The organism is Prochlorococcus marinus CUG1416 (assembly GCF_017695965.1).
Lineage (GTDB): Bacteria > Cyanobacteriota > Cyanobacteriia > PCC-6307 > Cyanobiaceae > Prochlorococcus_A.
Genome location: NZ_JAAORM010000002.1, coordinates 402,088 through 455,567, shown reverse-complemented (window position 1 = coordinate 455,567; position 53,480 = coordinate 402,088). Strand labels below are relative to the sequence as shown.

General features: G+C 29.9%; 81 protein-coding genes and 1 other RNA gene (2 of these 82 only partly in view). 38 read left to right on the top strand and 44 right to left on the bottom strand.

The features are described 5' to 3' along the window. From HA146_RS03895 to HA146_RS03845, 11 genes are all read right to left on the bottom strand, one after another. On the bottom strand, positions 1 to 107 hold the 5' end (the start) of the coding sequence (locus HA146_RS03895) for a M15 family metallopeptidase (RefSeq protein ID WP_209108246.1). Its footprint begins 577 nt before the window's first position; only the first 107 of its 684 coding nucleotides appear in the window; its start codon is at positions 105 to 107; the stop codon falls past the left edge of the window. Between the two features lie 57 nt (positions 108 to 164). Next, entirely contained in the window at positions 165 to 2,621 is a 2,457-nt protein-coding gene (gene recG / locus HA146_RS03890) for an ATP-dependent DNA helicase RecG (protein WP_209108245.1), read from the bottom strand. 22 nt (positions 2,622 to 2,643) lie between these two features. Then, positions 2,644 to 3,720: an adenylate cyclase gene (locus HA146_RS03885; protein WP_209108244.1), complete on the bottom strand. Its 1,077-nt coding sequence runs from the start codon at positions 3,718 to 3,720 to the stop codon at positions 2,644 to 2,646. A 4-nt stretch (positions 3,721 to 3,724) separates the two neighbouring features. Beyond that, a complete protein-coding gene (gene tsf, locus HA146_RS03880) occupies positions 3,725 to 4,381 on the bottom strand; it encodes a translation elongation factor Ts (RefSeq protein ID WP_209108243.1) in 657 nt (218 codons plus the stop codon). Between the two features lie 43 nt (positions 4,382 to 4,424). Then, the gene (gene rpsB, locus HA146_RS03875; protein ID WP_209108242.1) at positions 4,425 to 5,129 is read right to left on the bottom strand and encodes a 30S ribosomal protein S2; all 705 of its coding nucleotides are present in this window, start codon (positions 5,127 to 5,129) and stop codon (positions 4,425 to 4,427) included. A gap of 127 nt (positions 5,130 to 5,256) precedes the next feature. After that, entirely contained in the window at positions 5,257 to 6,168 is a 912-nt protein-coding gene (locus HA146_RS03870) for a glycosyltransferase family 2 protein (RefSeq protein WP_209108241.1), read from the bottom strand. A gap of 61 nt (positions 6,169 to 6,229) precedes the next feature. Beyond that, on the bottom strand, positions 6,230 to 6,379 hold the full coding sequence (locus HA146_RS03865) for a hypothetical protein (protein ID WP_209108240.1): 150 nt from the start codon (positions 6,377 to 6,379) through the stop codon (positions 6,230 to 6,232). An 18-nt stretch (positions 6,380 to 6,397) separates the two neighbouring features. Continuing rightward, positions 6,398 to 7,126, bottom strand: coding sequence for a DevA family ABC transporter ATP-binding protein (locus tag HA146_RS03860; protein ID WP_209108239.1), 729 nt, complete (start codon positions 7,124 to 7,126; stop codon positions 6,398 to 6,400). Between the two features lie 13 nt (positions 7,127 to 7,139). Then, on the bottom strand, positions 7,140 to 8,312 hold the full coding sequence (devC, locus tag HA146_RS03855) for an ABC transporter permease DevC (protein WP_209108238.1): 1,173 nt from the start codon (positions 8,310 to 8,312) through the stop codon (positions 7,140 to 7,142). Further along, complete coding sequence (locus HA146_RS03850; protein WP_209108237.1) at positions 8,312 to 9,226, bottom strand: HlyD family efflux transporter periplasmic adaptor subunit; 915 nt, start codon at positions 9,224 to 9,226, stop codon at positions 8,312 to 8,314. The genes devC and HA146_RS03850 overlap by 1 nt, the downstream gene beginning before the upstream one ends. Further along, on the bottom strand, positions 9,226 to 9,951 hold the full coding sequence (locus tag HA146_RS03845) for a phycocyanobilin:ferredoxin oxidoreductase (RefSeq protein WP_209108236.1): 726 nt from the start codon (positions 9,949 to 9,951) through the stop codon (positions 9,226 to 9,228). Before HA146_RS03845 ends, HA146_RS03850 begins: the two co-directional genes overlap by 1 nt. A 41-nt stretch (positions 9,952 to 9,992) precedes the next feature. Here HA146_RS03845 and HA146_RS03840 point away from each other — a divergent pair, with 41 nt between their 5' ends. Both HA146_RS03840 and HA146_RS03835 read left to right on the top strand, forming a co-directional pair. Beyond that, entirely contained in the window at positions 9,993 to 11,258 is a 1,266-nt protein-coding gene (locus HA146_RS03840) for a M16 family metallopeptidase (protein ID WP_209108235.1), read from the top strand. Further along, a complete protein-coding gene (locus HA146_RS03835; protein WP_209108234.1) occupies positions 11,255 to 12,472 on the top strand; it encodes a M16 family metallopeptidase in 1,218 nt (405 codons plus the stop codon). Before HA146_RS03840 ends, HA146_RS03835 begins: the two co-directional genes overlap by 4 nt. A 1-nt stretch (position 12,473) precedes the next feature. Here the strand turns inward: HA146_RS03835 and HA146_RS03830 are convergent, their stop codons facing one another. After that, positions 12,474 to 12,683, bottom strand: coding sequence for an NAD(P)H dehydrogenase assembly family protein (locus tag HA146_RS03830; protein WP_209108233.1), 210 nt, complete (start codon positions 12,681 to 12,683; stop codon positions 12,474 to 12,476). A gap of 106 nt (positions 12,684 to 12,789) precedes the next feature. Between HA146_RS03830 and ftsH the strand changes: the two genes are divergently transcribed. Next, positions 12,790 to 14,703, top strand: coding sequence for an ATP-dependent zinc metalloprotease FtsH (gene ftsH, locus HA146_RS03825; protein WP_209108232.1), 1,914 nt, complete (start codon positions 12,790 to 12,792; stop codon positions 14,701 to 14,703). Here ftsH and clpP read toward each other — a convergent pair. Next, positions 14,700 to 15,299, bottom strand: a complete 600-nt coding sequence (gene clpP / locus HA146_RS03820) for an ATP-dependent Clp endopeptidase proteolytic subunit ClpP (RefSeq protein WP_257469897.1) — start codon at positions 15,297 to 15,299, stop codon at positions 14,700 to 14,702. The two genes, ftsH and clpP, sit on opposite strands and share 4 nt — an antisense overlap. 23 nt (positions 15,300 to 15,322) lie before the next feature. Here clpP and psb29 point away from each other — a divergent pair, with 23 nt between their 5' ends. Next, entirely contained in the window at positions 15,323 to 15,991 is a 669-nt protein-coding gene (gene psb29, locus HA146_RS03815) for a photosystem II biogenesis protein Psp29 (protein WP_209108231.1), read from the top strand. Positions 15,992 to 16,131: 140 nt separating this feature from the next. On the opposite strand, the gene petN is transcribed toward psb29, so the two are convergent. Next, positions 16,132 to 16,233 carry a cytochrome b6-f complex subunit PetN gene (gene petN, locus HA146_RS03810; protein ID WP_011376303.1) on the bottom strand — a complete coding sequence of 34 codons (102 nt, stop codon included), beginning with the start codon at positions 16,231 to 16,233 and terminating at the stop codon, positions 16,132 to 16,134. A 115-nt stretch (positions 16,234 to 16,348) separates the two neighbouring features. Here petN and HA146_RS03805 point away from each other — a divergent pair, with 115 nt between their 5' ends. Further along, positions 16,349 to 16,624 carry a DUF2103 domain-containing protein gene (locus tag HA146_RS03805; RefSeq protein WP_209108230.1) on the top strand — a complete coding sequence of 92 codons (276 nt, stop codon included), beginning with the start codon at positions 16,349 to 16,351 and terminating at the stop codon, positions 16,622 to 16,624. A gap of 259 nt (positions 16,625 to 16,883) precedes the next feature. Here the strand turns inward: HA146_RS03805 and HA146_RS03800 are convergent, their stop codons facing one another. Continuing rightward, on the bottom strand, positions 16,884 to 17,153 hold the full coding sequence (locus HA146_RS03800; protein ID WP_209108229.1) for a hypothetical protein: 270 nt from the start codon (positions 17,151 to 17,153) through the stop codon (positions 16,884 to 16,886). A 133-nt stretch (positions 17,154 to 17,286) separates the two neighbouring features. On the opposite strand from HA146_RS03800, the gene HA146_RS03795 reads away from it, so the two are divergent. From HA146_RS03795 to HA146_RS03785, 3 genes are all read left to right on the top strand, one after another. Continuing rightward, positions 17,287 to 17,724 carry a hypothetical protein gene (locus HA146_RS03795; protein WP_209108228.1) on the top strand — a complete coding sequence of 146 codons (438 nt, stop codon included), beginning with the start codon at positions 17,287 to 17,289 and terminating at the stop codon, positions 17,722 to 17,724. A gap of 75 nt (positions 17,725 to 17,799) precedes the next feature. Then, complete coding sequence (locus HA146_RS03790) at positions 17,800 to 17,976, top strand: hypothetical protein (RefSeq protein WP_209108227.1); 177 nt, start codon at positions 17,800 to 17,802, stop codon at positions 17,974 to 17,976. A gap of 40 nt (positions 17,977 to 18,016) precedes the next feature. Further along, positions 18,017 to 18,373, top strand: coding sequence for an alpha-2-macroglobulin (locus HA146_RS03785; protein WP_209108226.1), 357 nt, complete (start codon positions 18,017 to 18,019; stop codon positions 18,371 to 18,373). Positions 18,374 to 18,672: 299 nt separating this feature from the next. On the opposite strand, the gene HA146_RS03780 is transcribed toward HA146_RS03785, so the two are convergent. Next, complete coding sequence (locus HA146_RS03780; RefSeq protein WP_209108225.1) at positions 18,673 to 18,855, bottom strand: hypothetical protein; 183 nt, start codon at positions 18,853 to 18,855, stop codon at positions 18,673 to 18,675. Between the two features lie 143 nt (positions 18,856 to 18,998). On the opposite strand from HA146_RS03780, the gene HA146_RS03775 reads away from it, so the two are divergent. Then, the gene (locus tag HA146_RS03775) at positions 18,999 to 19,193 is read left to right on the top strand and encodes a hypothetical protein (protein ID WP_209108224.1); all 195 of its coding nucleotides are present in this window, start codon (positions 18,999 to 19,001) and stop codon (positions 19,191 to 19,193) included. A 15-nt stretch (positions 19,194 to 19,208) separates the two neighbouring features. Here HA146_RS03775 and HA146_RS03770 read toward each other — a convergent pair whose 3' ends face one another. Next, positions 19,209 to 19,415 (bottom strand): hypothetical protein, encoded by a 207-nt coding sequence (locus HA146_RS03770; RefSeq protein WP_209108223.1) that lies wholly within the window; start codon positions 19,413 to 19,415, stop codon positions 19,209 to 19,211. A 137-nt stretch (positions 19,416 to 19,552) separates the two neighbouring features. Between HA146_RS03770 and HA146_RS03765 the strand changes: the two genes are divergently transcribed. Next, positions 19,553 to 19,726, top strand: coding sequence for a hypothetical protein (locus HA146_RS03765; RefSeq protein WP_209108222.1), 174 nt, complete (start codon positions 19,553 to 19,555; stop codon positions 19,724 to 19,726). 53 nt (positions 19,727 to 19,779) lie between these two features. Here HA146_RS03765 and HA146_RS03760 read toward each other — a convergent pair whose 3' ends face one another. Continuing rightward, the gene (locus tag HA146_RS03760; RefSeq protein ID WP_209108221.1) at positions 19,780 to 19,983 is read right to left on the bottom strand and encodes a hypothetical protein; all 204 of its coding nucleotides are present in this window, start codon (positions 19,981 to 19,983) and stop codon (positions 19,780 to 19,782) included. A 227-nt stretch (positions 19,984 to 20,210) separates the two neighbouring features. Here HA146_RS03760 and HA146_RS03755 point away from each other — a divergent pair, with 227 nt between their 5' ends. From HA146_RS03755 to HA146_RS03740, 4 genes are all read left to right on the top strand, one after another. Then, positions 20,211 to 20,579: a CopG family transcriptional regulator gene (locus HA146_RS03755; protein ID WP_209108220.1), complete on the top strand. Its 369-nt coding sequence runs from the start codon at positions 20,211 to 20,213 to the stop codon at positions 20,577 to 20,579. Between the two features lie 129 nt (positions 20,580 to 20,708). Beyond that, positions 20,709 to 22,028, top strand: a complete 1,320-nt coding sequence (locus HA146_RS03750) for a DUF2130 domain-containing protein (protein ID WP_209108219.1) — start codon at positions 20,709 to 20,711, stop codon at positions 22,026 to 22,028. 97 nt (positions 22,029 to 22,125) lie between these two features. Continuing rightward, positions 22,126 to 22,413: a translation initiation factor IF-2 N-terminal domain-containing protein gene (locus HA146_RS03745; protein ID WP_209108218.1), complete on the top strand. Its 288-nt coding sequence runs from the start codon at positions 22,126 to 22,128 to the stop codon at positions 22,411 to 22,413. 206 nt (positions 22,414 to 22,619) lie between these two features. After that, the gene (locus tag HA146_RS03740; RefSeq protein WP_209108217.1) at positions 22,620 to 22,922 is read left to right on the top strand and encodes a hypothetical protein; all 303 of its coding nucleotides are present in this window, start codon (positions 22,620 to 22,622) and stop codon (positions 22,920 to 22,922) included. A gap of 181 nt (positions 22,923 to 23,103) precedes the next feature. Here HA146_RS03740 and HA146_RS03735 read toward each other — a convergent pair whose 3' ends face one another. The 12 genes from HA146_RS03735 to HA146_RS03685 all read right to left on the bottom strand — a co-directional run bounded on the left by HA146_RS03735 (position 23,104) and on the right by HA146_RS03685 (position 30,845). Continuing rightward, positions 23,104 to 23,250 (bottom strand): hypothetical protein, encoded by a 147-nt coding sequence (locus HA146_RS03735; RefSeq protein WP_002808068.1) that lies wholly within the window; start codon positions 23,248 to 23,250, stop codon positions 23,104 to 23,106. Between the two features lie 388 nt (positions 23,251 to 23,638). Next, positions 23,639 to 24,448, bottom strand: a complete 810-nt coding sequence (gene pstB / locus HA146_RS03730) for a phosphate ABC transporter ATP-binding protein PstB (protein ID WP_209108216.1) — start codon at positions 24,446 to 24,448, stop codon at positions 23,639 to 23,641. Beyond that, positions 24,449 to 25,342, bottom strand: a complete 894-nt coding sequence (gene pstA / locus HA146_RS03725) for a phosphate ABC transporter permease PstA (protein WP_209108215.1) — start codon at positions 25,340 to 25,342, stop codon at positions 24,449 to 24,451. A 6-nt stretch (positions 25,343 to 25,348) separates the two neighbouring features. Next, the gene (gene pstC, locus HA146_RS03720; protein WP_209108214.1) at positions 25,349 to 26,296 is read right to left on the bottom strand and encodes a phosphate ABC transporter permease subunit PstC; all 948 of its coding nucleotides are present in this window, start codon (positions 26,294 to 26,296) and stop codon (positions 25,349 to 25,351) included. A gap of 105 nt (positions 26,297 to 26,401) precedes the next feature. Beyond that, positions 26,402 to 27,373: a phosphate ABC transporter substrate-binding protein PstS gene (pstS, locus tag HA146_RS03715; RefSeq protein ID WP_209108213.1), complete on the bottom strand. Its 972-nt coding sequence runs from the start codon at positions 27,371 to 27,373 to the stop codon at positions 26,402 to 26,404. 154 nt (positions 27,374 to 27,527) lie between these two features. After that, positions 27,528 to 27,896, bottom strand: coding sequence for a hypothetical protein (locus HA146_RS03710; RefSeq protein WP_209108212.1), 369 nt, complete (start codon positions 27,894 to 27,896; stop codon positions 27,528 to 27,530). Then, positions 27,897 to 28,250 (bottom strand): c-type cytochrome, encoded by a 354-nt coding sequence (locus HA146_RS03705; protein ID WP_209108211.1) that lies wholly within the window; start codon positions 28,248 to 28,250, stop codon positions 27,897 to 27,899. Between the two features lie 54 nt (positions 28,251 to 28,304). Further along, the gene (locus HA146_RS03700) at positions 28,305 to 29,360 is read right to left on the bottom strand and encodes a potassium channel family protein (RefSeq protein WP_011376270.1); all 1,056 of its coding nucleotides are present in this window, start codon (positions 29,358 to 29,360) and stop codon (positions 28,305 to 28,307) included. A gap of 184 nt (positions 29,361 to 29,544) precedes the next feature. After that, entirely contained in the window at positions 29,545 to 29,676 is a 132-nt protein-coding gene (locus HA146_RS09625) for a hypothetical protein (protein WP_257469896.1), read from the bottom strand. A 77-nt stretch (positions 29,677 to 29,753) separates the two neighbouring features. After that, entirely contained in the window at positions 29,754 to 30,107 is a 354-nt protein-coding gene (locus HA146_RS03695) for a DUF1499 domain-containing protein (RefSeq protein ID WP_209108210.1), read from the bottom strand. 119 nt (positions 30,108 to 30,226) lie between these two features. Beyond that, a complete protein-coding gene (locus HA146_RS03690; RefSeq protein ID WP_209108209.1) occupies positions 30,227 to 30,364 on the bottom strand; it encodes a hypothetical protein in 138 nt (45 codons plus the stop codon). A gap of 97 nt (positions 30,365 to 30,461) precedes the next feature. Next, positions 30,462 to 30,845: a DUP family protein gene (locus HA146_RS03685; RefSeq protein WP_209108208.1), complete on the bottom strand. Its 384-nt coding sequence runs from the start codon at positions 30,843 to 30,845 to the stop codon at positions 30,462 to 30,464. Between the two features lie 282 nt (positions 30,846 to 31,127). On the opposite strand from HA146_RS03685, the gene HA146_RS03680 reads away from it, so the two are divergent. Then, a complete protein-coding gene (locus tag HA146_RS03680) occupies positions 31,128 to 31,439 on the top strand; it encodes a DUF3303 domain-containing protein (RefSeq protein ID WP_011376267.1) in 312 nt (103 codons plus the stop codon). Between the two features lie 308 nt (positions 31,440 to 31,747). Here the strand turns inward: HA146_RS03680 and HA146_RS03675 are convergent, their stop codons facing one another. Both HA146_RS03675 and HA146_RS03670 read right to left on the bottom strand, forming a co-directional pair. Next, on the bottom strand, positions 31,748 to 31,990 hold the full coding sequence (locus tag HA146_RS03675) for a hypothetical protein (RefSeq protein WP_209108207.1): 243 nt from the start codon (positions 31,988 to 31,990) through the stop codon (positions 31,748 to 31,750). 22 nt (positions 31,991 to 32,012) lie between these two features. Then, complete coding sequence (locus HA146_RS03670) at positions 32,013 to 32,246, bottom strand: hypothetical protein (RefSeq protein WP_209108206.1); 234 nt, start codon at positions 32,244 to 32,246, stop codon at positions 32,013 to 32,015. Positions 32,247 to 32,778: 532 nt separating this feature from the next. Here HA146_RS03670 and HA146_RS09620 point away from each other — a divergent pair. The 6 genes from HA146_RS09620 to HA146_RS03645 all read left to right on the top strand — a co-directional run bounded on the left by HA146_RS09620 (position 32,779) and on the right by HA146_RS03645 (position 34,693). After that, positions 32,779 to 32,904 carry a hypothetical protein gene (locus HA146_RS09620; protein WP_257469895.1) on the top strand — a complete coding sequence of 42 codons (126 nt, stop codon included), beginning with the start codon at positions 32,779 to 32,781 and terminating at the stop codon, positions 32,902 to 32,904. 296 nt (positions 32,905 to 33,200) lie between these two features. Beyond that, positions 33,201 to 33,452, top strand: coding sequence for a molecular chaperone DnaJ (locus HA146_RS03665; RefSeq protein WP_209108205.1), 252 nt, complete (start codon positions 33,201 to 33,203; stop codon positions 33,450 to 33,452). 18 nt (positions 33,453 to 33,470) lie between these two features. Beyond that, on the top strand, positions 33,471 to 33,626 hold the full coding sequence (locus tag HA146_RS03660) for a hypothetical protein (protein ID WP_209108204.1): 156 nt from the start codon (positions 33,471 to 33,473) through the stop codon (positions 33,624 to 33,626). 90 nt (positions 33,627 to 33,716) lie between these two features. Beyond that, entirely contained in the window at positions 33,717 to 33,944 is a 228-nt protein-coding gene (locus tag HA146_RS03655; RefSeq protein WP_209108203.1) for a hypothetical protein, read from the top strand. Then, the gene (locus tag HA146_RS03650) at positions 33,944 to 34,198 is read left to right on the top strand and encodes a hypothetical protein (protein WP_209108202.1); all 255 of its coding nucleotides are present in this window, start codon (positions 33,944 to 33,946) and stop codon (positions 34,196 to 34,198) included. Before HA146_RS03655 ends, HA146_RS03650 begins: the two co-directional genes overlap by 1 nt. A 297-nt stretch (positions 34,199 to 34,495) precedes the next feature. Beyond that, the gene (locus HA146_RS03645; protein ID WP_209108201.1) at positions 34,496 to 34,693 is read left to right on the top strand and encodes a hypothetical protein; all 198 of its coding nucleotides are present in this window, start codon (positions 34,496 to 34,498) and stop codon (positions 34,691 to 34,693) included. Between the two features lie 42 nt (positions 34,694 to 34,735). Here HA146_RS03645 and HA146_RS03640 read toward each other — a convergent pair whose 3' ends face one another. Further along, positions 34,736 to 35,401 (bottom strand): SDR family oxidoreductase, encoded by a 666-nt coding sequence (locus HA146_RS03640; RefSeq protein WP_209108200.1) that lies wholly within the window; start codon positions 35,399 to 35,401, stop codon positions 34,736 to 34,738. A 167-nt stretch (positions 35,402 to 35,568) separates the two neighbouring features. Here HA146_RS03640 and HA146_RS03635 point away from each other — a divergent pair, with 167 nt between their 5' ends. The 8 genes from HA146_RS03635 to HA146_RS03600 all read left to right on the top strand — a co-directional run bounded on the left by HA146_RS03635 (position 35,569) and on the right by HA146_RS03600 (position 38,171). Beyond that, entirely contained in the window at positions 35,569 to 35,772 is a 204-nt protein-coding gene (locus HA146_RS03635) for a hypothetical protein (RefSeq protein WP_209108199.1), read from the top strand. Positions 35,773 to 35,831: 59 nt separating this feature from the next. Next, positions 35,832 to 36,002 (top strand): hypothetical protein, encoded by a 171-nt coding sequence (locus HA146_RS03630; protein WP_209108198.1) that lies wholly within the window; start codon positions 35,832 to 35,834, stop codon positions 36,000 to 36,002. Between the two features lie 10 nt (positions 36,003 to 36,012). Then, the gene (locus HA146_RS03625; RefSeq protein ID WP_209108197.1) at positions 36,013 to 36,222 is read left to right on the top strand and encodes a hypothetical protein; all 210 of its coding nucleotides are present in this window, start codon (positions 36,013 to 36,015) and stop codon (positions 36,220 to 36,222) included. Between the two features lie 198 nt (positions 36,223 to 36,420). Further along, the gene (locus HA146_RS03620) at positions 36,421 to 36,633 is read left to right on the top strand and encodes a TIGR02450 family Trp-rich protein (RefSeq protein ID WP_209108196.1); all 213 of its coding nucleotides are present in this window, start codon (positions 36,421 to 36,423) and stop codon (positions 36,631 to 36,633) included. A 98-nt stretch (positions 36,634 to 36,731) separates the two neighbouring features. Continuing rightward, positions 36,732 to 36,905, top strand: a complete 174-nt coding sequence (locus HA146_RS03615) for a hypothetical protein (protein WP_209108195.1) — start codon at positions 36,732 to 36,734, stop codon at positions 36,903 to 36,905. A gap of 527 nt (positions 36,906 to 37,432) precedes the next feature. After that, a complete protein-coding gene (locus HA146_RS03610; RefSeq protein WP_209108481.1) occupies positions 37,433 to 37,687 on the top strand; it encodes a chlorophyll a/b-binding protein in 255 nt (84 codons plus the stop codon). 97 nt (positions 37,688 to 37,784) lie between these two features. Further along, positions 37,785 to 37,982, top strand: a complete 198-nt coding sequence (locus HA146_RS03605) for a hypothetical protein (protein ID WP_209108480.1) — start codon at positions 37,785 to 37,787, stop codon at positions 37,980 to 37,982. A 6-nt stretch (positions 37,983 to 37,988) separates the two neighbouring features. Further along, positions 37,989 to 38,171, top strand: coding sequence for a hypothetical protein (locus HA146_RS03600; RefSeq protein ID WP_209108194.1), 183 nt, complete (start codon positions 37,989 to 37,991; stop codon positions 38,169 to 38,171). 730 nt (positions 38,172 to 38,901) lie between these two features. Here the strand turns inward: HA146_RS03600 and HA146_RS03595 are convergent. Beyond that, positions 38,902 to 39,192 carry a DUF1651 domain-containing protein gene (locus tag HA146_RS03595; RefSeq protein WP_209108193.1) on the bottom strand — a complete coding sequence of 97 codons (291 nt, stop codon included), beginning with the start codon at positions 39,190 to 39,192 and terminating at the stop codon, positions 38,902 to 38,904. 191 nt (positions 39,193 to 39,383) lie between these two features. Here HA146_RS03595 and HA146_RS03590 point away from each other — a divergent pair, with 191 nt between their 5' ends. The 4 genes from HA146_RS03590 (at position 39,384) to HA146_RS03575 (ending at position 40,936) form a co-directional block, all read left to right on the top strand. Then, entirely contained in the window at positions 39,384 to 39,611 is a 228-nt protein-coding gene (locus tag HA146_RS03590) for a hypothetical protein (protein ID WP_209108192.1), read from the top strand. A gap of 78 nt (positions 39,612 to 39,689) precedes the next feature. Beyond that, entirely contained in the window at positions 39,690 to 39,947 is a 258-nt protein-coding gene (locus tag HA146_RS03585) for a Notch domain-containing protein (RefSeq protein WP_209108191.1), read from the top strand. Between the two features lie 32 nt (positions 39,948 to 39,979). Beyond that, positions 39,980 to 40,186: a hypothetical protein gene (locus HA146_RS03580; protein ID WP_209108190.1), complete on the top strand. Its 207-nt coding sequence runs from the start codon at positions 39,980 to 39,982 to the stop codon at positions 40,184 to 40,186. After that, the gene (locus HA146_RS03575; RefSeq protein WP_209108189.1) at positions 40,187 to 40,936 is read left to right on the top strand and encodes an NAD-dependent DNA ligase; all 750 of its coding nucleotides are present in this window, start codon (positions 40,187 to 40,189) and stop codon (positions 40,934 to 40,936) included. A 136-nt stretch (positions 40,937 to 41,072) separates the two neighbouring features. On the opposite strand, the gene HA146_RS03570 is transcribed toward HA146_RS03575, so the two are convergent. The 5 genes from HA146_RS03570 to HA146_RS03550 form a co-directional block, all read right to left on the bottom strand. Next, entirely contained in the window at positions 41,073 to 41,240 is a 168-nt protein-coding gene (locus HA146_RS03570) for a hypothetical protein (protein ID WP_209108491.1), read from the bottom strand. Next, complete coding sequence (locus HA146_RS03565) at positions 41,215 to 41,355, bottom strand: hypothetical protein (protein WP_209108188.1); 141 nt, start codon at positions 41,353 to 41,355, stop codon at positions 41,215 to 41,217. Before HA146_RS03565 ends, HA146_RS03570 begins: the two co-directional genes overlap by 26 nt. Continuing rightward, positions 41,352 to 41,651 carry a DUF1651 domain-containing protein gene (locus HA146_RS03560; protein ID WP_209108479.1) on the bottom strand — a complete coding sequence of 100 codons (300 nt, stop codon included), beginning with the start codon at positions 41,649 to 41,651 and terminating at the stop codon, positions 41,352 to 41,354. Before HA146_RS03560 ends, HA146_RS03565 begins: the two co-directional genes overlap by 4 nt. A 163-nt stretch (positions 41,652 to 41,814) precedes the next feature. Further along, positions 41,815 to 41,999, bottom strand: a non-coding RNA gene (ssrS, locus tag HA146_RS03555) — 6S RNA. Positions 42,000 to 42,016: 17 nt separating this feature from the next. Then, positions 42,017 to 43,207, bottom strand: a complete 1,191-nt coding sequence (locus HA146_RS03550) for a 5-(carboxyamino)imidazole ribonucleotide synthase (RefSeq protein WP_209108187.1) — start codon at positions 43,205 to 43,207, stop codon at positions 42,017 to 42,019. 125 nt (positions 43,208 to 43,332) lie between these two features. Between HA146_RS03550 and aroB the strand changes: the two genes are divergently transcribed. Further along, positions 43,333 to 44,424 carry a 3-dehydroquinate synthase gene (aroB, locus tag HA146_RS03545; protein ID WP_209108186.1) on the top strand — a complete coding sequence of 364 codons (1,092 nt, stop codon included), beginning with the start codon at positions 43,333 to 43,335 and terminating at the stop codon, positions 44,422 to 44,424. Here the strand turns inward: aroB and HA146_RS03540 are convergent. Next, positions 44,421 to 45,611 carry an SAM-dependent methyltransferase gene (locus tag HA146_RS03540; protein ID WP_209108185.1) on the bottom strand — a complete coding sequence of 397 codons (1,191 nt, stop codon included), beginning with the start codon at positions 45,609 to 45,611 and terminating at the stop codon, positions 44,421 to 44,423. The genes aroB and HA146_RS03540 overlap by 4 nt on opposite strands. A 31-nt stretch (positions 45,612 to 45,642) precedes the next feature. On the opposite strand from HA146_RS03540, the gene HA146_RS03535 reads away from it, so the two are divergent. Next, positions 45,643 to 46,440 carry a TPM domain-containing protein gene (locus HA146_RS03535; protein WP_209108184.1) on the top strand — a complete coding sequence of 266 codons (798 nt, stop codon included), beginning with the start codon at positions 45,643 to 45,645 and terminating at the stop codon, positions 46,438 to 46,440. Positions 46,441 to 46,463: 23 nt separating this feature from the next. Here HA146_RS03535 and HA146_RS03530 read toward each other — a convergent pair whose 3' ends face one another. Then, on the bottom strand, positions 46,464 to 47,237 hold the full coding sequence (locus HA146_RS03530) for a TIGR04168 family protein (RefSeq protein WP_245157410.1): 774 nt from the start codon (positions 47,235 to 47,237) through the stop codon (positions 46,464 to 46,466). Positions 47,238 to 47,346: 109 nt separating this feature from the next. Between HA146_RS03530 and nadA the strand changes: the two genes are divergently transcribed. Further along, positions 47,347 to 48,315: a quinolinate synthase NadA gene (gene nadA / locus HA146_RS03525; protein WP_257469902.1), complete on the top strand. Its 969-nt coding sequence runs from the start codon at positions 47,347 to 47,349 to the stop codon at positions 48,313 to 48,315. Here nadA and HA146_RS03520 read toward each other — a convergent pair. The 3 genes from HA146_RS03520 to HA146_RS03510 form a co-directional block, all read right to left on the bottom strand. Continuing rightward, positions 48,312 to 49,646 (bottom strand): S41 family peptidase, encoded by a 1,335-nt coding sequence (locus HA146_RS03520; protein ID WP_209108183.1) that lies wholly within the window; start codon positions 49,644 to 49,646, stop codon positions 48,312 to 48,314. The genes nadA and HA146_RS03520 overlap by 4 nt on opposite strands. 62 nt (positions 49,647 to 49,708) lie before the next feature. Next, positions 49,709 to 50,926, bottom strand: coding sequence for a (E)-4-hydroxy-3-methylbut-2-enyl-diphosphate synthase (ispG, locus tag HA146_RS03515; RefSeq protein ID WP_209108182.1), 1,218 nt, complete (start codon positions 50,924 to 50,926; stop codon positions 49,709 to 49,711). Between the two features lie 34 nt (positions 50,927 to 50,960). Then, a complete protein-coding gene (locus tag HA146_RS03510) occupies positions 50,961 to 51,464 on the bottom strand; it encodes a uracil-DNA glycosylase (RefSeq protein ID WP_209108181.1) in 504 nt (167 codons plus the stop codon). Between the two features lie 161 nt (positions 51,465 to 51,625). On the opposite strand from HA146_RS03510, the gene HA146_RS03505 reads away from it, so the two are divergent. After that, positions 51,626 to 52,804: a pyridoxal phosphate-dependent aminotransferase gene (locus HA146_RS03505; RefSeq protein ID WP_209108180.1), complete on the top strand. Its 1,179-nt coding sequence runs from the start codon at positions 51,626 to 51,628 to the stop codon at positions 52,802 to 52,804. A 14-nt stretch (positions 52,805 to 52,818) separates the two neighbouring features. Beyond that, positions 52,819 to 53,480, top strand: the 5' portion of a protein-coding gene (locus HA146_RS03500; protein WP_209108179.1) for a putative selenate ABC transporter substrate-binding protein. It continues 232 nt past the right edge of the window; the window shows 662 of its 894 coding nt (coding positions 1-662); it begins with the start codon at positions 52,819 to 52,821; the stop codon falls past the right edge of the window.

Here is a 53,480-nt window from a genome sequence, read left to right as displayed (position 1 = left end):
GCTCCTAAATGAGAGTAAGGGTGCGGATCTAAAAAGTTTAAGTAGCTAGGTATAGCTATTAATTTATCTCCATTCTCTTTAATTGGTATTTTATTCCAAATTTTCAATTGAAATATGCAATTTATTTATACTGGCATATATATATGCAATGACAATGATAGTATTCAATTCAAGAAATCATGAATGAATTTATTATCAGAATTATCAATTAGTATATTCCTTAAAGCTATATTTTCTTTTAAATCAGGATCATTACTAACAACCTTAATAGCCTCTTCACGAGCCTTCTCAATTAGAATTTTATTGTTTGGTAAATTGTCTAGTACAAAATCAGGCAGTCCAGATTGTCTATATCCTAAAATCTGGCCTGGACCTCTTAGCTCCAAGTCTTTTTCGGCAATATAAAAGCCATCATTAGATTTTTGCATAACACTTAGTCGCTTGTTTTCTAATCCATTTTTATCAGAGGTTACGAGATAACAAAAAGATTTAGTTGATCCCCTGCCAACTCTTCCCCTTAATTGATGAAGCTGAGACAATCCAAATCTTTCCGAATTATAAATAATCATAATTGTGGCATTAGGCACATCAATTCCAACTTCAATTACAGTAGTTGAAACCAATATATTAATTTCGTTTTTTAAAAAAGAATTTATCACTTCGTTCTTTTCTTGTGAATTCAATTTGCCATGTAATAATCCAACTTTTTTCTTAAAAAAGACCTCTTCTGATAAATGCTTAAATGTTTTCTTTGCAGAACTTAAATTCATTTTTTCTGAATCCTCTATAAGTGGCAAAATAACATAAGCTTGCCTTCCCTTAGTGATCTCATCTTCAACAATCTTGAACAAATTAGTTAAATAATCTTCTGAAATTATTTTTGTAGTTATAGGAACTCTCCCAGGAGGAAGTTCTGTAATTTGACTAACATCTAAATCACCATAAATAGAGAGCGCAAGTGTTCTTGGAATTGGTGTTGCTGTCATTGATAACAAGTGAGTATTATCACCTTTATTAATTAATCTATTTCTTTGAGTAACACCAAACCTATGTTGTTCATCAATTACTACAATCCCTAATGAATTAAAGATGACTTTATCTTCAAATAATGCATGAGTACCGACGAGGATATCAACTAGTCCATTGTTTAAATTCGAGAGAATTTCTTTTCTCTTTTTTTGAGGAGTATTCCCGGTAAGAAGTTCAACCGAGACTAAAAGTGGGTTCAAATATTTCAATAAATTATTATAATGTTGTTCTGCTAAAACTTCAGTAGGGACCATAAAAGCACCTTGTAGGTTTTTTTCTATAACTATTAAAATAGATGCAATTGCAATTATAGTTTTACCGCTTCCCACATCGCCCTGAAGCAATCTCGACATTGGTAAATTATTAGATAAATCTTTCTTAATTTCATTTAAAACATTGACTTGAGATTTTGTTAAGTCAAATGGGAAAGTACTTAAAAATTCTTTTAGTAAAGATTTCTTTTGAGGCAATTTTTTAGCAATTAAATTTTTATTCTTCTTTCTTTTTCTAAGTAAGAACTTTATTTGAAGTAGGAATAACTCATCAAAAACCAAACGTTTTTTTGACTCAATAAGTGCCTGTTGAGTTGGTGGTAAATGAATATTAATCAAAGACTCTCCTTTAGATAATAAGGATAATGAATCAAGTTGTTTTTGGTTTAAAATTTCTGGATATTGCTTTGCATGAATTAGTACCTTTTTTATGATTTTTATAAAACGCATATTTGATAACGCTTCAGCTAATGAATACAAGGGTAAAATTTTTCCTGAGAAATTAAAATTATCGTTATTGTCCTTAAGAATTTCAATCTGCGGATCTACAAAAGTTTTGCCATAATCTGTCAACTTAACCTTACCGGAAATTGCTAATTTAGTTCCAGGCGTATATAAAGATTTTTGAGAGGCGAAGAAGGAATAAGATCTAAATCTCCTTCCTAAAAGAAATTTTGTGACCTTTATTGAAGATGTTTCATCAGAAACTACTAAGCTCATTATTGATAAATTACTATTCTTTTTACTCTTATAAATATAAAATCTTTTAATATTGGCGATGCAGGTATATAAATTATCTGGTTTTAAATTAATTATCTTTACTCTATTCGTATAGTCTAAATATGTTCGTGGGAAATAATTAATTAAATCTTTTATATTAAAAACACCTAATTCATTAAGCTTATTTTTATAAAATTTGCCAACATTTTTTATTAATGAAATATCTGAATCAAGAGACAAACTTGATTCAGTTTTATTCAAAATAACTGCCTTAGAAATATTATTAGAACTTTCTATTTCTAAAGTTTTACCAAGTTTATAAAGAGTTTTTCTTGTATCTATAATTAACCTTTTTCTTTGATTAATATCTAAGTTATTGTATTCATTATATTTTTTGGAAAATTCATTAAATATCCTCAAATATTCGTCTGATAAATTTAGATTATCTAATCTTGTCAATGATTCATGCAAATAATCATTAAAATATTTATTTCGTCCTAAAATATTGATAAATTTATTTTCCGTTTCAATAGTTAGAGACTTCTGAAGAGGTCTTATCCAATCCTTAATTAATTTATTATTATTCCAGCTACTAGTCACATCTGAAAAAAGAGTTATTTTTTCATCGTATCTTATTCAAAGTTATTTCTTTTTGCCTCCAGTATTTCTCTTTCTTAATCAAACGCTGAAATTGATTTTTTAGCTCATTTATTTTATTTCTTTGAATAGAAAGATTTAAATTTTTAAATTCTAACTCAACAGTAGATATATTAAAGAAAATAATACTTGAAAGATTATCGCCAAATGACGATAACTGATTCATATTGAAATCGAAATTTATAATAAAAGGGTGTGGATGTTTTATCATCAATCTTTTGCTTACCAAGTAATCAAAGGAATCTTGAGATATCATCTTTTTTATTAGATTGACATTAAATAATTCAAGGTTGATCTTATATGAAAGATTTAATAGTAAATTTTCCAATGACTTGTCAATTAAATTAAAGTTTTTAAGACTCTCATGTTTGGAAGACATATCCGTTTGATTAATATTGTGGTTTTCAAGATTTCTTGTTTTTTCAACCTTAAATTCCTCTATTAATTCAAGTAGAGATGAAATAAATTGTTTTTCTAAACCTATATTTTCAATAATATGATTATTTGATAAAGAGTTTATATGGTCATTTTTATCTAAGTCAAGCGATACGAATTTCTCATGATTTTTGTCTTGATAATATTCAGAGGTATTAGAAATATCTTCACTAATCTGAAACTCCATAGGTTCTTCGAATAGAAATCCATCTTCAAATTCAAATTTTTCTTTCTGGTGATCCTTTGTTTTTAGGGATCTTCCTAAACTATTAGAATTAATTTCCTTATTTATCTTTTCTTCAATTTTATTTATTTTTAATTGTTCTACCGTTATAAAAGGCAATATCGAATAAATGAGTTTATTTATTGTTTTTTCAAAGAAACCACAAAGTTCATTTGCATTTAAAAATACATTTTTAATTGATGGATCACTACATATTTCATTAACCCCTTTTTCTACAGAAATGTATAAAAGATCTCTTACAAGATTAAGGTAATGTTCATATTCAATGTGGATATTACGAATTATTCTATTTTTTTGTATTTCTGCTCTCTCTAATTGAGAATTTATTTTATCTATTTCTATGCAATTATTGAAATTATTCAAATTATTAGTTTGATTTCATTGATGCAACTTCTTCAGCGAAGTCCATCTGATTCTTTTCGATACCTTCTCCCAATGTATATCTTGTAAAGCGCCTTACTTTAATATTTTCTCCAATTTTTGCTGCTGCTTGTTTAACCAAATCCTCAACAGTAAGAGCACTATCTTTAATATAAGGTTGAGAAAGCAAAACCAGCTCATTTAGTCTTTTTGCTATTCTTCCTTCGACTATTTTTTCTTTAATTTGTTCTGGTTTTCCTGATAAATCATCTCTACCCATTTCAATCTGCTTTTCTTTTTCCACTACATCTCTAGGTATTTCATCAATTGAGACATACTCAACATTTGGACAAGCGGCTACCTGCATTGAGACATCCTTCAAAAGAGATTGAAATATGTCACCTCTAGCAACAAAATCAGTTTCACAATTCAACTCTAATAGAACTCCTACTCTTGATCCTGTGTGAATATAACTTCCAATAGAGCCTTCAGCTGCAACTCTTCCCGATTTCTTTTCAGCACTGGCTATACCTTTCTTTCTTAACCATTCCAGAGCTTTATCGACATTTCCGTCAGTTTCGTTAAGTGCTTTTTTGCAATCCATCATTCCTGCACCAGTCTTATCTCTAAGATCTTTAACAAGTTTTGCTGTAATGTTTCCCATTGAAGTAATAAAAAATAGTAATTAGTAAGTTTTAAATTAGAATTTAATTTTTTCTTTCGGCATTAGAACCCTTCCTTCCTTCATTTATTGCATCTGCAAGTCTGCCTAAAATAAGTTGAACAGATCTTACGGCATCATCGTTACATGGAATTGGAACTTCACACAAATCAGGATCACAATTAGTATCCAACATTGATACCAATGAGATATCTAATTTCCTAGCTTCTAGAACTGCGTTAGATTCTCTTCGCTGATCAACCATGACGACTACGTCTGGTAATCTTCTCATGCCCTTAAGTCCGCCCAAATACTTTTGTAATCTTTCAAGTTCTCTCCTTAGTACTGCCGCTTCTTTTTTAGGCCTCATTGCAATTGAACCACTACTTTCCATTCTTTCTAAATCCTTCAATCTTTCAATTCTAGCTTTCATGGTTGTCCAATTTGTCAACATACCTCCAAGCCATCTTTGATTTACATATGCAGCGCCGCATCGAGTAGCTTCCTGAGCAACTACTTCTGATGCTTGTTTTTTTGTCCCGACAAATAGGAAACGTTTGCCGCTTTTTGCTGCATTTCTCGTCCATTTATATGCATCGTTCATACATAATGCCGTTTTTACAAGATCAATTATGTGTACTCCATTTCTCGCACAATATATATATTTGGACATTTTAGGATTCCAACGTCTAGTTTGATGCCCAAAATGAGCACCAGCTTCCATCATTTCAGATAGTGATACAACAGCCATAATTTAAAAGGGTTTCGGGTTAGCCTCCATCTGACGGGAAATTAATATTAATAAATCACCCGAAACTGTCAGATGTGTGGGTTTAATTTAGTTAATTGTAGCAAGTCATGAGTATTTCTAAAAGTTTTTAACTTGATTTAGTTAACTGTTTAATGTAAATCAAATTAAGAGGTATCCTAAGTATCTCCAGTGCGAGTCTATTTCTCCTTAAAGTAACTAAAAGTCTTAATAATGGCAGAATTCTATCAACACTGATTAATCCTCCAAGGCAAAGAAACTGCCAAAGTAAATTATGAAGAGGAGTTAATTGAATCATAAATCTAACCCTTAAATTTGGATGTTTCTTATAAAAGACTAAAGCCATCTTTGCCCTTTCTTTTTCTTGAGCTATTAATGATTCTATTTGTTCGCAACTAAATGGTGGATGCCAATGATAACCAACTGCATCTGGACATTTAATTAATTTTGTACCTATTTTTTTTAATCTTTCTCCTAGTTCTAAATCCTCCCAACCGTAAAGACTAAAAGAAGTATCAAATAAGCCGACGCTTAAAATTAATTCTTTTGATATCGCAACATTCCCAGTTGCGAAGTACGCAAAAGAAGTATCCATTATTTTATGTTTTTCACTCTGAGGATTTAGAAAATTAGATGTATTGACCACTGAGCCATAGGTAAAACATTTTTTATCATTTTTTCTCCAAGAGACAAGTAATTTTTCTACATGGCAAGTTATAAAATTATCTAAAACGATAAGATCACTATCAATAAATATAATAATTTCATATTTTGATTTAATTACCCCAAGATTTCTTCCCAGTGCAGGTCCTCCATGTTGTTGTTGAAATAGAACCACGTGTGGAAGATTAGCTTTATTGTTTTTTATCCACGAGCTTGTACCATCAGTTGAACCATCATCAACAACTATAATTTCATAATTAATAATATTTGTATTTAATTTCTGATTCTCTAGCGCAATAAGACATTTCTCTAATATAGGTTTTCTGTTGTAAGTCGGTATAACAATACTTACATTCATGATCACGCTTTAAATATGCATTAGAAAAGGAACCCGAAAAGATGAAAATAAAAGATATTTCCTAATCAGCAGCCCCTCCGTTATTTGCTGTACCCGTAACGTTTCCACCATCAGGTCTACCATTATTTCTAAGTGTCCTTTTTTTGAACTTTCTAGCATATGCTCGATTTCGTTCCTGCTTTTCTTTTTTTAGATTCCTTCTCTTAGACATGAAATTTTTAACTTTTAATTATATTAGCTCACTATGAGCACTATATATTTTACCATCTTCCATATTTAATATCCTATCTGCCATATCAGAAATTCTTGGATCGTGAGTCACCATAAGTACAGAACAATTTTGCTCTTTTGCTAGTTTCCTTAAAAGGGTTACTATTTCTCTACCTGTAACGCTATCTAAAGCAGAAGTGGGCTCATCAGCTAGTAACAGTTTTGGGTTAGCAGATAAAGCTCGGGCGATTGCTACTCTCTGTTTCTGCCCGCCAGACAAGTCATTGGGCAACTTTTTATGATGTTCTTCTAACCCTACTGCTGACAACCAATTGCGTGCTATTTCGCGTCTTTGCAAATATGTTAAACCTTTTATTAAATCGGCGCCCATTTGAACATTTTGTTCTGCTGTCAAACATCTCAGAAGATTATGACCTTGAAAAATCATGCCAATGCTTCTTCTAAGAATCTGACGCGTTTTTCTTGATGCTCCATTTAACTGATTATTTAATACAGTTAAATCGCCACTTTGGCAGGTTCTCAAAGCACCAATTAAGGTTAAAAGAGTGGTTTTACCGCATCCAGAAGGTCCTTTTAAAAGAACCAATTCTCCTTTATCAATATTTAAATTAACATCATTAAGAACTTTTTTTTTATTTTCATTTTTTCCATAAAAGTGACTCAAATTATTAATTGAAACTGTTTTTAAGTTTTTAATATTTTTTTTTGAATTGTTATCTTTAGCCATTTAAATTTTATTTTTAGAAAATTTCTGCAGGATCGGCATCAACTAATTTACGCATAGCAATAGAGGCGGACCCCATACACATTACTAAAACTAATACGAAAATTAAAATCGTCTTATCTGCATCCATTATTATTGGGAGTTTAGTAGAACTTCTTATAACTGAGTAAAGTATTTGACCAGAGAAATAAGCAGGTAAATAACCAAACAAAGCCAACAAAAATCCTTCTCTTGCTACTACAAAGAAAAGAGACTTTAATCTGTACCCCATCGCTAGTAAAGTCGCATACTCTGGTAGGTGATCTGTAACGTCACTATAAAGAATTTGATAAACAACCACACAACCTACAACAAAACCCATCAAAGCTCCCAAACTAAATATAAAACCTATTGCAGTACTATTTTTCCAATAATTCTTTTCAAATTCTATAAATTGATTTTTTGTTAGAACTCGAACATCAGTAGGGAGTGAGTTGTTTAAAATTTTTGAAGTCAATTCAGGATCAGAACCTTTTTTAAGCTTTACTAAACCAATTTCTATACTTCCAGGAGGATTTGAAGGAAAAAGTCTTAAGAAGGTTTCTCGGCTCGTTATCAAATTCCCGTCTGCGCCGAAAGATGGTCCCAACTCAACAAGTCCTTCGACAATTACTCTTTTACCAGCAACCTCTGTTTCAACTTTTTGATCTGACAAAAACCATTCTTCAATTGGGCCAAATTCAGGTCTAGAGAGTTTGTCAAAAAGTACTCTTGATGGATTTCTTAATTTATAAGCTTTGTTTGAAAATCCATCATCTAACAGTAGGGAATCAGAGGGATTAAAACCTAAAGCAAGTATAGATCTAGTTTTGAGATTTTCAGGATTTCTCCAAAGTAGATAATTTAAATTAACAGGCGCAGTATCTTCTACTTCTTCTAGAGCAAGAGTTTGAATCAGTCTTCTTTTTGGAAATCCACTCATACTTATAGAACTTTTTGATCTTGGACTTATCAAAACCAAGTCAGCATCTAAAAGCTTATGGATAGTTACGCTCGTATCAAATAAACCATCTCTGAAACCTAATTGCATAAACATCAAAATCCCGGCAAAACTGATTCCTGCAATAGCGACTGCCAACCTTAGTGGTTGCCTAGTTAATAACAACCAAGCTAATGGTATTTTTCTGAATTTTAAAAAAGAAAAACTCATTAGGGAATAAATTTTGCAATCACTTTCATTCCTGCATAATTTTGTACAGTATCTATAGAATCTTGATCTAGTTTTACGAGCACCTCGATAATTCGCGAATCGGCATCCCCTGTTGGATCAGTCGATAAAACTTTCCTCTGTTTTACCTGAGGACTTATCCTAATTACCTTACCTTTTAGATTTTTTTGGAAACCTCCATTCTCACTGCTCAATTCAACATTCTGAGAGATAAAGACTCTATCTATATCAGATTCATAAACCTCTATTAGAGCTTCCATCTTTTGACTAGAACCAATATCCAATATCCCTTCATTTTTGGGCCTCTCACCAACTCTAGTATTTATCCCTAGTATAAATCCATCAATTGGGCTCCTTAGTTTTGAATTAAACAGATCTATCTTGATATTTTTTTGATCTCCATTAAGATTTATTTTTTGTTTTTGCAACTTTAATAATTCGTCTTTCCTCTGCGAAAACTGTACAAAAGAATATGCATCTTTATTCATAGCTAACTCATACCTTTCAATTTGATCTTTCTTTAGGGCAATTTCATCGTTAATAGTTCGTATTAGATTATTAATTCTCTCCAGATCTGCTATTAACTTTTCTCTATTTTCGAAAATCGCAAGGACCTCACCCTTTTTTACAAAGTTGCCTTCATTTACTAAAAGTTCAGTAATTCTAGGAGATGAACCAAACTGACTTATGGGAGCTGCTAATTGCCTTATTTCTCCAGAAGGAGAAAGTTGACCCAATGCTGCGACAGCTATAATGGGAGGAATGAAATCGTCATTTATTTCCACTTTTAATCGGGAACTTGATTTGTTATTACCAGAACAGGAAATAATTCCAAGAGTTAATGGTCCAAATAACAACAAAAAAACAAATGACTTTTTAAGTGTTTTTAAATGCATTAAAAATCAAATAATACGGTTTTTATATAGTTATCAACCCATTTTTCATCAAAATATTTTAATAGGACCATGCTTGTTTTTTCATTTTTCATTTGTTGCACACAATAATTCTTTTGATAATCTGTTCTCTCTTGAATAATTTCCTCCTTAAATTCGGGTTTAGCTTCATTGCTTAATTTGATCAAAGTAGAGAGGTATTGATCAACAACTCTGCGAAAAGCGATTTTTTCAGATTCGTTTTTTAAAGAAGCAAAAAATACATTTTTAGAAAAGATCTCCCCCCAGTTAGGAATCTCCCTCAAAGAGGTGAAAGAACTTTTATCAACTTCAGAAAGAAGATTTTCGTATTTTATCCCTTGATTTTGAGATACCGGGGATAAATCAACAATGGCGGCCGAAACAATATCATTTATTTTGACTAAATCCATTCCAAAAATTGGGATATCAAACTTTGGATCAGGAAAAAAAACACAGTGTAAGATTTTAAGATTCTTTGAAAATTCTGCAACTTCGATATGTAGCTTTCTAAATCCATTCGCCTTATGAAATTCGTTTTCTATATAGAGTTCTCTACCTATTTCGTTGGATATTATATTTTTAAGATTTGGATCAATTTTTAAACTCTCAAGGTTTTCAAGCATGGATCTATGCTCTCTAATATTTTGTAACAAGTCCAAAATAAGAGGGTCTGTTAATTTAGTTTTAGTTATAGATTCAGACAACAAGGTTAAAAAGGAGCAAAATAGAGTTTAAAGAGAGAATTTAAATGAATGTAGGAGAAGTTAACTACTATACTCATTCAAGCAAAACTAGATGTGTATTTGTGGATAATAAAGAATTACCGCTTATAAGCATTGATATTTGGTGCAAAGCAGGTTCTTCATTTGAGGCAGTTGGTAAAAATGGCACTGCTCATTTTTTAGAACATATGATATTTAAAGGCTCTAATAAAATAATGCCCGGTGAATTTGATCATAAAATCGAATCACTTGGCGGATTAAGCAATGCTTCAACTGGTTATGATGATGTACATTACCATGTCCTCGTTCCCCCAATTAACTTTAGAGAATCACTTGCTCTTTTGACAAATATAGTTGTTTCTCCGAATTTTAATGCTGATGAATTTGCCAAAGAAAAAGGGGTAGTCATTGATGAAATAAAACAACAAAATGATCAACCTGAGGAAAATTTATTTAATTATTTTTTAAAAAGGGTTTGGCTAAGTTCTAATTATTCTAATTCGATATTAGGAACAGAGCAAAGTATTAAAAATTTGGAGATAAATGATCTTGAGAGTTTCCATAGTAAACATTACAATATAGAAAATATATGTATTTCAATTGCAGGCAATATCACAGGAAATATTTATAAAATTTTTGAGAAAAGTGATCTATCTGGGATAAATAAAAAACCAATTTTTAATAATTCAAATGTTGTAAATATAAAAAATAATAAACCTAACTTACGAATTAGAATAGGTAGAGAAACAATTGAGTTTGATAATTTAGAGTTTTCAAGAATATTTATGGCCTGGTTTATCCCAAACCTCACTGATCAAAAAAATATTATTGGATTAGAAATATTAGCATCAATACTCTCTGTAGGAAGAAACAGCCGGTTAGTAAAAGTTTTAAAAGAGGATAAAAATCTAGTTGAATCAGTTTATGTAGATGTCAATGCTGGTGAATTAGGAGGATTATTTATTATTGAAGCGAGTTGTGAAAAGAAAGATATTGATTTAGTAGAGAATCAAATTATTAAAACAATAGATGAAATCTCAGATAAAAAAATTTCAACTTTAGATGAAATAGCAAAAGCTATTAATATTGTAAAAAGCAACTATGTTTTTAATTTAGAAACATCTACACAGCTTTCTTCATTCTTTGGAAATGAACTTCTTTGGGGGAGGAAATCTTCAATTAATAATTTAGAAAGACATTTAAAGTATTGGAGTGATTTAGATAATTTCAAAGAAATCACTCAATTCATCAAAGGAGATAAATTCACTCTAATTGCCTCACCTAGTAAATGATAAAAAGATATTTCTTAAATTATAAAAAAAGAAATTTTTCTACTGCCTCAATTTGGATTAAAGGGGGAAGTAATAAGGATTGTGTTGGAAAAAGAGGAATCAACAAGATTCTTTGTTCATTACTTACCCGAGGTTGTGAAGGATTTGATAATTTTTCCCTTTCTGAATATATCGAATCCTACGGAGCAGAATTAAATCAAGAAGTATTTGAAGATGGTATTTCGTTAAGTATGAAATCCCTAAATGAACATTTTAGTAAGTTACTTCCTTTATTGGATTTAATAATTAACAAGCCGATTCTCTCGGAAATTGAATTTCAAAAAGTAAAAAAATCCTCTATGGATTTGATAAAAAAAGATAAAGAGAATCCATTTAATATTTGTTTTGAAAAATGGAGAAAAATTGTTTATTTAGGCCATCCTTATGCTTTCAATCCAATTGGCAATGAAAAGGATATCTCAAATATTACCTATAACGATGTTTTAAGTGAGTATAAAAATTTTAAGATAAGAGAAAAGTATATAATTTCAAACAATTTGGAAATAAATGGAGAAAATTTAGCAACAGTAGATCAAAAAATTTCAAAAGAAAAATCAAGCTCTCAAATTAATATTTTAGATCCGATGTATAGATTTAATTACATTAATAATGATTCAAATCAAACAATAATAATGATCGGGAATCAAACATGTTCTCGTAGAAGTAGTGAATACTTTCCACTTAAGTTATTGGAGTCATATTTATCTTATGGAATGAGTGCTGCTTTATTTAAAATATTTAGGGAAAAGAATGGAATTACCTATGATCTTGGGGTTTTTAATCCTATTAGGAGTGAGAAATCTCCATTTTTAGTCTATTTATCGGTTTCAAATACAAATGCCCTTTTTGCCTTTGAACTTTTATCTGCCCTCTGGAAAGAGTTACTTTTTACGCCTTTAATTGATGCTGAAATATTCTTAGCTAAAGAAAAATTAAAAGGTTCTTTTCTTTTAGGGAATCAATCCTTAGATGAAATTTTACAGAGAAAGATTCAATTGATAAGCTATGGTGTAGAACCTATTTCAGAAACTGATTTAGATTCAAAAATAGATGCAATATCTTCATTAGATATTCTCAAATTGACTAATAAATATTTTTCAAAACCATTTTTGAGTATTTCTGGAAATAAAAAAATATGTTTAGAAATTAAAACTAGGTGGAGCAAAAACTTTTAGTTTAGAATTTCTCAATTTTATCAATATCAATTATAAATGAGCCTCTTCTAAACTTTACTTCAACAGTATCTGGAGATTTTATTGAAAGTATTTCTCCAATTTCATCAATTGCTACTAAATCAGGTGGTCGCAGCATTGGCATATTATCTGAAGTCTTTAAATAGGTAACTGGCATAATCAACTTAACTTTATCTTTAATTTCAAATTTCATTAAAAGATCAAATATACCCAAACTAATATAAGCATAAAGTTAGAGAAAATATCAACGAAATGTGCTTATTCATTCTAGAATCTATGAAATATTTTCAAATAAATTAATGAATCAGAAATTTAAAACATTAATTTTATGGGCTTTACCTATACTTTTAGTAATTGCACTTTCCTACCAATTTTTATCATCTAGTAATATTGATTCACTTAAATCAAATGGGACAACAGTTGCTCCAAGAAATTCTGCGGTAGCAAGAGTTAGTTATGGAAGATTCTTAGATTACATTAAGTCAGGAAGAGTTACATCAGTAGACATTTTTGAGGGTGGTAGAAATGCAGTTATAGAGACAATAGACTCAGATTTAGATAATAAAGTTCAAAGATTGAGGGTAGATCTTCCAGGCTTAACTCCAGAACTCATAAATAATCTAAAGAATGAAGGAATTAGTTTTGATGTGCATCCTGTCAAAACAGCACCTCCTGCTTTAGGAATTTTGGGTAATTTACTTTTTCCAGCTATTTTGATAGGAGGTTTAATTTTATTAGCTAGGAGATCAAATGGCATGCCTGGAGGTCCCGGGCAAGCAATGCAATTTGGAAAGACAAAGGCAAGATTTGCCATGGAAGCCGAGACAGGAGTTGTTTTCGATGATGTAGCAGGTGTTAATGAAGCCAAACAAGACTTACAAGAGGTTGTCACTTTTCTAAAAAAACCAGAAAAATTCACTTCTGTAGGAGCAAGAATTCCTAAAGGGGTTTTATTGGTCGGACCTCCTGGAACAGGTAAAACCCTTTTAGCTAAAGCTATTGCAGGGGAAGCAGGGGTCCCATTCTTTTCATTATCAGGTTCTGAATTTGTTGAGATGTTTGTTGGTGTCGGTGCAAGTAGAGTAAGAGACCTCTTTAAAAGAGCGAAAGAAAATAGTCCATGTTTAATTTTCATCGATGAGATAGATGCTGTTGGAAGGCAAAGAGGAGCTGGTATTGGAGGCGGTAATGATGAAAGAGAACAAACTCTTAACCAACTTCTCACTGAAATGGATGGATTCGAAGGTAATAGTGGCATAATCATAATTGCAGCCACAAACAGGCCTGATGTATTAGATTCAGCGCTTATGAGACCAGGTAGATTCGATAGGCAAGTAACTGTAGACGCCCCTGATATCAAAGGTAGACTATCAATTCTAGAAGTTCATTCGAGGAATAAGAAACTACAAGAGGAATTAACACTTGAAAGTATTGCAAGAAGAACTCCAGGTTTTACCGGAGCAGATTTAGCAAATTTACTTAATGAGGCAGCTATCCTAACTGCCAGGAGAAGAAAAGATTCTATTAGTATCTCAGAAATTGATGACTCTGTAGATAGGATTGTAGCTGGGATGGAAGGTTCTCCTTTAACAGATGGGAGAAGTAAAAGATTAATTGCTTACCATGAAGTGGGTCATGCTCTTATCGGTACATTAGTAAAGGCTCATGATCCTGTTCAAAAAGTAACTGTTATTCCAAGAGGTCAAGCTAAGGGATTAACCTGGTTCACTCCTGATGATGAGCAAACCCTAGTGAGCAGAGCTCAACTAAAGGCTAGAATAATGGGCGCATTAGGAGGAAGAGCTGCCGAAGATGTTGTTTTTGGGAAAGGAGAAATTACGACAGGTGCCGGTGGTGATTTTCAACAAGTTGCTTCTATGGCCCGCCAAATGGTTACAAGATTTGGGATGAGTGATTTAGGTCCAATAGCTCTCGAAGGAGGTAATCAGGAAGTTTTTGTAGGTAGAGATTTGATGACTAGAAGCGAAATTTCAGATTCTATCTCAAAACAAATTGATGAAAGTGTAAGAGTAATGGTCAAGGAATGTTATAAAGAAACTTACTCTATCGTCAGTAAAAATAGAGAAGCAATGGATAAAATAGTTGATTTATTGATAGAAAAAGAAACCTTGGATGGTGAAGATTTTGTTAATATTTTATCTAAATACACTTCCATTCCTGAAAAAGAAAGAACACCTCAATTATTAAATTAATTTCCAATAGGTTTTTTATCTAAGACTAAATCTATTAACCCATATTCAACGGCTTCTTTCGGAGACATATAAAAATCTCTATCAGTATCTTCTTTAATAGTTTCATAATCCTTACCAGTTCTCTCTGATAATTCAGTATTAAGACGATTTTTTAAATACAAAATCTCATTTGCTTGGATTCTTATGTCACTAGCTTGGCCTCTAGCCCCTCCAAGTGGTTGATGTATCATTATTCTTGAATGCCTAAGACTGCTTCTTTTACCTTTAGTACCTGCCGACAACAAAAAAGCGCCCATACTAGCTGCTAAGCCTACACAAACTGTATGAATATCGGGCTTAACATGTTGCATTGTGTCAAATATACCTAACCCATCATAGACTGATCCGCCTGGTGAATTTATATACATATAGATATCTTTATCGGGGTCTTCTGCTTCAAGGAATAATAACTGAGCAACAATTCGATTAGCAGTGTCACTAGTAACTTGTTCTCCTAAAAAGATTATTCTCTCTCTTAACAATCTCGAATATATGTCAAAGACTCTTTCGCTTCCGCCAGATTCTTCCAAAACTAAAGGGATCATAATAATTTTCATCTGCTTATTAGATATTAACGATATTGAGTCAACATGCGCTAACCTTATTAAGGTTTACATATAAAAAATTGAAAGAAAAATTGAAAGAAAAATTGACTGTTTCAGATAGCAAAAAGTTATTTTATGAACAATTCCCTTACGCTATTCCAGGTTTATATAAAAGAATAGTTGATGAAATGCTTGTAGAACTAAATCTTTTAAATCATCAAAATGAATTTACACAGGATTATCTCTTTTGCGTTGGTCTAACCGAAACATTCAAAGAATTAATGAAAGGATACAAACCTGATAAACATTTAAATCTTCTTTTTAAATCTTTATGTAGCTCTACCAATTTTGAAGCCAAAGAAATTAAAGAAATCTCTCAAAATTCTCAAGAAGATTTCAAGGATAAATCATCTAAAGATTTATTGAACTTATTAAAAGAAAAAAGCAATTCTAAACTTTATCCGTCAAGGATATTGAACTTAGGAGTGTATATATTAATTTCAAATTCCCAAGATCTAAAAGGGAAAAGTGAATTAGAAATGAATCAGATAATCTCTGATATAGTTGAAAAGTTAGGCCTATCTATTAATAAAGCTGAAAAAGATATTGGAATTTACAAAAGCACTTTATCAAAAATGGAACAAGCAAAAGAATTAATTGAAGAACTAAGAATAAAGGATAAGAAAAAAGAACAAAAACAATAGTATTTATTTTTTTGATCTTTTTTTATCTTTCCAAGAGACATAAGATATGTAAATCACAGCGAATGTTATGAATATAAGTAAAACGAATGAAGTAAAGATAAGAAATTGACTTAAATTGACTTCATAAGTTAAGAATAAAATCATATGTCAATAGAGCCGTCGCCATTTCTTCCCCAAACAACCATTGCAATTGAAAAAGTAAAAATTGCGGCTAAGGCAGCCCACCCAATCTGAAAAATCATTAGATTTGAATCACTTACATAAATATAACAGAACTTCAAAATTTATAATCATTTCTGAGCTAAAGTTAATTTCTCAGAAATAGTATTTTGTAAATATAATAAACATAAATTGAAATTGGGAAGACTAGTATTAAACCATAGTACAAATATTGAAGGTCTAATTCCAATTCTGCAGAAGTTAGCCCTTAACATAGACATCAAAACAATAACTCCTGCTGCGATATCAAGAGTTAGAGGAAGATCTTCTAAATTGATAATAAGACTATCAGTGAAAACTATAAACGGATATAAAGCTATAGCAAGAAAGGGTAAAACAGCCCAAGAAGTTTTTATTTCAACAGACTTAAGTAAAAATGAATTAAAACAAATAATAGATATTTATAATAATTAATTAATTTAATAAAATATAATTAAATAAAAATTTTTCAAAAAATTAATGAAATTAATATTAAATTTCTTTTTATTTATATTTGCTTTGCTAATGATGGGGGACAAATCATTCTCACTTACTGATTACAAAATAAGAAAAGTCTGTGAGAAAGAGAAAAGGGAGTCAATTTGCATAAAAAATTTAAAAGAGAAAAGGTCTAATTTAAAAAAAGGCAATCTAATTGAAATACCAGTAATACCCTATAAAAGGTAATTACAATTTAAATTTCAAATTCTGATTCGAAAAGATTAAAAGCATTATTATAATTTTTCAGAAGTTCTTCAGAATTATCATTAAATCCTTTTTGTTCATAATCTTCTTTTAATTCATCATACAAATGGACAACTCTTTTGAATGAACTCATATATTCTTTTTGTATATCTTCATCATCGATATCATATATTTTGGCCAAAACTAATTCGACATTTTTTCTTGATGAATATATTTTCTTCTCGAAATCTTTATTTAACTTCCTTCTTTTTTTTGGCATCTATAAATTTTATTTTAAATACAAATTTACAATACCCAAATTCTTAGATAAATTAAATTAAAACTTATAAAATAAAAATATAGTTTCCAAATCACAATAAAACTCCTATATTCCAAATAAATTATTCAATTATATGAATAAAAAAGGAACAAGTAATCCTAAAGTGGTTAAAAAACAAAATCATGAAGCTAAGAAAATGAATACTTCCGAAGACTCTAAGAGAAAGAAAGATAAGAACCTTCCATGGTGGGTAGAGTTTTTATTTGTTCAAATCGGATTACCAGATAACTTATTAATAAAAATACTAAGAGCAAAAAAGAAATCTAAAGAAATAATAGAAAATGATAAAAAGTCATTAATAACATTCTTTTTTGTAATAGCTATGTTCGCATATTTTTATCCAGTGATTAAACATGCCAAAAATAAATTAGATTGTGAAGCGATTGCTAAAAATTATATTATTAAAAATAAAAATATAATCCGAATTAACAAGAGGGAGTTGAAAATGTTGTCAACAAATTTTTGTTATGGTGGTGAAGAGATCTACGAAATTGAAAATCTTAAAAATTAAAATTCTAAGCATTTCCAATGTATCTCCTACATATCACAATAATTTTTACTTAAAGTTTATTTAAATTTTAATCCCATGACTGATATAAGAGAAAAGAAAGACCACGTTAAAATGCATTTAAAAGATTTAAGGCAAAACTTAAAAAAAATGCATTTAGCAGTTACAGAAGAATTAATATTGCCGCAGCCAGAGGAAGTAAAAACATTGATGAATAAACTTGATCATCTATTAAAATTAATAGAATCAAAATAAACTATAATTTATACTGCTTGCTTCATCAAAATAAAAAAAAATGAAAAGAATAAAACAATTTTTACGAATATTTTTAGTTGTAATTTTCTTAACTTCCTGCAGAAAATCAATTAATAATGATTACCCCATAATTAATTCTGAGGAAAATATTAATAATAATATTAATAAGATTTCAGAAACGCAAAGGATGGAAATAAAGTTTTCCTGTGGAGATGATGGGATTTCAGAATACTTAGATAATGGATGGATTATCTTAAAAGAAGATACTCAAGAAAAAATTTGTACTTGGAAATCTATTCCTGCCACAAAGAATTGTGATATGGAAAAAGATAAGGGATGCAAAATAACAAAACCAGATAAAATAGGAGAAGAGAAGATTTATTTATTAGAAAAATAACTTTATATTATGAATCCAAAATCAGAATATTTAGTAGATTTAATTTTCAAGAAATTAAAAGATTACAATTCTAAAGAAATTCACTTAGATAAAGAAGTCTTTAAGAAATTTATTTTTTCACTTTTAAAAGAAAACTAAATTCAAAGGGAAATATAATAAAAACTGTTACTATTAAAAAAAAACTTTAAATGTAATTATGTATAACTTTTCATTTATAACTATTTTATTAATTTTTACATTTATTGTAAGCCTTTTTTTCTTATATAAGGTTACTTCAAATGCAAAGAATTAAAAATATTTTAGATAATTGGATCTTCTCTAAGTAGTAAGACTGTATGGTTACTCAAACCGTCCTTAATCCATTCCTTATATTCCTCTAAAACACAATTTTTATCAGAATCATCTAATAAACTAATTCTTTTTTTTGCATTATCTATGGCTAAATTAATACAGAATTCATAATTATTGGAATTTTGATTCATTAGTTTTTTTTAATAATTTTAGTAAATATAATTATCTACTCTGTATTACAAATAACAATAATAAGTTTTCATTTAATAAGCGTATCAAGCAATACTGAAGAGTTTTCTATATATTTGTGATAATTGTTTTTTTTATAATACTTATGTCATACGAAGCCGGCAGTAAAGAATGTAGACATTTGATTGAGGCAAAGGAAAATCTTCTTTCAGCAATGGATTCCTTAAGCAATATTAATTCAACTGATCTATTACAAATTCAAATTAAAGAAATATACAATAAACTAGAAATGATGCACGATAATCGAAAAAAAATAGAATCGGAAACTAATTATTTATAAATTTATTCAAATGATTTAAAAATTATCAAATTGACTTTTTATCTTTTTTACTCTTTTATCTGAGATTAAATCCAATAAAGCATCTAGTTGTGCATGTACTTCCTTTGCTTCATTTAGATCTGGCAACAAATCATCTTTGATAAGCATTTGATGCATATGTCTAAGCTCTAACCTAATATATCTAAGGTGAGAACTAACTTCCTCTCTCTTAGTTGCACTCATATTTGCTTTTCATTAATTACATTATACATTATTGTATTTTTTAAGATTCCTAATTAAATTTAGTTAAATTTGAAAAACATTATTGATTTAATAATTTATCAAAATCTTGAAAGTTGCAATGTAGTAATATAATCATCATGAAAAACAAAAATTCTAAAAAAATTAAAACTAAGTCAAATAAAAAAAATAATGAATTAGGTCAAACAAAAAATTCTGCAAAATTAGTTCTCTTCATATTTGGAATAGGTCCAATAATAGGCATAACATTATTTTTGTATAGCAAGGGATTTTTTAATTCACCAAATATTTAAATCCAAGTATTGAAAAGTTAACTTAAATTAGTAATTTCAAAAAATAATAATTATTATTGAAACTTCTTTAATGAAAATATTCTAAATTCAGCCATTTTTCTTGCGTTTTCTGGATTAGAAACTAAAAAAGGATGGTCAGATAAAAGTTCAAATACTTTATCTATCTTTAATCGTGAATCCTCGCAATCAAGATTTTTCCATTCCTCGTCAAATGACATTGCAAAGCTGTCAGCATTGTCATAAAGTTTATCTTTCATAAGGTTTAAGAATTTAAATTAAATGATTTAGAAATTATTAAATAATTAGAAAAAGTAATTAAAGGATGCTTATAAAACTATCCTAATCACTAATTAAGACAAAATTTCTATGAAACTTCTATAAAAATTATACTTTCTTTTATTACTTAATTTTAAAATTAGTACTTTCAATTAAAATCTAATTAAATTTGACAGAAGTGTTACAATAATGACATATATAAAATCCAATGGAAAATAAGGTAAAAAGGATAGGATATCTTCCTAGAAAAAGGGTGCTTGAAATTATTGATGAAATATCTAAAAGTGAATCTATAAGTAGATCTAAAGTTGTTGGAATATTAGTTGAGGAAGCATTAGGTGCTAGAGGAATTGCAAATTTTGGATATAGCAATATTAGTAATTCAAATTCATATAAATCGGATAATTACAAAGGCATCCAAAATGAGAATGTACATTTAAAAAATGCAGAAGATGAATTTGTTGATGATAGTGGCTACACAGTCTCTTCTCACAAAACATTAGATCGCTCAATATCTTCAGCCGATATCGAATTAGCAAATAAAATTAATATTCTTAAAGAATCTGGATTAATATAACTTACTTTGAGAATTTTTTTATTTTTTAATGCATAAAATTGAATCATTGTTTATTCTTAGTCAAGAATAATATTCTATTTAAATTAGTTGAATATTAAATCCTTTCTAATATTAATTTTTTAATTAAAAATGAAAGATATTAAATGTCCATCATGTGGCAAAACTTTCCGAATTGATCCAAGCAGCTTTGAAGAAATACTTCTACAAATAAAAGACGAAGAATTTAATAAACAAATAAAAGAAAGACTTGAATTAGCCGAAGAAGATAATAAAAAAGCTTTGGAAATTCTAAAGCGAGAATTAAAAATACAGTTAATAGAGCAAAACCGTATTAAAGAGACTAAGATACAAGCTCTTGAATCTCAATTAAATATCGCAGAAGAAAAGAAAACAAATGCCCTAAATGATTTAAGGAATCAAGCAACAAATAAAATTAATTCACTGAATAATGAATTAACCAAATTAAAGGATGAGATTACAAACCAGTCATTAATTTCAGAATTATCTTTAAAAAACAAAGTCAATGAAGCTGTTATTAATTTAGAAAAAGAAAACTCATCGTTAACAAATTCTATTGAAAAGATGAGGCTTGAGCACTCAATTAATGAAAAATTAATTGAAGAAAAGTTTAAAAGCAAAATTAGTGAAAGGGACCTAACTATTCAGGAGCTTAGAGAAATGAAATCTAGATTGTCTACAAAGATGGTAGGCGAAACTTTAGAAATCCATTGCGAAACCCAATTCAACCTAAATCGTGCTACTGCATTCAAAAACTCATATTTTGAAAAGGATAATGATGCAACTTCTGGAAGCAAAGGTGACTATATATTCAGAGAATTTGATAATAACAAAATTGAAATCGTTTCTATAATGTTTGAGATGAAGAATGAAAGTATAAATGGATTTAATAAAAGGAAGAACGAAGATTTTTTAAAAGAATTAGATAAAGACAGAAGACAAAAATCTTGTGAGTATGCAGTACTTGTCTCGCTTCTAGAACCAGATAGTGAATTATATAATGCAGGAATAGTAGATGTTTCTCATAGATTTCCAAAGATGTATGTCATAAGACCACAATTCTTTTTGCCAATTATTTCTCTACTAAGAAATGCATCTATGGAAACTATAAAATACAAATCACAAATTGATTTAATGAAACGCGAGAACTACGACATAACTAACTTTGAAAGTACTCTTGAGCAATTTAAGAGTGCAGTTGGTAAAAATGTATCACTCGCCAAAGATAGATTTAATGATGCAATTTCAGAAATAGATAAATCAATAACTCATTTACAAAAAACTAAGGAGGCTTTAATTATTTCAAAAAAACACCTCATATCAGCCGACAGCAAATCTCAAGATTTAACGGTAAAAAAATTAACTAGAAATAACCCAACTATGAAAAATAAATTTAATGATTTAAACAATTTAGAAGATGAAGTTGCTTAATCTAACAAAACATTTTGAAATTAATATTAGTTAAAAATACAATAAATTAATAATTTACAAATATACTATTAATAATAAACTCCACAGTAAAAAAATAATGTCTATCAACACTCCAATTTTTAATATTGCCAAAGAGATTAACGTAGAAAGTAATAGAATATTATTAGCTTGCAAGAAACTTGGAATCAATGCAAAAGGTGCAACAAAAAGATTAAATAAAGAAGAATTAGAAAAAATTAAAGGTTATTTTGAAACTGGTAAAAATGTTTCAGATGAAATAGTTAATCTAAATAAAAATAAAGTCAAAGAAAAAACTATTGCAAGAAAAATTGAGGGAAAAGTAAAGATAAAGTATTTTGCAAACAGACTTATTCGCAGATCTTAAATAAAAATCACAATAAAGTGAATTAAGTTTTTCAATAGAATATTCCAATTGATACTTAAAAGTCTCATTTAACATTTCTATCAATTAAATTACAAAAATAAATCTATTTTTAATACTGAAATAGATATTTTAGAATAAATACAGCTAATGCCACTTTCTTTAGAAGAAGATTCACGTTATAAAAAAAATAAATCCATTTTATAGAAATGAAAAAATTAATAATCTTTATTTTATTTCCATTTCTCATTATTCCATTTGAGGCAAAAGCAAATGAAAATTTTTCCGTTGAGATAGAGGCACTTACCTTGGTGATGGAAAAATATAAAAAAGATTCTGAATCAAATATTGAATTAGATTTAAACAATCATAAGCCTAGTTATTTGTCTCTTAAACAAGATGAATGCAATGCAACTGTTAAAGTTACTGAAAAAACAGGAATAGAAATTATAAGAACTGAATCTTTCGATGTAAATGTTTGTAAGAAAGAAATTCATAAATTAATCAACTAAATAAGCTGACTATAAAAATATAATTAAAATAAACAAATTAAAGAGGTCTTTTACTTAAAGAAGGTAAGACCTCGAGACCTAACAGAATACTTAGGAACGGGTTCTGTATATTTAATTAATAACGACTACGGTATTGCAGAGTTGTAATTAAAAGTACATAAACTAAAAAATTTTTTAATAATTATTTCTTCTTTGATAATGTTTGTGATTCTTCTCTAGACATTAAAGCTTCGATTTGAGCAAGAACTTTCTGAAGTTCATCAGTTTTTGTTAAAGATGCTTCAGCTACTTCTCTTAATTTTTCTAATTGTTCTTTAGTTTTATCCATAATAAATAAATTAGAAATAAACCACCTTAGAAAATGGTTTTAATACAGATTTCACTCCCACACAAATTCATATTCTCTCTTTTTTTCATAAAGTCAAATAAATTTCCATTTGTTTATGATTTATGAGGACTTCCAATTAATTTTTTTTAATAAAAAAATCATAATATTACCTTAAATAGAAATACTTTTAAATTATGAAGTAAATACAGGTAAACCTATAGTAGCAGTTGTAATTATAGCTCCTGCAAAAATCAAGAAAGGTAGATAAGGAAAGTTTTTCAACGTTTAAATATTAGTTCGAGATAACTATATAGGTATTTATACTGTTTGTCTACCCCTTAACCTTGTTCGATGCAAGGCTTTTTATTGTAGAGGTAAAAATTAAACATTAACCAAATTTACCTGATATGTATTCCTGAGTGGTTTTTTCTTTTGGAGAGTTAAAAATTTTTTTTGTCGTATCAAATTCTGCTAAATATCCGACTTTGCCTCCATCTCCATCTTCATATTCAATAGCATTAAAAAATGCAGTCATATCACTAACTCTTAATGCCTGTTGCATATTATGAGTAACGATTATTATTGTGTAATTCTTCTTAAGTTCATGCATCGTTTCCTCTATTTTCAAAGTAGAGATTGGATCCAACGCTGAACAAGGCTCATCCATGAGAATTATTTCAGGTTCAATTGCGATGGTTCTAGCAATACATAATCTTTGTTGTTGTCCTCCAGATAAAGAGTAACCACTATCATTTAATTTATCCTTACATTCGTCCCATAAAGCAGCCTTTCTTAGTGAACTTTCGACTAATTCATCCATATCTCCCGTAAAGCCATTGATTCTTGCCCCAAATGCAATATTTTCGTAGATAGATTTTGGGAACGGATTGGGCTGTTGAAATACCATACCAATTCTTCTTCTTACTTCAACTGGATCTACTCTTTTGTCATAAATATTAGTCCCATCAAAAAGCACAGTTCCCTTTAGTGAACAATTAGGAATTAAATCGTTCATTCTGTTTAAAGATCTAAGGACAGTTGATTTACCACAACCAGAAGGGCCAATAAGAGAAGTTATATTTCCTTTTTTAAAGTTACAAAAAACATTTCTTACAGCTTCAAAAGTTCCATAGCTAATAGAGACATTCTCAAGAGATAAAATGATATTCTTTGGTGTTTTTTTATTAGTTTTAATCATTTATACTCTCTTGGTTTTCTCAGTAAAAGCGGCCAATATCCTTGAAAATATATTTACTGATAGTATCGATAAAACAAGAATAAAGGAAGCTGCCCAGGCTAGTTTATTTTGTGCATCATAAGGTTCAAGGGCAAAGTTATATATCAATACAGCCAAGGAACCCATCTCATAAAACAAGTCTTCAAAGCCTGTTATGTAGTAGTAAGAGAATAAAGCCGTAAATATCAAAGGTGCTGTTTCGCCTGCCGCCCTTGCGATTCCAAGTACAACCCCAGTAGCGATAGATCTAAACGCAGAGGGTAAAGTAACTTTCAATATTGTTGTATACATACTTGCTCCAACACCGAGAGAAGCATATCTCAACTCATTGGGCACTAACTTCAAGCCTTCATCAGTTGTTTTTATCACAGTAGGCAACATCAATATTGAAAGCGCCATCCCTCCAGCCAAGCCACTGTACATACTTCCAAATAAGATCTTTGTAGAAACAATTAAGGCATAAATAAAAACACCGGCAATTATTGAGGGGACTCCTGCTAAAACATTTACCCCAAATCTGATAAATCTTGAAAAAGAACCGCCTTTAGAATATTCCGCTAGATATATACCACCGCCAACACCTACTGGTATCGCAATAATTGAAGCAATGGTAGTAATTATTAATGTCCCTATTAATGCAGGATTAATACCTCCTGCATCTAAATCATCTCCAGGAGGATTTGGTTCTAAAGTAAATAATTCTGGTGTAATTTGAGATCCACCTTTGTAAAGGATATAAGTCACTAGAAAAATCAAAGGAAGTATTGCTATCAATGCACAAATTACTGATAAAGAAGTAAAGAATTTATCTCCTATATTTCTTGATAATCTTTTCTGGTAATAGAGTGAATTCATAATTATCTAATATTTGAGACTAAATTTCTTAACTAGCCATTGAGCAAAGATATTGACCACTAAAGAAAGGATCATCAGTACAAAAGCCGCATAAAAAAGTGATGAAACCTGACTTCCATCAGCTTCACCAAACTGGTTTGCGAGCATGGAGGAAATGGTATATCCAGGAGATAATAGAGACCAACTAAATGCATTGGAATTACCAATAATCATTGTGACAGCCATTGTTTCTCCCATTGCCCTACCTAAAGCCAATAGAACTCCTGCCATGATTCCTGATAACGCTGCTGGCAAGATTACTGAAAATATTGTTTTCCATCTACTTGCTCCAATTCCATAGGCTGCATTTCTTAACTTTTTAGGAACTTGATTAAGAGAATCTCTTGCTATAGCAGTCACTATTGGCAAAAGCATAACTACTAAAATCAATATTGCTAACAAGGAATTCCTACCTGTAGGTTCTGTACTAAATAAAGGTATCCAACCAAAGAAATTATGCAAAAAGACAAAAAATGCTCTAAAAAAAGGTTCCATTACAAATATTGCCCAAAGTCCCAATACAACTGATGGAATAGCTGCTAATAATTCAACAAAAGAACCTATTATTTCTCTAAAAACTTTCGGTACAAAGTCCTCGGTAATAAATATTGCAGTTCCAACGCCCAAAGGGATAGTTATTAATAACGAAAGAAATGAGGTCACTAATGTGCCATAAATTGCAGTAAAAGCTCCGTATTCATCTTTTACTGGATTCCATTCAGAGGTTACTAAAAACTTCAATCCATATCTTGAAAAGGATTCAAATGACTGAAAAAAGACTACTAAAATAATTCCTAAAAGTATTATTGCTACAAAACTAGACAAGACTAGAGCAGTATTCTTGAAGATAATATCTATATTTTTTTCGATACCGAATCTTTTACGATTCTTGAAAAGAGTTAATTTCTCTTCCATTAAAAAAAGAATATCTCTATAAATCTACTACTAAATGTTGTAAAAGACTTTAAGAGGGGTTAAAGGTATATGAAAGTCATGATAATTTGACATCTATTAAAAAATTTAACTACCTATTTTTTCAACGGCAGCTCTTGATTTCAAAAGGATATTCCCTTTTAAGGGAATAAATCCAAGGGATGAAGCCTTATCTTGATACTCATCACTTAATAATGTATTAAATGCTTGTTTTATTGCTTTAGTGTTTCTACCATTACCTTTTTCGTAAGCAAGTATCCATGTCAATGAAGCGATAGGGTACGCGCCTTTCGCTGTTGGATTAGGATTTTTACCCGCAAGATTTTCATCTAAAGTAATACCATTAAGAGCCTTAGCTCCTGCCTCTGCAGATGGTTTTAGAAACTCACCTGAAAGATTTTGAATCGCAGCAGCCTTAACATTACCTTTAATATATGACTGATTTACATAACCAATTGCGCCTGGAGTGTTTTGAATTACACCTGCAACACCGGCATTACCTTTTGCTCCAACGCCTGCTGGCCACTTAACTGATTTACCAGTTCCTAAAGTCCATGTTGGTGAAAATGCTTCCATAGAATTTGTGAAAGCCTTAGTAGTTCCTGAACCATCAGAACGATGTGTCCAAGTTAACTTTCCTGATTTACAACCTAATTCTTTCCAGTTTTTAACCATACCCATTGCGACTCGTACTGCTTGCTCTTGTGTAAGTTTCAAATCGCAATCATAGTTATAACCAAAAGCAATAGTTCCACCAACCATAGGTATTTGAACAAGTCCTCTAGTTACTTTCTCTATATCAGAATCTTTCATAGGATCATCTGATGCACCAAAGTTTACAGTTCGGTCTATAAAAGCTTTTCTTCCAGAGCCCGAACCAACTGCTTGGTAATTAACCCTTGGTCCACCAGATTTGGCTAAGTCAAAAAACCACCTGGTATAAATTTTCGAGGGAAATGTAGCACCTGCTCCGCTCAATCTTTTTGAAGCAATCGCTTCTTGAGAGAGAACTAATGAGATAGCAGAAGATAAAATAAGGACTTTTTTGAAAATGCCCACCTTTAATGAGTAATAATAATCTTAAATATAAATTACAGCCAAAAGTTAATTTAAAAATTTCAAGATATATTAATCAAATTATTTTGATATAAATAATAATTATGTATATCTCAGCATTAAGAGATCAACTAGAAATTAAATATCAACTCTTTATTTAGAATTTAATTTTTGTTGTTACTCTGTTTTTGTTTTGAGATTTGAATTCAAAAATTCCCGTATCAGTAAATATGGTCAGCTCATCTCCAGATGTTTCTTCAATTGCAATTCCCTCAGACTCTAAATTTTTTACATATACATTTCCAATAAGTTTTAGAGATTTATCATCCTTGTCAAAAGAAAGCTGGTCAGAGTAAGCCTCAAAATTACCACTATTACTTTTAATAACTACATTTCCCTTAGCCTCCAAATCACCTTCTAAAGTATTTATTTGAGAATCAGATATAATTGTGTAATTAATTAATTCCTCAGCAAAAGAAAATTCAGCCAATAGAAATAAAAACGATGCAAGAAATAAGCTTTTCATCTACTCCCAACCCTTTTCTGCATTTTGAATAATCCATTGTGCAAGAACCTTATCCTCTCCATCCTTCAATTTATTTTTATAACCCTTCATAAAACCAATCCCATCATTAGCAATTTTTGTTATTGAATTTACATCAGCTATTCCTCTTTTTTCAAGATCGGAAAGTTTTAATGATTTAGATCCTTTGAGAACGACTGATCCACCTCTAACATGGCAGCCTGCACAAACATTTCTAAAAATGGTTTCTCCATCTCTAATATCAGAAGCCATTAGATATCTATTTTGCAAAGAGGTTTGAAAAATAATTATTAAAGTTATTACTGGAATTACAAATAGAAATTTAAATATTTTCATTTGATTTATTCCACCCAAAATTAGCTTAGCAATAAATTCTTTATCTCGATCTATCTATTTTAATAGTTCTACTGCTACGACAAGATTTCCTAATAATCCGTTTAAAATATTCAGTTGTTCTTTACTACCAAAAGCTATTAATACCTGACCTGGCTGAAGTATGAAATTACCGCCAGGATTAGTGAACAACTTTTCATTTTCTTTAATAGCTAAAATTTTTGCACCGCTCTTTTTGCCTATTCCAAGTTCAGAAAGTGATCTTTTCTCTGCTGTTTCAAAAAGACTAATATCATTACTTAATTCAAATTCTTCAATTTCACATTCACTTCCTGCAAGCAGATCAAGGAAGTCGATAGCTATTGGTCTTAAAGCCATTGATGCCATTGCTCTCCCTGCTGCGATATAAGGGCTTACGACTATACTTGCTCCAGCTAATCTCAACTTACTTGCGGCTTCTTCAGTTCCAGCTCTTGCAATTACTCTTATAGAACTTCTTATCCCTTTAGCGCTTAAAACTACATATAAATTAGCAGCATCATTAGGTAAGGTAACAACCAAACTTTTGCATTTTTCTAATCCTGCCAGTTTTAAAGTCTCATCAAGAGTTGCATCAGCACAAAGTACTTCTAAACCATTTTCTTCAGCAATCTTTTTTCTATCTTCATCACTCTCAACAACGATAATTGGAATATTTTGTGTTTTTATTTGATTAGATATTTCCTGACCTACCCTCCCATATCCGCACAAAATTACATGATTTTCCATTTTTCTAAGAAGTCTTTTAAAACGTAATTCGTTTACTCTTTGAAAATAGCCTGATTCGAATAATCTAACAGCTTTTTGAAAGGTAAATTGAATAAAGATCAATCCGCCAACGATTACTAAAACAGTCACGATCCTGCCTTCAGGACTTAAAGGTTGAACTTCTCCAAAACCAATAGTGGTTATTGTGATTAGAACCATCCATAAGCAATCACTCCATTCCCATCCCTCTGTTATTCGATATCCAATTGCACCTAAAAAAAACAGAAAGAATAAAGAATAAATAAGACCAAACCAAGGCCTTAAATAATCTTTAATAAAATAGAACTCAAATAATCTAAGCTTCATATCCCTTATTATCGTTAACTATTCAAAAATTTCAAAAAAATTTTCTATTATGTTCCTAAAACTATTTATTTGTTTAAGTGAAATACATATTAAGCAGGATAATAATATTTATTTTCATAGCTGTTTGCATTAAGCAAATGGTTACTGTATCAGGTCTTATTTAGTTGTTGATTTAAAAATCTATTTAAGGTTTTACTTTTACCGATTCAATTAAAAAATCAGAAGCTGTCTTTAACCAATCTGCCACTGTAAGACGAAGATCAGGTTGAGAATATACAAGCGCGAAAATAATTCCAACTAAGATTATCTTTACCATGGTATTTCAAATATTCTTATGAATTAAAGCACAACTATTTGGTAAAAAGAACCTTAAATTTATAAAAATCAGATTAATTAAAATTTCTCTAACTGATTAAACAAATATTCAACTCTTCTGAGATTAACTCCTAAATCTGATTGGCCTAATCTTGCTGCCGATCTAATTTGAATAATTCCTTTAGATCTATCTACATAACTTCTTACATCAAGCTTTAAAATTTCAAGATCATCAGGAAATTTAAAAATCAAGCTCCTACAAACACCTCTCCAATAATTCCTTCCACTTTCAATAACTTCTGTACGAGGTAAACCTTCTGCTAGAGAAACAAGCTGAATAAACTTTTGATCAACATTTATCAGTTTTTTTTCTATTAAGACACTATTTAGTGGATTTGTTATGGGAGCAAGGCCTTGGATAGAGGAAACCATATTTTTTAGAACGATGTAGATGTTCTAAACGATTTAGCATACAAAGTGAGAGAAAAAAATAATAAATAACGGATAAAAGTGATTTCTATTAAGAGATTTCTTATTTCCTGGTCAAAATTTTAAAATTTAAGATTTTTTATTGTCTTTTTTGATAGAGATGGTTGCCTACTTTGTTTACTATTTAGTTTCTTAACCCATAAAAAAACTCCCACAAACAAAAAAATTTCAACAATAATTCCAATATTTAAAAGACTCATTTTTTATCCTCTTTTTTCTTTCTGGTGCCCTCTATGTATGGCACAAGAATATTTAATAACCATTTTTTAAATAAACTTAACGGTTTCATAATCTAATTTACTTACCTTTTCTCCAAAAACTTTTACCTTTAATGAGATCCTCTAAATTTGGCCAAGCTGCTATTAATTCTTTAAGTGCTTTTCTATTAGGAGTATAAAAAACACATGAGAACGCACTTATTAGATAAAAAATGAACCATAACTTACTTTCTGAATAAGCTAAAAACAAAGAGAAAAGAAAACTTCCAATAAAGAAAAAGAAAAATGACCTATTTAATATTTCTAATGGAGTTCTTTTAAGTCTGTAAAATTTAGTCTTTTTTTTGTCTGGTTGAGTATCTTTCTGAAATTTACTTTCGTATGAATTAATTATTTCTTCTTCGAGAACTTTTTCATACTCTAAATTATCAATTGGATCACGATTATCCTTTTTATTTTTCATTAAAATTCTTAAGTATAAATATATTAACTAATTTATTGTGTTTTAAAAAGTATCAAATTTTATCTATCAACAGGAGCTATACGAATAGATCATGATCTTGAAAATACTTCAAAATTGTCTTATTTATAAAAGATATATTACTTAAGACATTTTTTTTAATTTTTCCAAATCTTTCATTCATTTAAAACAATCACTTCTATAGACTTCATAGCATTTATTAAATTTGAAAGCAATATCTAAATCTAGAGTTAATATAGTTTAGAGATTTTAATAATAATCTATATGCAAAGGTATTTGATTTCCTACGAATTTACTGATGGCGAGGATCAAGAAGAAGGGGCAGAGATGCTAATTAATTGGTACGAATCAGGTGGGCCCCAAAACCGTCCAGAAAACTATGAGGTTCATTCTTGGATTTTTATGGTTCAAAATGGGATTGGACATTCTGTAGTTAGTGCAGATTCACTTGAGACAATTTGGAAACAATGGCATCCCTGGAGGAGATTAATGGATATCAGTATTCAGCCGTGTATGGATCTTGATGAGACAGTAGGTTTATTCAAAAAACAAAAAATGAATACACGAATGGTCTAAGAGTATTTCTCATTACACTTATAAAGTCCTTTTTAGTAGCAGACAATACTACATATAAAATCCTTTGCGTTAAAAAGGATAAGATTGATTTTCCACTATGAATGATTCTTATCACATTTACTTCAAAGGAGAAATTCTTTTCAAAAATTTAAGTAAAGATGAATTTGAATTTGTTTGGGGAAAACTTTATACATCCTATATTAATGCCCTAAATAAAGAGCTCACATACGAATTAATTAGCGAAAACAATATTATGGAGCCGGCCTTTAACCTTGAGCCATCTTACTAAATCAAGAACTAATCCTAGATCATGAATAAAACAAGAAAAGCTGTATATCTTTTATTTTGAAGTACTCTTTCTCTTCTTTAGTTATATCCAAAGCTATTTTATTTGCCTCAATTTCGACATTCGAACTACAAGTTTCAAAGTTCGACTTTCTTTTAAATAGGGCAACAATGCCAATATCCGTTATGAACCAAATAAAATGATCAGTTTCTCCAATTGGCTCCTCTTTTAAAGAATCAATAATCAAATCACATGTTAAATCCATTTAATTGTTCTGTGAGGGACCTTTAATTGCCCCCATTGCAATACCTTACGGCCTCAGAATTGGTACCACCATCTTCAATAATTTCGGCAACACATTTATTGAAAAGTTTAGACTCTTTTTTTACTGAACAGAATCCAAAAGCAATTGCAGCTATAGCTATTGCAGATACGAAACTAGAACCAAGTTGTATAAAACCATAGGCAAACATAATGTTTTTCTTTCCAGAACATTTTTTTGAATCCTTTTTTTCTGACATTTTGAATTATTAACTTGACTTAATATATTTGGTTAATTTCAGCTTTGATGAATATTTCCATAGAGAAAACCGAATCAAGACTTAATTTAAACAGATGAGACAAAATTTCAAAAATTCAAGTTTCCTTTTATTTTTCTTAACTTTAATTGTCAATTTGATACATCATTCAAAAATATAATTTTTAATATTTTTTCAACATTATTTTCTAGAAAAGATCCTTTTTTTAATTATAAAAGTAATGATCCCACTGTTATAACAATAGATGATGATGCATTTTAAACTATATTTAAACTTTTCTTGATGAGGTATTAATACTTAGAATTTATTCAAGAAAAGCTTGTTTTGATAATGATCCCCGAGAGTTATCCACTTTTTTAGTGTTTTTCAACAGGGTTTTCCACAATATGTTGATTAAATTAAATCTTCTATGTGCAAAATAAAATATTTTCTTTTTTCAAATAATATATCCACATTTTGTTTGGATGATCAGTAGGATTTAATCTGTCATTTTTTAAATTAATTTTTAAACTATATGAATTCCAACAAAATTAAAAAAGATTTGACTACTGAAATCAAAGAAAAACTTAAAAAATCAAAGTTTGATGTACTTACTAACGAAAATGATTTTTTAGTTAAAAATTTAAAAAAGGCTGGCTAATCTCCTAGATCTTCCAAAGATCTATTTTCTTTAAAAATCACTTAATTAATAAAACTAATTTTCTGAAATAAAAGAATTAATTTTTTAAATATTTGAAATTAGTTCATCAAATATAAATTTTCAACTAAAGATTCGAAATAGTACTCATTAGTTAAACATTAAGAATAAATATTAGTTATATTTAACTAATCTCAATAAGAGATCAGATTAGAAATATAAAAGGTAAATTCATAAGGATTATTTAAATTATTTATTGACTCCTTTACCTATATTTTAAAACTAGTTCCCGATAAAAGATGAATACCCAAGAACTTAAAGTCAACTACAAAAAGCTTTTAAACAAAGCGGCCAAAGCAAACGGTCGTAAAGAAACTGTTTCTTACTTAAATCGTGCTGCTACAATCAAGTCAAAACTCTATTCAAATACTAAAGTACGTTGTTTTAGATGTAATGGCGCAGGTTTTCTTAGAATTTCTTTAGATGAAACTAAAACTTGTCTTTCTTGTTATGGAAAGGGTTTTTTAATTAAAGAAATTCAACATATTTAAAACAAATTTGATTAATTAATGAAAGATCTCATTCAAGCCCATAAAAAATTAATTAAAACAGTAAAAGAACAAATGGGGTTATCTGAATATGGGATGTACTGGCTGGCTTTCCTGGAAGGAGGTTTGACTATTTGGTTTCTAGATAGAATATTTTTTCACTGGTTAAATTTCTAATTTCGATTTAATATCAGAAAAAATTATAGGCATTAAATAAATTAATTTATCGAAACCATTTAAAAAGTTGTAGCATAGTAAAAAAACAATATGCAATTTCTGGGATTAATTCTTCTTCTAGCTAGTAGCTGGTACTTATGGAAATTAACATCAAACTTTCTCGATGAACCAACAAAAAAAGAACTGACTAAAAGTTTTAATAATCTCAAAAATAAATTCTCTGAGGGGAAACAAAACTTCTCTAAAGCAAAAATAAGTGAAGCTTGGGAAAAATACAAAGAAGAAGGTGGAGCCTTATCTAATAAAGATAAAAGCTAGTGGACTTTTTTATTATTACAAGTCTCTCTAAAGATATTTCTAGAATTGATCTAATTGGTATTTTGATTGGTCATTTAATTTTTGGTGTTGCATTGACACAGCTTTTAGATTGGACCTGGTTAAAGAACCTTATGAATGAAGAAGAAAAAGCAAGGATGCTTAAAAGTTATACATGGAAAGACTTATTAGTTGATGGAGCAATTGTTACGGTAGTTCTAGGAATTATCTTTTTAATAATTAGCATTTTTTTATAAATGAACGTAACTTACATCCTTTTAGTTTTTTTAATGCTATCAGTTGTGATTTTCTCTCAAATAATCAATTCCTCCGATAAAAATCAGAATTAATGACAGAAGTAACTACCAACTCTTCAACTGGTTGGTATTTAATCGTTTTGGTAAGCACTTTATCTTTTTTAGCATTAATATATTTCGGCCATAAAGGATAGCTTACACTTTTAAAGATTATTTAAATTCATAAAAAAAAGCTCTGCGACTACTTGAGATGCAGAGCTATTAATGATTAAGTGACTGATTTATATAAATCTATTGATGATAAAACCTTTTTTCTTAATTAAAGAAAAAGAGACCGATGAATGTGATGAAGATACTGAATTCACGGCCCCTTTAATAACCGCATTTTTCGGTAGATACGACAATGAATCACCTCCTTTACTAATGTTTTTTTTTAAGATAACTAAAAGAATTAAACATGCAACGAAATTCATTAAAAATTTAAAAGTTTTTTAACAAATTAACGATATAAATCTCTTCAATATAAAAGTATAGATATTACCAAGGCAAAACTTCTCCGTTGGCATGCCAAAACGTACCTGAGTTTTTTTTATTTAAAGAATCAATACGTTTTAAAAGGCCATTTGCTGATTCTTCAGGACTTATTCCATTCCTTGTAAAGCCAGTCATTCTTGTACTAACTAACCCAGGATGCAAAATAGCTACATATATATCTTCTTTTGATAAATCTATAGAAAGCGATTTTGCTGCCATGGACAAGGCAACTTTAGACATCCTGTAGCCATAAGAACTGCCAGATGAATTATCTTCAATAGATCCCATTCTACTTGTGATAAAAGCAATTTTAGAAGATCTTTTTAAAAGATGTTTAAGTGATTTAGTGATAAATATTGGGCTCAATGCATTTACTTCAAATTGACTCAAAATACTCTCTTTATCTAAGTTTTCGAAAGAATTAAATTCATAAATTCCTGCATTATGAATTAAGCAATCTAAATTAACTCCAGACAGTTTTTTACACAAATTTGTTATTGACTCATCGGAAGTAATTTCTATATTCTCTTCAATACTCACTCCTAAATCTTTAAGTTCTTTTGAAGCTTTTCTACAAGTTGCAATTACCTTATCTCCCCTCTCATGAATTTGCCTACATAATTCCAATCCAATACCCCTATTGGATCCTGTGATAAGAAAAGTGAGCATCTTTAAAGTAAGAAATAAAAGATTAATCTAAAGCTAAATATAAAAAAACAAACGAGAAAAGATAATAAGTTGATAAATTTCCTAATATAATTTTTGTAAGTTATAATTATTTTTAGTATTTATTAAGTTTTTAAAAGGCAAGCATCGATATTTTGAACATTTAATTTATGGAATTTTTTAATCAAGAACTTATACAAGAGATTATTAGGTTAACCTGGAGAAATCCTATTTTCATGGCTATAGCTATTGCTTTAATTTGGCTTATCCCACAATTATTTATCAGAAAAATTATGGCAAAGAAATATGAACAAAGAAAAATAGAAATTCAGAAAAATAAAATTCAGAAGCTTTATCCCAAGACTCTTAAATAAAATTTTTAAATTTTAAGATGTTCTAATAAATCAAAAGTACTTTTACACCAAAATTAGAGATGGTCTACAAAATAATTAGAATCGATGGGAAAGATGACAAATTAACCTCTCAGAGTTTTGAAAAGTATTCGGACGCATACGATTTGTTAGAGGAACTATATGGTGATTTATGTTGTTCAGATGCTGATTATGGAGATATAACTTATTACGATATTGTGGAAAATAATTAAACCCATAACGATGGAGAATAAAAAATGGGCTCCCTCCCAAGAAGAAAATTTAGGGACAATAACACATGTATATGAATCCATTAAAGAAGAGCTTTCAGAACTTCAAAAAGAAACTGGATGTCCAGATTCATTTATTTATGATTTCATTGGCAAGATTCAGAATGAATGGCATCCTGAATCTTGCCACTCCATAGTTAGAAATAAAAAAAAAGAAATTTGAAAATTTTAAATCTTCAAATCAAATATATAGAATTTTTAATAATTTTTTTTAAATAAAAATTTTTAAATATAATATGAAATTAAAAATTTTAAAACATGATTATTAGAATACTAGGTATCGTACTTATTCTTGGCACGATTGCATACTATGGTTTAGTTTTGACTGGACAAAGCAACCTTTGATTTTTAAAAATTTCTTATGAAATGGCCTCCCACTCTTTGCTGGACAGCACCTAGGACTATAAATGGTAATAGGCATTTCCAGGTTAAAACTTATGGTGGTAAAAATGAAAATAGATGGGTTGATATTTTTCCTACCAAAAATAAAAAAGATATTAAAAGGATTTCCTGGACAAAACTCAAAACTGAATGGAATACTGGTTGGTTAAGGCTTCCAAAAGATATAGATTAATTTGTTTATGTAAACAAATATTATTAACCATAAAACTGTAAAAAATCATACGTAATACAAATTAAATATCTTCTAATATTTTAAAAAATCAATTAAATATGAAGCCTGAGCCGAAGAAAAAACTTCCTAATAAAAAAGTCATAAGTTCACCAAAATTTGAGGCTAAAGAGCAATTCACAAAATCTGCATTAGAAAATTTAAAAACAGAAAATGAAAGACTTTTTAATTCACTAAAAAAATCTGGTGAGATTAAAGAATCAAGAAAAATATAAGTTTACGGAATTAAAAAAAATTTACTATTATAATCTTTTATGGATTGAGAAATGATTGAAAAAATCTCTCTTGCAAACTCTCATTTACCTCAACTTATTGGGTTAGTACTTATGTCAATTGGTTATACATTAGGCAATAAGTTCTACCTTCCCGAAATTAAACAAAAATAATCATTTCTATTTATTAAAAATTATCTTAAATAAATTAAATTAAAAATTTACTCCTATTGAAAACTTTTCAATACCCACTTGATATAGAGAAATAAAACTTTAAAGCTGATTCGTTAATCCCATTAAGAGCACTACTTTGATATAACTGACACATATATGTAACATAAAAGTCTTTTTCAATTTTAAATCCAAAGAAAAAGTAAGATTTCATACTAATTTTTTTTAGATATGTTACATTCGTTAATAATTAATGATAAGTTTTCATCTGTCAATAAAGCAGATATTAGGAAATGTTTGATGCATACAAATGTCATTTTTTCTTTGGCTTACTAATTGATCACATATTAAATTTAAAAATGGATGCCCTTACTAGTTTTATAGTTGTTATTATCGCAATTACAATCCAATTCTCTTTATACGCGATTAAAAGGCTACAGGAGCCTCTAGAACCTAATTATTTGATATCTAAAAATTCAAAAAAAATTAAAAACTATATGGGTAAATATTGGAAAAATGCCGAAATAACAAATGGTAGATTAGCTATGATTGGTTTTTTAGTTTTAATAATAAACTACGGCTTGTTTGGCTGGATGATTCCGGGTTTTATTTAAGCTATTAATTTATTTAAGATTAAAAATAAATAAATCTCACGTACAAAACAAACTCTCTTTTTAAAAAATAATTTTTTATTATATGCAAAAACAGAAATTGAGTAATTCTGATTTTGATGAAAATGGATTAGATAGCTATGGAATACATTGGCTGCAATATGCTGCTTTTGCTGTCTCTGGTTTTGCTATATTTACTACCTGGGCATTTTTCTATGATGAAAGATTCCACAACTTTGTAATGAATATTCTTAGGGTTATTAACTGTAGTGGATTTAATTGTAATGGAGCTCTTTAAAATTCTATGACTATTCCAGATCAAAAAACAATATTTATTGATAATGCCTATGAGGAAATAAAAAACATATGTATAAATCTTCAAAAAGATACTGATGCTTCGAATTTAGAAGTTAAAAGTTTACTAAAACTACTTATGAAGGAATGGGAAGAAAAGGAAGAACAAAAAACTGGTTTTGGATTCAGGTAAAGTTACCCACTATAGAAGTGGCTGTGGCATCAAATTATTTCAATATAAATAGTTTTACACTTTAAAAAATTTAATATTTATAATTTCACTTTTTTTAGATTGAAATTAAAAAGGAATGAATCTCAAATAGAAAATTCATTCCAGATTTAGCATTAGTTTTATCTAGATTTAAATTTTATAATCTAACTCCTCTGGTGGACTATCAATCATTAGATCCCTCCGATTCAACAAGTTAAACTTACGTCCTACTTATAAAGAAAGTAAATCAGTAAAAATGCTGATTTATAATTTTCTAAAATGTTTGAATTAATGAAGCCAATTCTGGTGCATCCAACAAAAGAGCAAAAAAAGTTAGCACAACTAATAGAAATATGGAAAAGTAAAATTGAATCATAATTATTAAAATAATTAAAAAGATTTCTTGAGGTTGTATAAAATAATGCTTTATTTACATAATTAAATATCTCTACCTAGAAAAATTTAATTGAAGAATAATTACGAAGCTTCAGGAAAAAATATAGTCCTATTGTTTTGCCAATACTCTCAACCTTTAAGTAAATGATCACACTGTGATATACGTTTTTCGTATCTTGGGAAATCAAGACAGTAGCAAAAGTTTCTGTAGTGCTGTAGCGAAATTGATTGCAAGTAATACAAATCTTTGTACGTTTTCGTTTTAGGATTGATTGTTTTAGATATTCCCATTTTTACGGATTTACCTTAATCATGATTACTGGAATTTATTAGTAACAATTTGCCAACCTCCTGAAATTAATTCATTCCATGTTTCATAAGCACACTCAATAGAATGAAGCCTTGAATTTTTAAGCTGGGCTGGTTCACCTAATTCATTTGAATAAAAAAGGTGAGTGTATACTTTTAAGTTATTAGATACAGATTTCTTATAACTCTCAAAAAAAATCAAGAAACCACTTTTTTGGTTAAACAACCAGCCAGTTGGGGGGTCAATAAGGCTGCTACGATAAAAATAAGTCCGAACATTAGCGACTCCTGAAGTCATAGGGGTAATACGGTTGTACTATTAATATAAATGTACTACTCACCGACGTCAAGTATTCCGCCAAGCAATTATTTAATTAAAATAATTTCTTCCAGAAATAATTAGCCCTAAACTTCTTATTTGGTAAAAGAGGATACAATTAACTCCTTCAAAAGCTAAATATCATCAAATAGTAAATCCAAAAAAATAAAATGTATCGAAATCCCTTCTATTTAGGATGGAATAAAGGTTGGTCTTTTCTATTTTTCTTAGAAGGTGGCATTGCAAAAATTGAAGCAAAAGGTTTTGGTATATCGATTACATCAAAAGTGAAAAAAGGAGAATCACCCTCAGAAACTGCAGATAGATTAGTCTATAAAGAACAAAGGATTAGAAAATCAAGATATTATTCTTGGATTAGATCCATTAATGAAAAATAATAAATTAAGTAAACTTTCATTTATTAAAGTATTTTGTTGACAGTCAATTTAAAATAGAAGTTAGTAATTTTATTTATCGTGTCTAATAAATTTTATGAATGGTGGAAAAACCATAGAAAAGTTGTAACTTATGGAGCTTTTATAGTCTTATTTAGTTTTTATTTATCTCCTGTTGTCAAAGAAGCAGAATATAAAAACCAATGCATTAAGCACTCTACTAAGGGAGCATTAACTAAATTTAATAAAGACGATATAGGAGAAACCTTATTAAAAGAAACAGGTTTAAAAATTGACGAACTAGCGAAGATTGAAGGTTATAAGAATTGCATTAATTAAAAAGTTTGCAAAAATTACACTGAGTTTTTTAAATGATTAAGGGTGTTTTTAAACTAATCTTATTAATATTTTTAATTGGATTCTTGTCAATAAGCCCAAAAACAAGATACATGGTTGGCATATCTCTAAAACAAATTTCTTCGTTTCTTTTATGGACCGTTAAATATGAAGATAGAGCAAAATGGATTATAGATAAACCAAGTTGGATACCTAGCCAAAGACTTAATCCATCGTATTAAATGAAGACTTATTTAGAAGAACGAATTGAATGGTATGACTATAATTATAGAAATGGTAATGCATTAATTTCTGATAAGCAGTTCGACCAACTTGAAAAGAATTTATTGAGAATAAACCCTGATTGTGATTACTTTAAAAAGAAAAATAAACTAGTTTTACCTTCATTAGAAAGGGATTCAATAGATAAATTTTTGAAAGGATTATTAGCAGATACCAGATTAATAATTGAGCCTAAAATTGATGGTTGTGCTGTTGCTTTGCAATATAGGAATGGAACCTTGGAGAAAGCAATTTCAAGAAAAGGGACCGACGTAACAAGTAAACTTGTAAAACTTCAAGATATTCCCAATCATCTCCCTATTCGAGGAGTTCTTCAAGTTAGAGGTGAACTATATGCACCCAATCAAAACCCAAATATCTCCCAAAGAATCTCTTCCGGATTTCTCAGAGCTAAAGAAGGATTTCCTAAAAGTCTATCCTTTTGCGCATTTCAAATAATTAATTCAACACTTAACCAATATGAGTCCAAAAAGAGTCTATCTCAGCTAGGTTTCACGATCCCTCAGGATATTTCATGCAACTTTACGAGCCAAGTTCAAGTATTTAGAAACCAATGGCTAGAAGGGAAGCTTTTTAGGAAATATCCAACTGATGGGATAGTAGTAAAGATCAATTCAAGAAAATTACAATTAATAAGAGAAAAATCAAATTTAGATTACCCTTATTGGCAGATAGCAATAAAAAGTTAATGGAATTAATACACCAGATTTTTCCTACTTGGCATATTTACTTGGATATGTTTTTGATTGGCTTTGGAACTTACGGTTTTCTAAGAATTAAAAAAAAATAAAAACAAAATAAATAACTCATAAAAAAGTTTATAAATCATCCGTGCTCCTTAAGCATGGATTTAAGTTGTTCGCTATCTAATTGTTCGAGATAATTTCTAATTGCCAACCAAGATCTTCTACTTTCTAACTTTCCACTTTGTTTAAATAAATTTGCGGAAACTTGATCTATCAATTCTTTATGAGTCATATTTATATTCTTCATCAAGTTCAATGACAACACCATTAAAAAATTCTGCTAATAATTGTGATGGCTCTGGGACAGATAACTTTCTATCTAGTTTTGATAGTTTTTTTTTGATTGGATTTAAGTTAGTCATACTGATTCAGGTAATTCAAGTTCTTCAAAAGTCCAACCTTCTAATTGAAGGTCATGCCATTTATCCCAGGCATTATCCAAATACATTTGAGTTGATGATTTGATTGCCATTGGCTCACCAAAATGATTTGCATAATATGTATGAGCAAAAATTCTCATACTATTTCTTGGAGATTTTTCGTTCCTTTTAAATAAAATTAATCTTTTGCGGTCTGGGCTAAGCAACCAACCACTTGGGGACTCATTACGATAACCGTAAGAAAAATTAGTCCAAACATTAGCTCCTCCTAAAGTCATTACAAAGTAATACATGTGTACTATTACTATAAATACATTAGGAATGGATCGTCAAGTATTTTGGCAAACAAATTATTTGCACTCATAAAGAATTTAAACAGTCCCGCTAATCTCCAAAGAATAAAATACCTACCAAAAGCCTATTATAGAAAGCATTTTGATAGGTAATACCGGACCCCCGTCAGTTCTCTGCTGCATCGACCTGGAAATGCCAGAAGAGGATTCAAAGTGGGCTTTCGTTTCCGATTACAAGATCGGTTTACTACCGCATCACGACAGTCTCCTCATGTCGAAAGAGAGTCAGATCAGAGCACATAAAGAAGAACTTAACCAAAGATCCAGTATCTTAACTCTAACTTATTTTTTTATGCATTTGGAGATGGCCAAATGTCTCTTACCATAGTTAATAAAACTTGAGCTTCATCATATCTTTCTGAATGAGTTTCACCATTCAATAAAAATGTGATATGAGCCATTTTTCGTCCAAGAATTTCTCGAGATTTGCCATAACAATGAATATTAGAACCCTCAATTTCAGATAACATTTTAAATCTTTTTTCCATTGAAATTGGGAAATTATTTTTTAATCCGAGAAGATTTATCATAATTGCTCCCTCACAATTCATTTTAATTTCAGGTGGCATTATTCCAGAAGAAATACAAACATATTGATCAAACTGGCTTGAAGAACAAGCCTCAATAGAAAAATGAGCAGAGTTGTGAGTTCTTGGAGCTATTTCATTAATTAAAAGACCATTGTCTCCATAGAAGAACTCAATACCTAAAACTCCAACGTAATTAAGTTCATTTACTATTGAAGAGAAAATATTTATTGCAAATAAGTTTAAATCATATTCAGTTGCTGCTGGAGCAAGAACCCAATCACAAACATGGTTTGATTGGAATGTTTCAACAATTGGAAAGAATCTAATCTTACCAGTATGATCTCTTGAACCGACAAGAGCCAGTTCTTTTTCATAATCTATCCATTCTTCTATTAAGCAATCATCAGAATTATTCTCTTTTACAAAAGAATCTAAATCTTCTTTTGTCTTTATTTTTTTGTTCCCTTTACCGTCATATCCACCTTTATTTGATTTTGCCATTAAAGGGAAACTCCAATTATTGATTTCCTCATCCGAGAGATTTTTAAAATCTTCAATTCTTATCCATTTTGGACAGGGAATATTCATATTATCTATTAGTTTTTTTTGAGAAAACCTATCTACTAAAGGCTTAATTGCATCGAGGCTTGGGATGAATATATCATTATTATCAATTAAATTTAATTTATCAATTTTTATCCATTCATTTTCAAAAATTATAGCTTCACACTCATTAATTAATGATTTATTACCCCTTATCTTTAAAGGATCAGCTTCAATAACATAATCTGCTTTTGAAGCAGCAGGATCCTCACAAGATTTTGTTTGAACACATACTTCTAAATTTCTTTTTTTTGCTGCCTCAGTTAACATCAAAGCCAGTTGACCACCGCCAATTATTCCTAGAGAATAATTTTTCTTAATATTTTTTATATTTTTTTTTAAACTCATAGGCTGATTTTATTACGATTTCTAATTCTTAACAACTGATTTTTTAAGTATATAGAGCTTAGGTTTTGCTATTATAAGAAGTATTTAAAATTAAATATTTATAAATCCAAACTAGGTAATTAATTGTGAATAAGAGAAAAATATTAGTCCCATTAGGTGATAAGTCATACGAAGTAACTCTAGAAGCAGGAATACTAAATAATATCTGCGAAGAACTTTTAAAAATTGGAATAACAAAAAATAGAAAAATACTTGTGATTTCAAATGAAGAAATATCAAACTTATATGGAGAAAAATTCTTAAATAATTTAAAAGATAATAATTTTAAGGCCCAAATATGCCTTATCAAGGCCGGAGAATCTCATAAAAACTTGAAAACTTTAAGTGAAATATATGATGTTGCATTTGAATTTGGTTTAGATAGAAATTCAATAATCATTGCACTTGGAGGAGGAATTGTTGGAGATGTCAGTGGTTTTGCTGCGGCAACTTGGTTGAGAGGTATCGAATATATTCAGATTCCAACAACATTATTATCAATGGTTGATTCATCTGTCGGAGGGAAAACAGGGGTGAATCATCCTAAAGGCAAAAACTTAATTGGAGCTTTCAATCAACCTAAAGCTGTTTTTATTGATCCAGAAACTTTGAAAAGTTTGCCCAAAAGAGAATTTAGTGCCGGTATGGCCGAAGTAATAAAATACGGAGTCATAAGAGATAAAGAACTTTTCGAATACTTAGAAATTGAAAAGAACAAGAATGAACTTATAAATCTAAAAAATGAATATTTAATTAAAGTAATTAATAGTTCAATTAAAACTAAGTCTCATGTCGTTTCTCAGGACGAACATGAAAATGGTATTAGAGCAATATTGAATTATGGGCATTCTTTTGGTCACGTTATTGAAAATTTATGTGGATACGGCAAATTTCTACATGGTGAGGCGATATCAATTGGGATGAATATTGCGGGGAAAATAGCAATTGAGAAAGGGTTATGGTCTAGAGAACAATTAGAGAGACAGCAGAATCTTTTGGAGAGTTACAATCTACCTACCGAGATCCCCAACATAAATAAAGAAGACGTTATGACAATACTTATGGGTGACAAAAAAGTTCGTGATGGAAAAATGAGATTCATCTTACCGAAAGAAATAGGTGAGGTTGATATATATGATGACGTAGAGGATTCATTATTTTTAAAGTTTTTTTCTTAACGAAGGCAGGTTGAATTTATATTCATCTTCTTCTCCTTAAACTTTTTAAAAACAAACCACTTAAAATCACCAAGACAGACAGGATCAACCAGTCTCAATAATGTCTCTCTTCTTAAAAGAGCATTTGATAAATCCTCCTTAAACTCTTTCTGAATTCCATAAAGTCTCTCTGCTAAACCAAGTGCCAACAAAGCCTCTCCTTGTTTAGTTATTCCAACAGTATTAAATCCTAGATTCTCAGCATCATTAATTAAAGTTTCTACGCACACATGAGATGTTAAATCGCAATTCCCAGGAGAATCTAGAACATTATTTATCATTCTTTGATTTTTATAAGTAACCATCGTTCCATCAGAATTCCTAGAGGTATAGTATTTCTCAGCTTCTTTGGCGTAATCAATTATCAATAAGATACCATTATTGATTCTCCCATAAAGAGCTTTTAACCATTTTGAGTTGTCTACATGCCATTCTGTCGTCCATCCTTCAAGGGCATCTTTAGGCGGAATATTTATCCCCAGTTTACTTTTAGCAAGTTCGATACTTTTTCCTAATTCACTTGTAATTGGCATTTCATCAATAAATAATCTACTGGATATTTTGTCTATAGATACTGCTTGACGAAATAATTTTCCTTTTGAAAAGGTAATTCTCTCTACCGGCAAAGCATCTAAAACCTCATTTGCTATAACTATTCCATTGATATTATTTTCCTCTACTTCTTCCAAACCTTTCCATAAAATATCAATACCTAAGTTTAAAAAATTCTCCAATTTATTTTTTTGTTTTTCTACCATCCCTTTATTAGGTTCAATGATTATAAAAGAAACTCCTTTCAAAAAATTCTTGCCACTTCCTAATAAATATTTAATTAATCCACTCATAAAGCTTCCATCTCCAGCTCCAAATTCAATTACAGCTAATTTCTGATTAGATAAAAGAATACTTTTGAACTGAATCAACCAATCTTCTATTTGTTTACCCACTAAAAAAGCAAAATCATCTGATAATGAGGATGATGTAACAAAATCGCCTCGAACGCCTAACTTAGCTTTACCACTGCCATAGTAACCATTGATAGGATCATTTAAAACAAAATTCATATAGTCATAAAAACTTATAGCCCCACCCATTTTTATTATTTTTTTTACTATCCAATCAGGATTATTCGCGGGTAAGCTATTCATCGGCGAAAATATAAAGAGACAAAACTTATTTATGCCTTCAAAGATTAACTATTTATTGGGAATATTTCTATCTATATTAGTTTTAATTTCAAATAGACCCGTTTTCGCTATAAATAATCCAAATCTCTTACCAGAAGAAAAAACACCCGTAATTGATTTAGCTAAAACATTAAGCCCTATCCAGAAAAAATCTTTAGAGGATAAGCTCAACAATCTAGAAATTGAAAGTGGGTGGAAAATCAAATATTTATCTCAGTTTGAGAGTTCTCCTGGCAGCGCAATAAAGGACTATTGGGATTTAGATGAGACAAGTTTGTTAATAGTTGCAGATCCTAGAGGAGGAAATTTACTCAACTTTAACGTCGGAGAGGCTTATTTTAATTTTATGCCAAGGTTATTTTGGGTTGAACTTCAAACAAGATTTGGTAATCAATATTATGTGAAAGATCACGGTGAGGACGGTGCAGTATTAGATGCAATTAATTCAGTAAAGATTTGCCTTGAAAGAGGAGGGTGTCAAGTTGTCCCTGGCCTACCCAAAGAGCAATATATATGGACTTTATGTACTTCCATTCTTGGAGGTTTAGTAGCAGGTTTCGCATCTGCTCCAAGAAAAGAAGGTCAAGTCATATCAATTGGATTTTTAGCTCTTCTTTCCCCTTTATGGGGAATGTTATTTGGAATTTTTGGTTTAGCGCCGATAATATCCAGAACAAATGATTTATTACCTTTATTTAAAAATGGTTTAGCTTTTACAGCCGCAGGAATTGCGGGCTATATCTTATCTCAAACATTGTTTGCAAGATATAAAAAGCCCAAGAACACTTAAAATATGATCAAGAATATCTAATTCTAAAAAAATTTATCTTCTTCACAAATTTCACCAGACTCTGAATACCATCGATGAGAAACATTTATTAATTCCTTTTTTTTAAACTCAATCCATGAAAAGTTAATTAATAATTTTCCATCTTCATCAGTTTTATATCTTGGCACTACAGCAGTGTTGAAATAAATTGTTCCTTTGCTATCAATTTTAAACATCTCTCTTAAACCAAGATTTCTTTTAAGTCGATTGTGCATATGACCAAAAATTACAAGCTCAACTTTTCGTTTCTTTTGTATTTGAGAAATAGCCACAGACAAATCTCTATCTCCCCAATCTATAGAGGGTATTTTCCAGTCCTTCCCACAAATGCTTTTAGGTTCTGAGCCTAAACCAGAAGGGCCAGCATGAGACATAATTATTAAAGGGATCTCATCAATAGTCTCCTCTGAACATCTGATAATTTTATTTATTGAATCTTGTTCGGTGATAGGTCCATAAACGCCTTTAACTTCTTTTGAGAGATAATAACCACCTCCAGAACTACATGGTCTCGCAGAAAGTAAATTAATTTGATTATTAAAAACTTTTAAATCCCATGCACAATATTTTTCACCAAGAATACGTATCTGCTTTGAGAGAATTTCACCTGTAGAATCCTTACCTCTATCATGATTTCCTAAAATCACAAAAGTAGGAATTTTGATCTCATTGATTTTTTTTATTATTTTGACACTCCCATCAGAAATATCACCAACAAATAAAACCATATTTGGTTTAATAATCGATAAAACTTTCAAGTCTAATTCAGACCATTGACCATGACAGTCACCAACAATAGCAATTTTTAAATTTGTCAGAATTTTTTCTGTTTAAAGGCATATAATCTATTTAGAGATATTCTAAATCCTGACCAGTATAACTTCTACTGCAAAACAGAAATCCTTTCAAACTGAAGAGAATTTGATTTCTGAAATAAAGGAGCGTTGCAAAAAAGCTAATGCCATTATTCTTGCGCACTATTATCAATCTCCAGAGATTCAAGAAATTGCAGATTTTATTGGCGATTCATTAGATCTATCTAGGAAAGCTGCAAATAATGATGCAGATATAATAATTTTTTGCGGTGTCCACTTTATGGCCGAAACTGCAAAAATACTTAGCCCAAATAAAACAGTCCTATTACCAGATATTGACGCAGGATGCTCATTAGCAGACGATTGTCCCTCAGATAAATTTCAAAAATTTAGGGAAGAAAATCCAGATCACTATGTCGTAAGTTATATAAATTGTACTGCAGAAGTAAAAGCGCAAAGTGATCTGATTTGTACAAGCAGTAATGCAGTCTCATTAGTTAAAAAGATACCTGAAGATAAAAAGATAATATTTGCGCCAGATAAGAACCTTGGGAGATGGGTACAGAAAAATTCAGGAAGAGATCTTAAATTATGGCCTGGCAGCTGTATTGTTCATGAATCATTTAGTGAAGAAGCACTTCTAAAATTAAAATATCAGAATCCAGGATCAAAAGTCATTGCTCATCCTGAATGTAGTCAAAATTTACTAACTCTATCAGACTTTATTGGATCAACAAGTAAACTGCTTGATTTCGTAAGTAAAGATCCATCTAAAACATACATGGTATTAACTGAACCTGGAATAATCCATCAAATGAAGAAGAAAGAACCTAATAAAATCTTCATTGAAGTTCCAGATATAGAAGGTTGTAAATGTAACGAGTGTCCATATATGAAATTAAATACTTTAGAAAAAATTCTAGATTGTTTGAAAAACAATTCCCCGTCTATCGAACTTGACCCAGAAATAATAAGAAGAGCCTATGTGCCAATAAAGAGAATGCTAGATATGAGTAATTAATTTAAAGAAAATACTTTATCTTCCTTATTAATTTTTAGGAATGCATCAAGGTTTGTAGTGCTAGGCTTGAATTCACTTATCTGATTATTTCTATTAATTATATTTATCAGCTCTTTTTCACCAGCTCTATATTGTTTATCTTTTCTAGTTCCAATCTCTCTTTGAAGAATAGGGTTGATATTCATTTTTACTTCTATGTCAGGAATAATTCCAGATTTGTTTATGTCAGTGCCGTTCGGAGTTAAATACTTAGCGACTGTGACAGTTAACCCTGAACCATCAACTAATGTCCTCATAGATTGAACTAGACCTTTACCAAATGTTTTCTTCCCAACTAATTTTCCTCTTTTGTTATCTTTTATTGCCCCAGAAACTATTTCGCTAGCACTAGCAGAACCCTCATTAACTAAGACCACTAAGGGCTTTTTTGTTAGAGCTTGACCGTTTCCTCTTTTTGTTTCTTTTAAGCCATCTTTACTGAGTGTAATTACTATTACTCCATTGTTAATGAAGTGCCTTGAGATATCAATGCTTGATTCTAATAAACCTCCTGGATTACTTCTCAAGTCAAGAACATATCCTGCAACTTTTCTTGTTTCTAAATCTTTAATAGCATCTCTAGTCTCTTTTGATGCATTTGCATTAAATTGTTTAATTCTCACATAGCCAATTAATAAACCATTTTTGGATTGATTGACTTTACTTGATACAGATTTTATCTCAATCTTTTCTCTTGATAAAATCTTAAAAAAAGATTTAGAACCTCTAAGAATTTCAAGCTTTACTTTAGTACCTCTTTTTCCTCTTATTAATTTCACGGCCTCCTCTATATTCATGCCTTCAGTAGAAATATCATCTATAGATAATATTTTATCTTTAGCTTTAATTCCAGCATCAAATGCAGGGGTGTCCTCTATGGGAGAAATAATTATTAAATCATCAGATTCTTTATCTTTAACTATTTGGATACCAACTCCAGTTAATTCACCAGAGGTATCAATTCTCATTTGATTAAATTCCTTAGGTTCTAAAAATCTTGTATAAGAATCATCTAACTTAGAGAGCATATCTCTAATCGAATCATATGCTTCATTGCTGTCTGAATATGTTTTTGATAAAACTTCTTTTCTTAGATTAATCCAATTAGACTTTTGAAATTTACCGCTTGTATCAAGAAAATCTCTATATACAATTTGCCAAACATGATCAATTACTTCTTTATAACTATTATTTAAAACTGTTGCTTCTGCAAAATTATTTAAAAATATCCCAGAGAAGGTTGTCGCGAACAAAATTATGAATTTTTTTTTAAGCAATTTTCTTATCTTCAAAGAATTCGATATTTTTTATTATAAAAAGAATTTTTTTATAATTTCAGAAATTTGACAAATCCTTAAGGATCAATCCACTTCCCATCATCCTTAATAAGTTGGATTAAAGCATTAACCCCCTCATCTTCAGGTACTCTTTTTATCTCTTCTTTCCTTCTATATAAAGCAATAGTTCCTTTGCCTTTACCAACATAACCATAATCAGCGTCTGCCATTTCTCCAGGACCATTAACAATACATCCCATTATTGCTATATCTAGACCCGTCAAATGTGAAGTGGCATTCCTAACTTTGTCTACAACTTCTTCTAGATTGAAAAGTGTTCTTCCACAACTAGGGCAACTGATGTATTCAACCATTGTTTTTCTTAATCCTAAAGATTGCAAAATTGAATAGCAAACTGGTATTTCCTTCTCTGGGGCTTCTGTTAAAGAAACCCTGATGGTATCTCCTAATCCCTCTGCTAAAAGCGTTCCAATTCCAGCAGTACTTTTAATCCTTCCATAATCACCATCTCCAGCTTCAGTTACTCCTAAATGTAAGGGATAGTTATATCCTTCTGAGTCAAGCCTATCTGCGATCATTCTGTAAGCTGCCATCATGACCGGGGCCCTGGAAGCTTTCATAGAAATAATTATGTTATGAAAATCAAGCTCATCACAAATTTTGACAAACTCCATCGCAGATTCTGTCATTCCCAATGGAGTATCTCCATAAGTAAAAAGCATTCTCTCAGATAGAGACCCATGATTAACTCCAATCCTTAGAGCTTTATTTTCAGCCTTTAAAACTTCCACCAAAGGGGTAAATCTTTTAAGTATTGTTTGTTTAATAGTTTCAAATTCCTCATCTGTATATTCAGTTCTTGTAGGTTCTGATTTTTCGAATACAAACAGTCCAGGATTAATTCTCACTTTATCAACATGTTTTGCAACCTCCATTGCAATTTTCATACCATTATGGTGAACATCAGCTACCAAGGGAGTGTTGATATTATTTTCTAATAATTTTGCTTTTATATCTCCTACTGCTTTTGCATGTGCTAAAGAAGGAACGGTTAATCTTACTATTTCACAACCCACATCATGAAGTCTTTTGATAGCCAAGTAAGCATTTTCGACATCCATAGTATCTTCATTTATCATGGATTGAACTCTTACTGGATAATCACTTCCAATAGCTATATCACCAACCATTACTGTTCTAGTTATCCTCCTCTCAATATGAGTTGAATATCTTTTGGAGAGACTATTAACCTCTTTTGATTGAGTTAATGACATTAAAATTCTTGATATTCAAAAAGGATTGAATAAATTATAAGGCATATAGTTTACTACTCACATTCTCTAGGTCTTTTAAAGTCAGATGATAAGGTTTATTGATTTCTTTTGAAGGAAATCTCATTAAATAAGATGGATGAAAAATCACCATAATTTCTCTCCCATCTTTTTTAATCCATTGACCTCTTAAATTACTTATGGGATCTTTTACTTCTAAAATTGCTCTCATAGCAGTCGAACCAGTAAGTACTATAAATTTCGGATCAACAAGTTTTATTTGCTGTAATAACCAAGGTTTATGAATATTAATTTCTCTGGAAGTAGGTTTTCTATTATTTGGTGGACGACATTTAATTACATTACAAAAATAAACATCTTGCTCGTAATCAATCCTAGCTTTTTTCAACAATTCGTTTAATAAGTTGCCAGATTTGCCTACATAAGGTTTTCCCTCTAAGTCTTCCTGTGCTCCAGGTGCTTCACCAATTATTAATAAATCTGCAAATACACTTCCTCTTCCAATAACTAACCTTTTCACCGAAAATAAAATTTAAATATTTTTTATCTTAAGAAGTCAAAACATGAAAATAAAATAAATTAAGAAAATAAACTAAATTAAACCATTTTGTGATACTTTTACTTAATCTTAATTTATGCATTTGTCTTTATTAAAAGTCATATTTGAAAAGCTATAAATCAATGATTAAAGTAAATTTATCTAATCGGGCACTTTCTATTGAGCCTTCTCTTACACTGAAGATAAGCGCCAAAGCAAATCAATTAGCTACAGAGGGAGTAGATATTTGCAATTTAAGTGCTGGGGAACCTGATTTTAATGCCCCAAAAGAAGTTATTGAAGCCACAAGTAAAGCTATATTTGATGGATTTACAAAATACGGACCTGCAGCGGGGAATTTAGATCTCCGGAAAGCAATTGCGAATAAACTTCAAATTCAAAACAATTTAAATATTGAATTTGAAAATGTAATGGTCACAAATGGAGCTAAACAAGCAATATATAATCTTTTCCAGGTTTTTTTAAATGATGGAGACGAAGTTATAATACCTGCTCCATACTGGCTAAGTTATCCCCAGATGGTTAGGTTAGCTGGTGGAAAGCCAATCTTTACAAATTCTTCTGCTGAAGATGGATTTAAAATAGATTTAAAAGATTTGAAGTCTAAAATCTCCCCAAAAACTAAATTCTTAATTATTAATTCTCCTAATAACCCGACTGGGAGAGTAATGTCAAAGGAAGAGTTATTGCAAATTGCTGAAATAGCCAGAGAAAATCCAAATCTCAATATTCTTTCTGATGAGATTTACGAACTAATACTAAAAAAAGAATTTAATCACTACAGTTTATCTACATTAGCAAATGACTTAAAAGAGAGAATTTTCATAATAAATGGGTTTGCAAAAGGATGGGCTATGACTGGCTGGAGAATAGGTTATTTAGTAGGGGCCAAAGATGTGATCAAAGCATCCTCTGCATTACAAAGTCAAAGTACAAGTAATGTTTGTTCTTTTGTTCAAAAAGGTGCTTTGGAGGCTTTAAAAATAAATAATGAGTTTTTCTCAACGATTAATAGTCATTATGATCAAAGAAGAAGTCTTCTCTATGAGGGCCTTAAAAATATAAATGGGATTTATATTCAAGAACCTAATGGCGCATTTTACGCATTTCCAAGATTACCCGACTCCTCAATTACTTCTGTTGATTTTTGCAAAAAAGTTCTTCAAGATTATGGATTAGTTGTTGTACCTGGAAAAGCTTTTGGGGTTGATGAATGTATAAGAATTTCTTGTGCAGCCTCAGAAGTTAAAATTAAAGATGGGTTAAATAGGCTCCAAGAAGCAATTTCTGCTTATTATTGATTTCAACTAATAAAATGTTTAATTTAAAAAATTTACTACTAAGTTCATCTTTATTATTTTCTATTTTTTCATCACCCGTATTTTCAAATCCCAAAGTTTTAAAAGTTGGGGCAATACCTGATCAAAACCAAGATGTTTTGGACAAAAGATTTATTTTATTTTCAAAAGAATTATCCAAACAACTCGATGTAGAAGTTAAATACATTCCTGTTATTAATTATGTTGCGGCAGTCACTGGATTTAGAACTAAAGATTTAGATTTAGTTTGGTTTGGCGGTTTATCAGGAGTTCAAGCAAGATTACAAACTCCTAATTCAATTGTCATAGCTCAAAGAGATATCGATAAGGAATTTAAAAGTATTTTTATAGTAAACAAAAATTTAGAACTTAACTCAATTTCAAACATTAAAGGACTTAAAAAACTCAAGAATTTAAGATTTACTTTTGGCTCTGAAAACTCAACTTCTGGAAGATTAATGCCAGAATATTTCTTAAATCAAGCAGGGTTAGAAATCAAACACTTTAAAGGTAAAAAAGCAGGGTTTAGTGGAAGTCATGATGCCACAATAGCTTTAGTTAATAGTGGGGCATTTGATGCTGGAGCTTTAAATAAACAAGTTTGGGAAAACAATCTTAAAAACAATCCTAAAAGAACAAGTAATTTAGAATTATTTTG

Coding starts and splice junctions, on each gene's coding strand:
- HA146_RS03685 (WP_209108208.1), bottom strand. CDS start 30,845: ATGAAAAATAAAAAGGATAATCGTGATCCAATTGATAATTTAGAGTAT.
- HA146_RS03645 (WP_209108201.1), top strand. CDS start 34,496: ATGATAAAACCTTTTTTCTTAATTAAAGAAAAAGAGACCGATGAATGT.
- clpP (WP_257469897.1), bottom strand. CDS start 15,299: ATGAAAATTATTATGATCCCTTTAGTTTTGGAAGAATCTGGCGGAAGC.
- HA146_RS03865 (WP_209108240.1), bottom strand. CDS start 6,379: ATGTCTAAGAGAAGGAATCTAAAAAAAGAAAAGCAGGAACGAAATCGA.
- HA146_RS03580 (WP_209108190.1), top strand. CDS start 39,980: ATGATTAAGGGTGTTTTTAAACTAATCTTATTAATATTTTTAATTGGA.
- HA146_RS03620 (WP_209108196.1), top strand. CDS start 36,421: ATGAAATGGCCTCCCACTCTTTGCTGGACAGCACCTAGGACTATAAAT.
- HA146_RS03625 (WP_209108197.1), top strand. CDS start 36,013: ATGGAGAATAAAAAATGGGCTCCCTCCCAAGAAGAAAATTTAGGGACA.
- HA146_RS03770 (WP_209108223.1), bottom strand. CDS start 19,415: ATGAGTGCAACTAAGAGAGAGGAAGTTAGTTCTCACCTTAGATATATT.
- HA146_RS03690 (WP_209108209.1), bottom strand. CDS start 30,364: ATGAGTCTTTTAAATATTGGAATTATTGTTGAAATTTTTTTGTTTGTG.
- HA146_RS03695 (WP_209108210.1), bottom strand. CDS start 30,107: ATGGTTTCCTCTATCCAAGGCCTTGCTCCCATAACAAATCCACTAAAT.
- tsf (WP_209108243.1), bottom strand. CDS start 4,381: ATGGGAAACATTACAGCAAAACTTGTTAAAGATCTTAGAGATAAGACT.
- HA146_RS03640 (WP_209108200.1), bottom strand. CDS start 35,401: ATGCTCACTTTTCTTATCACAGGATCCAATAGGGGTATTGGATTGGAA.
- HA146_RS03635 (WP_209108199.1), top strand. CDS start 35,569: ATGGAATTTTTTAATCAAGAACTTATACAAGAGATTATTAGGTTAACC.
- HA146_RS03850 (WP_209108237.1), bottom strand. CDS start 9,226: ATGCATTTAAAAACACTTAAAAAGTCATTTGTTTTTTTGTTGTTATTT.
- rpsB (WP_209108242.1), bottom strand. CDS start 5,129: ATGGCTGTTGTATCACTATCTGAAATGATGGAAGCTGGTGCTCATTTT.
- ftsH (WP_209108232.1), top strand. CDS start 12,790: ATGAATCAGAAATTTAAAACATTAATTTTATGGGCTTTACCTATACTT.
- HA146_RS03660 (WP_209108204.1), top strand. CDS start 33,471: ATGAAAGATCTCATTCAAGCCCATAAAAAATTAATTAAAACAGTAAAA.
- HA146_RS03700 (WP_011376270.1), bottom strand. CDS start 29,360: ATGAAGCTTAGATTATTTGAGTTCTATTTTATTAAAGATTATTTAAGG.
- HA146_RS03830 (WP_209108233.1), bottom strand. CDS start 12,683: ATGAAATTTGAAATTAAAGATAAAGTTAAGTTGATTATGCCAGTTACC.
- HA146_RS03560 (WP_209108479.1), bottom strand. CDS start 41,651: ATGACTTTAGGAGGAGCTAATGTTTGGACTAATTTTTCTTACGGTTAT.
- HA146_RS03705 (WP_209108211.1), bottom strand. CDS start 28,250: ATGAAAATATTTAAATTTCTATTTGTAATTCCAGTAATAACTTTAATA.
- HA146_RS03735 (WP_002808068.1), bottom strand. CDS start 23,250: ATGGATAAAACTAAAGAACAATTAGAAAAATTAAGAGAAGTAGCTGAA.
- HA146_RS03870 (WP_209108241.1), bottom strand. CDS start 6,168: ATGAATGTAAGTATTGTTATACCGACTTACAACAGAAAACCTATATTA.
- HA146_RS03665 (WP_209108205.1), top strand. CDS start 33,201: ATGAATACCCAAGAACTTAAAGTCAACTACAAAAAGCTTTTAAACAAA.
- HA146_RS03790 (WP_209108227.1), top strand. CDS start 17,800: ATGACTGATATAAGAGAAAAGAAAGACCACGTTAAAATGCATTTAAAA.
- HA146_RS03615 (WP_209108195.1), top strand. CDS start 36,732: ATGAAGCCTGAGCCGAAGAAAAAACTTCCTAATAAAAAAGTCATAAGT.
- HA146_RS03675 (WP_209108207.1), bottom strand. CDS start 31,990: ATGGATTTAACATGTGATTTGATTATTGATTCTTTAAAAGAGGAGCCA.
- HA146_RS09625 (WP_257469896.1), bottom strand. CDS start 29,676: ATGGTAAAGATAATCTTAGTTGGAATTATTTTCGCGCTTGTATATTCT.
- HA146_RS03595 (WP_209108193.1), bottom strand. CDS start 39,192: ATGACTTCAGGAGTCGCTAATGTTCGGACTTATTTTTATCGTAGCAGC.
- HA146_RS03800 (WP_209108229.1), bottom strand. CDS start 17,153: ATGCCAAAAAAAAGAAGGAAGTTAAATAAAGATTTCGAGAAGAAAATA.
- HA146_RS03765 (WP_209108222.1), top strand. CDS start 19,553: ATGAAAAACAAAAATTCTAAAAAAATTAAAACTAAGTCAAATAAAAAA.
- HA146_RS03565 (WP_209108188.1), bottom strand. CDS start 41,355: ATGACTAACTTAAATCCAATCAAAAAAAAACTATCAAAACTAGATAGA.
- HA146_RS03760 (WP_209108221.1), bottom strand. CDS start 19,983: ATGAAAGATAAACTTTATGACAATGCTGACAGCTTTGCAATGTCATTT.
- HA146_RS03590 (WP_209108192.1), top strand. CDS start 39,384: ATGTATCGAAATCCCTTCTATTTAGGATGGAATAAAGGTTGGTCTTTT.
- HA146_RS03575 (WP_209108189.1), top strand. CDS start 40,187: ATGAAGACTTATTTAGAAGAACGAATTGAATGGTATGACTATAATTAT.
- HA146_RS03550 (WP_209108187.1), bottom strand. CDS start 43,207: ATGAGTTTAAAAAAAAATATAAAAAATATTAAGAAAAATTATTCTCTA.
- HA146_RS03535 (WP_209108184.1), top strand. CDS start 45,643: ATGCCTTCAAAGATTAACTATTTATTGGGAATATTTCTATCTATATTA.
- HA146_RS03670 (WP_209108206.1), bottom strand. CDS start 32,246: ATGTCAGAAAAAAAGGATTCAAAAAAATGTTCTGGAAAGAAAAACATT.
- HA146_RS03795 (WP_209108228.1), top strand. CDS start 17,287: ATGAATAAAAAAGGAACAAGTAATCCTAAAGTGGTTAAAAAACAAAAT.
- HA146_RS03600 (WP_209108194.1), top strand. CDS start 37,989: ATGACTATTCCAGATCAAAAAACAATATTTATTGATAATGCCTATGAG.
- HA146_RS03570 (WP_209108491.1), bottom strand. CDS start 41,240: ATGAAGAATATAAATATGACTCATAAAGAATTGATAGATCAAGTTTCC.
- pstA (WP_209108215.1), bottom strand. CDS start 25,342: ATGAATTCACTCTATTACCAGAAAAGATTATCAAGAAATATAGGAGAT.
- HA146_RS03610 (WP_209108481.1), top strand. CDS start 37,433: ATGGATGCCCTTACTAGTTTTATAGTTGTTATTATCGCAATTACAATC.
- HA146_RS03840 (WP_209108235.1), top strand. CDS start 9,993: ATGAATGTAGGAGAAGTTAACTACTATACTCATTCAAGCAAAACTAGA.
- HA146_RS03860 (WP_209108239.1), bottom strand. CDS start 7,126: ATGGCTAAAGATAACAATTCAAAAAAAAATATTAAAAACTTAAAAACA.
- HA146_RS03750 (WP_209108219.1), top strand. CDS start 20,709: ATGAAAGATATTAAATGTCCATCATGTGGCAAAACTTTCCGAATTGAT.
- HA146_RS03655 (WP_209108203.1), top strand. CDS start 33,717: ATGCAATTTCTGGGATTAATTCTTCTTCTAGCTAGTAGCTGGTACTTA.
- pstC (WP_209108214.1), bottom strand. CDS start 26,296: ATGGAAGAGAAATTAACTCTTTTCAAGAATCGTAAAAGATTCGGTATC.
- HA146_RS03785 (WP_209108226.1), top strand. CDS start 18,017: ATGAAAAGAATAAAACAATTTTTACGAATATTTTTAGTTGTAATTTTC.
- HA146_RS03755 (WP_209108220.1), top strand. CDS start 20,211: ATGGAAAATAAGGTAAAAAGGATAGGATATCTTCCTAGAAAAAGGGTG.
- HA146_RS03680 (WP_011376267.1), top strand. CDS start 31,128: ATGCAAAGGTATTTGATTTCCTACGAATTTACTGATGGCGAGGATCAA.
- HA146_RS03745 (WP_209108218.1), top strand. CDS start 22,126: ATGTCTATCAACACTCCAATTTTTAATATTGCCAAAGAGATTAACGTA.
- petN (WP_011376303.1), bottom strand. CDS start 16,233: ATGATTTTTCAGATTGGGTGGGCTGCCTTAGCCGCAATTTTTACTTTT.
- HA146_RS09620 (WP_257469895.1), top strand. CDS start 32,779: ATGAATTCCAACAAAATTAAAAAAGATTTGACTACTGAAATCAAAGAA.
- pstB (WP_209108216.1), bottom strand. CDS start 24,448: ATGATTAAAACTAATAAAAAAACACCAAAGAATATCATTTTATCTCTT.
- HA146_RS03740 (WP_209108217.1), top strand. CDS start 22,620: ATGAAAAAATTAATAATCTTTATTTTATTTCCATTTCTCATTATTCCA.
- HA146_RS03505 (WP_209108180.1), top strand. CDS start 51,626: ATGATTAAAGTAAATTTATCTAATCGGGCACTTTCTATTGAGCCTTCT.
- devC (WP_209108238.1), bottom strand. CDS start 8,312: ATGAGTTTTTCTTTTTTAAAATTCAGAAAAATACCATTAGCTTGGTTG.
- HA146_RS03835 (WP_209108234.1), top strand. CDS start 11,255: ATGATAAAAAGATATTTCTTAAATTATAAAAAAAGAAATTTTTCTACT.
- HA146_RS03775 (WP_209108224.1), top strand. CDS start 18,999: ATGTCATACGAAGCCGGCAGTAAAGAATGTAGACATTTGATTGAGGCA.
- HA146_RS03540 (WP_209108185.1), bottom strand. CDS start 45,611: ATGAATAGCTTACCCGCGAATAATCCTGATTGGATAGTAAAAAAAATA.
- HA146_RS03780 (WP_209108225.1), bottom strand. CDS start 18,855: ATGAATCAAAATTCCAATAATTATGAATTCTGTATTAATTTAGCCATA.
- HA146_RS03710 (WP_209108212.1), bottom strand. CDS start 27,896: ATGAAAAGCTTATTTCTTGCATCGTTTTTATTTCTATTGGCTGAATTT.
- ispG (WP_209108182.1), bottom strand. CDS start 50,926: ATGTCATTAACTCAATCAAAAGAGGTTAATAGTCTCTCCAAAAGATAT.
- HA146_RS03630 (WP_209108198.1), top strand. CDS start 35,832: ATGGTCTACAAAATAATTAGAATCGATGGGAAAGATGACAAATTAACC.